Below are 57671 nucleotides of genomic sequence, written 5' to 3'. Positions count from 1 at the left end.
CATTCCCACCGTCGACCTGACGCTCTCGGTCGGCTCCGAGCAGACCATCGTCGAGGTCAGCACTGAGACTCCGGTGATCGACGTCACCTCGTCCCGTACGCAGACGACCGTCAGCAAGGACGAGATCGACTACGCTCCGCGCGGCCGCTCCTACCAGTCCGCCATCGCCTTCGCTCCCGGCGCACGCAACGAGCCCCTGCAGGGCGGCTTCCAGATCGACGGCGGCGCGACTGCGGAGAACTCCTACCTCGTCAACGGCATGGAGACCGGAAGCATGGTCACCGGCAAGTCTGGTGCCAACGCTCCCTTCGAGTTCATCCAGGAAGTCCAGGTCAAGACCGGCGGTATCGAGGCTGAGAACGGCGGCGCGCTCGGCGGCGTGGTCAATGTCATCGGCAAGCGCGGAGGCAACACCTGGCACGGCAGCGTCTGGACCTACTATGAGGGCGACCCGTTGGACTCCAGTTATGCCCTCACCCCCCTATCGCAGTACGACTCGGGAGCTAACCACCAGGGTAATTTCTTACGCTCTGATCCGCTCGGCACCTACTGTCCCTCCGGGACCACCAGCGCAAGTTGCGCCGGTGTCGCTCCTCGTTCCGACTACGCGGCGCAGTTCTATACTCCCATCAAGGATCACTTCCGCTACGTACAGCCTGGCTTTGAGGCTGGCGGCTACCTGAAGAAGGACCGCCTCTGGGTGTGGCTCTCATCAGCACCGCTCTTTCAAACGGCTCGGCGTACAGTCAACTTCACCAATCCGAACTGCGCCGCGACGGGTTGTCCTGGTGTTCGTCAGTTCAACTACTCCGAACAGACTTACTTCAGCGCTGCTCGCGTCGACTACAAGGTTTCGGAGAAGATCCGTGTCTACGGTGGATGGCAGTATGCCCTGGACCGTTCAACGGGCAGTAACAACGTGGCCGGCAGTAACTTCCCCACTCCGGACTCGATCTACGGCCAGTACAATCCATCAACGGCAAACCCGGTTGATTCTTATCAGGGAGCAATCGGCTCCATCGCGCCGAACAACATCTGGACCGCCGGTGCCGACATCACGTTAACCTCCAACATCGTTTCCACGACCAGATTTGGCAACTTCTACCAGAACTACGGCGATCGCGGACTACCTATCGGCGACCGTTATCTCTGGGCGAATAACGCAGCCGGGACCCTTTCTAACCTCAAGGCAGATGCGACGCTGCAAACCGCGAACCCGAACGCAATTCGGTCGAGCGGCAACTACAACATCAGCCCCAACCTCGGCTATCAATACAACGTCAACTCTCGCACTTCCTTCAACCAGGACGTTGCCTTCTTCAAGAAGGGCTGGATGGGAACGCACAACTTCAAGGTTGGTTATCAACTGACCCACCTCTACGAGAACGTCAACCAGAGCTTCACGAACGACCTGGTCCGTCTGAGTTATGGAACGACCTATGGGCCGCAGACAACCGCGGGCGCGGCGAACTGCGCGGCCATCTCGGCGCAGAACGTCACGCTCTACGGGAAGAGTGGTACGACGAACTCCTCCTGCCAGGGCAACTGGGGATATGTCAACATCCGCGACGGCAACGAGATCACGGGTAAGGCCAGCAGCAACAACCATGCCTTCTACATTCAGGACTCGTGGCAGCTCTTCGCCGGCCTGACGGCCAACGTCGGCGTCCGCTTCGAGCACGAGTACCTTCCCTCTTACAACCAGTATCCCTCCGGCATCGACTTCGGCTGGGGCAGCAAGGTAGCGCCTCGTATCGGCGGTGCCTGGGATGTCTTCCGAAACGGCAAGCTCAAGGTTCAGGCGAGCTACGCAGCCCTCTACGACGTGATGAAGCTCAACCTTGCCATCGGTTCCTTCGGCGGCAACTACTGGCACGATTGCGTGTACGCCCTCGATACGCCGGACTTCTCGGTCGTCAAGCCGGTCAAGGACGCCACAGGGCACTACTGCCCGGTGGGCGGTGCGACGGTCGGCGCGAACTTCGCCGGCGGCTCGGTTCCGGCTGGCCTGCGCTTCATCGAAAACCAGGACTTCCGAATTCCCTCGAACGATCCCTCAGAGGGAGCGGCGGTCGATCCGGACATCAAGCCGTATCGTGAACACGAGGACGTGATCGGTACTGCCTACCAGGTTTCGCGCGACTGGGCCCTCGAGTCCCGCTACACCCGTCGTCGTCTGGACAAGGCGATCGAGGATATCGGTTACATCGCGGCCAACGGCGAGGCCTTCATCATCGCCAACCCCGGCTTCGGCTTCGGCGCCGGCGGTGCGACGGCAACCTGCTCCACCTGCAAGACGCAGCCCAAGGCCGAGCGTAACTACGACGCTGTCGAGTTCCGCCTGACCAAGGCCGCAACCCACAACTGGTATGGCATGTTTGCCTATACCTACAGCCGTCTCCGTGGTAACTACAGCGGCCTTACCAGCACCGATATTGCCGATGCCGGCGGTGCCCGTGCCAATCCCAACAACAACCGCGCGTTCGACGAGCCGTACCTGCAGTTCGACGCCAACGGCAACGTGGCCAACGGGCTTCTGCCAACGGACCGTCCCAACTCGTTCAAGGGTGCTGCGTACTATCGCTTCAAGACGTGGAAGCGGAACGAACCCAGCGTCGGTCTCTTTCAGCAGGCGTCTTCGGGCTCTCCTCTGAGCACCTTCGGCGACGTCAACGGAAGCGCCGGCAGCTACCCGGTCTACCTCGTAGGCCGCGGCAAGTGGATCGACATCACCCGCGACAACGCGACCGGGAACTGGGTCTACGGCAAGACCTATACCCGCCGTACGCCCTGGTACACGCAGTCCGATTTCTCCTTCATCGATGACTATCGCGTTAGCGATAGCCACGAGGCATGGCGCATCGGCTTCGAGGCCAACATCACCAACCTCTTCAACCAGAAGGCAGCCACGGTATTCCAATCGCGTGTCAACTCTTCCGCCGGTTCGACAGCCAACTACATTCTCCCGAATGGCAGCACGGCGAACGCTCCGAACTACGGAATCCTGGAGAACGGGTACGATTGGAAGACCATCGCCAACGCACCCAAGACTGCAACGAACGCGACGCAGGGACCGCTCGTTCTGTCCAACCTGTACGGTCTGGCCAGCAGCTGGCAGAATGGCCGTTCCATTCGGCTGAAGTTCCGCTTCACCTTCTAGCTGAAAATTCCATTCAAAGAAAAGGGGGACCAAATGGTCCCCCTTTTCTTTTTCCCATCGCAAACCGGAGTTCGAGTCTGCCCTGAAGCGTCTGGTATCTCGAGCCTTACTTCTCGATCTTCAGGTTGATGTAAAACTGGTTTTTGCTGTCGAACGAGCTGATCGTCTTAACCGAGCTCTTCTTGCCGTTGTGCTCGGCCCAGATCTCGTAGTCGGTGTTCTGGGCGAGCTGCCCGAAGCGATACTCGCCCTGGTCGTCGGCGATGAAGCTCTTGACCGAAAGCGTATGGCCGTCCTTCAGGTACACCACAGAGCCCTTCAGCCCGGCGTTGCTCTGATCCGTGACCTTGCCCTGCACCACGCGCTGCACTGGGCCGCGTTGGGCCAAAGCGTAGGAATCTACGACTTCAGGCGCGCCCATGGCGAACACCATCAGCGATGACGAAACCAGGGCAGCCTTACCAACAAGAGAGCGAAGATAGGTTCGGTTCATGGGTATAAGTATACGGATCGAGTCCCACCGCCTCCGCAGTATCGCGCGGCAAGCTTTCAGTCGTCGTTTTCCTCCGTCACGTGCGAGACGTCCTCGTCGTCGTAGCCTGCCTCCTCTACGGGAGCCAGCTCGATCGGGTCCACCGAAACCACCTCGAGCTCCACGCCGCACTCCTCGCACTGCAACGTCTCACCCTCGTCTATTTCTTCGTCGATATCGATCGGGTAATCGCACTCAGGACATACCATAGCCATGACATAGCCTCCGCGCTCCAGTTTTCGCCGGCTGTACCATGCCGGGGCAGGCTCGCGCGACGCCTCCGCTATTATTTAGCTGCTCCCCTCAGCGGTCCGTCAAGCACCACGGGATCGCACGATTTTGGTATTCATTTGGTATTCATAAAGAGAGGTTTCTCGTGAACGCAGTTTCCGGCTCTGCCCTTCGGTCTCTCCGCATCGCTGCCTGTTTGCTCATTTTTGCGCCGCCGCTCGCGAACGCGCAGCAGCCTATCGCCCCGGCCCCGGCCGACCCGGCGATCGCCGGCGCCCTCACGCAGGTCTCTGCCGACCGCATCCGCGCCACGATCGAGAAGCTCGTTACGTTCAACAACCGCAGCACGCTCTCCAGCATGGAGACCGACCTCAAGCCCGGCACCGGGGTCACGGCTGCCGCCGACTGGATCGAGTCCGAGTTCAAGCGCATCTCCGCCGCCTGCGGCAACTGCCTCGTGGTCCGCCGCGACGAGTTTATCGAGCCCCCGCAGACCGGCCCCGCCGCGCGCATCGTCAAGCCGACGAAGCTCATCAATGTCTACGCCATTCTCCGCGGCACTGATCCCGCACAGGCTCCGCGCATGGTCCTCGTGACGGGCCACTACGACTCGCGCAACTCGGACAACTTCAACACGCACGACCCCGCGCCCGGCGCCAACGATGACGCCAGCGGCGTCGCCGTCTCGCTTGAGTGCGCCCGCGTGCTCTCGAAGCTCAAGTTCCCGTCGAGCATCGTCTTCGTCGCGGTCGCCGGAGAGGAGCAGGGTCTCAACGGCAGCCTGCATCTCGCGCGGCTCGCAAAGGCGCAGGGCTGGCAGCTCGAGGCCGTGCTGAACAACGACATCGTCGGCGGCGACACCACTCCGGGCGACACCACGCAGGACAAGACCGCCATCCGCATCTTCTCCGAGGGCGTCCCCGCCGCGGCCACTCCCGAGCAGGCACACGCCCTCATCAATCTCGGCGCTGAGAACGACTCACCCTCGCGCGAACTGGCGCGCACCGTCGCCGATGTCTCCTCCACGTACTTCCCGCCGGTCATCCAGCGCGCCGCGCAGGGAACTCCAGCGAACCGTCCGCACAGCAATCTGGTCCGCACCGCGACCGCCTTCCACCCCGTGCTCATCTTCCGTCGCGACCGCTACCTCCGCGGCGGCGACCATACCAGCTTCAACGCCGAAGGCTTCACAGCCGTGCGCTTCACGGAGTGGCGCGAGAACTTCGATCATCAGCACCAGAACGTTCGCCTGGAAAACGGCACGCAGTACGGCGACCTTATCCAGTACGTCGACTTCAACTACGTCGCCAACGTCGCGCGCCTCAACGCCGCCACGCTGGCCACACTTGCCTTCGCGCCCGGCGTCCCGCAGAACGTTCACATCGAAACTACGGCTCTCGACAACAACACCGTGCTCAGCTGGACGCCTCCCGCGGGGATGCCGGCTGGCGCGACGTATGAAGTGGTCTGGCGGCCGACCGACCAGCCCACATGGACCATGGCCCAGAGCGCAGGCGCGACCACCAGCATCAAACTGCCCATCTCCAAGGACAACGTGATCTTCGGGGTTCGGTCCGTCGACGCCGCCGGACACCGCAGCATCCCTGTCTTTCCAACGCCCACGCGGCCCTCGCGCAGCTTCGTTCCCGCCGCTCCACCGCAAACCCCGCCGCATCCGTAGCGGGACTCGCGCCACTATGGTGAAATAGTTCTTGGTGACTCGATAAGGATGCCTCGCTCCAGCCCCACCACGTTGTCGCTCCCGCCCTTCAGCGGCGCCACGCGCAAGCTCATCCTGCTCAACGTGGCCGCCTTCTTCGGGATGGCGATCCTCGGGTGGATATCGTCTCCTTTAGGCGACCTGCTATACAACACCCTGATGTTGAGGCCCATGGCCGTCTTGCACGGTCAGATCTGGCAGCTCGTCACCTACTCGCTCGTCGATCCCGGAATTCTCTCCATCGCCTTCAGCATGCTCACCCTCTGGTTCACCGGAGCGCTGCTCGAAGGCGCCTACGGCAGCCGCTGGCTCGCCGAGCTCTACTGGACCTCGGTCATCGGCGGCGCCATCCTCGCAACGGCCATCTCCTTCACGCGCATCTTCGGCATGCGTCCCGACTTCATCACGGCCTTCAGCGCCTGGACCGGGGTCTTCGGCCTCCTCGTCGCCATCGGCATGCTCTTCGGCGACCAGGAGTTCTACCTCTGGTTCCTCATCCGCGTCAAAGCCAAGTACCTCGTCGCCATCTACATCCTCATCGCCGTGGCCGTGCTGCTCAAGCAAGCCAACAGCTTCGGTGCTCTGCTCCAGCTCTCCGGAGCGCTCGCCGGCTTCCTCTTCGTCCGCCTCGCTCCGCGCCGAGGCTTCGCCTTCGGTGTCTCCGAGCGCTTCTACGGTGTTCGCAACGCCTACTATCGCTACAAACGTCGCCGCGCCGCGCGCAAGTTCGAGGTCTACATGCGCAAGCAGAATCGCGAGGTCCACTTCGACAAGGACGGCCGCTATATCGATCCCGACGAGCTGCGCCGCGACCCCAAAGATAAACGCTGGATGAATTGATTTTTCTTCATCGAGCGTCTCCGCGCGAACTGTCTCCAGGGTCTATAATTCAAAAAACTACGAAGCAGGGAGGGCCTGCCGAAACTCAGCAGGCCCTTTCCTTTTGCAGAGCAGCTTCCTTCCCGCATCACCTTCTGTCCTTGCATGTCAACCCATCATCACACGTGGCTCCGAAAGAAGAGCCGCGAAGGAGTACACATGCCACGCAAACTCCCCATGCTGGCGCTCGCACTTTTCACCGCTAGCTCGTTCGCGGTCGCACAAACCTCAAACAAAGACTTCTTTACGCGTTACTTCGTAGCGAAGCGGCGCCACAATCCGACTCCGTCCACCAATCCTCCAACCACGACACCACCGACGACGACCGATCCAGCTCCTTCAGGACCGAGCGACACAGATCCGGCGCCCACGACACCCACCACTCCAGCTCCGGCGCCGACCACGCCCACGACGCCTGATCCGGCGCCGACGACCCCCACCACGCCAGCTCCGGCGCCAACAGCGCCGCAGCTTGCCTGCAACGCCATGTCGCTCGGCGTGGGAGCAAACCTCAACGGGTTCCTTCCCTTTGAGGCCAACAACCCGTGGCGCCAGAACATCGCTAACGCTCCGGTCGACGGCAACTCCAACGGCTACATCGGCTTCCTCGGGGGCTCGCACCTCCGTGCGAACTTCGGAGCGGGTCAGTACAACGGAAGCACGATCGGCATCCCGTATACCGTCGTCGGCGGCTCGCCCTTCACCACCATCAACTACAACCTCTATGGTGACGAGAGCGATCCCGGCCCCATGCCGATCTCGACCGACACGCCCGTTGAGGGCTATCCCAACCCGGGCGACGGTGACCGTCACACGCTCGTCCTCGACCGCGACAACTGCTGGCTCTATGAGCTCGGCGTGGCCGTCCCGCAGGGTGACGGAACCTGGCAAGCCAATGTCGGATCCGTCTGGGATCTCCTCAACCAGAACGCCCGTCCCTTCCGCTGGACCTCAACCGATGCGGCCGGTCTGCCTGTCTTCCCAGGCCTCGTCCGGTACGACGAGGTAGCGGCAGGCCACATCGACCACGCCATCCGCGTGACGCTCCAGCGCAGCCGCCAGGCCTTCGTGCCTCCAGCCACGCACTGGGCGCCCAACAACTCCGACCCCAACGCCGCGCCCATGGGAATGCGCATGCGCCTCAAAGCCAACTTCGACATCTCGTCGTACGGTCCACAGGCCAAGGTCATCCTTACGGCTCTCAAAAACTACGGCATGATCATGGCCGACAACGGAAGCAACATGTTCATGATCGGAGCACCCGACGACCGCTGGAACAACGACGACCTCAACTCGCTGAAGCAGGTTCCCGCCTCCGCGTTCGAGGTCATCCAGATGCCCGTCGTCTACACGCAGTCGAACGTGCCCACCGGCCCGGCCCCGACGATCACGAGCCTCACCGCCGACAAGACCACCGTCGGGTCCGGTCAGGCTGTCACGCTTACCTGGGCCGCCAACAACGCCTCCTACTACGTCGTCTCGCCTGAGATCGGCGCAGTACGCGGCACCTCGGCCGTAGTCCACCCAACCAAGACCACAACCTACACCGTCTACGCCACCAACCAGTTCGACCGCAGCACGCAGACCATCACGATCAACGTGCAGTAGTCGCTACGAAAACCAAAGGGCCGCGGCTGTCTCTTCAGCCGCGGCCATATTATTTGCGTCGCTGCATTCTGTAGTGAAGGCGCAGAAAAACTCTTCCCCACAACCATAAGGTGATCAGCTCGACCAACTTCTGTCTCGCCTGCATACACGCGAATCTCTTCCTTCATGGCTTTGACGTATCGAGCCCATATAACTCCATTGCCTTGGTGAACCACGAAATAGAATCCCGGTTCACCAAACCTGTCGCCGATGGATTGGATCGAAAGCGAGCCATCTTCATGAACCTCCACCTTCATCAGAACAATCGCGTTGCCGTTCGGCAGAGGGAACACAACCTTGATGCAGGGATAAGGATGTTCCGGAATCATGCACACGGAATAACTTCCAGCATAGAGCACATTCTTCGTCACTCTGAGCTCCCGGACCCACGCTGTCTGAACCACGGTGCCGAATCCGGGATCTCGGATAGGAAGCACATTGCTGGTCATCCCCTTTGAGCTATCGAGTGAAGACAAAGGAACGTTCAGCTGCTGTAGGCGGCGGCTAAAGAGCAAACCCAACGCCCTTCCGAAGGGGCGGAATAAAGAACTCCACTCAGACCATGCATCGAGATCAAACTCCGACGTCCGCTCATAAAACTCTCGTAGCAATGGCGCAACCTTATGTAGGTCACGATTTCCTTCGAGCAGACTAAACGTGGGAAGCAAACCGCGAACACCTGTGGTGATCAGCTCGAGCTGCTGATCGCGAGCATAGTTCAAGAAAAAGTCCTGACCAATCCCGAGCGTGTTGCCGGTCGGTCCGTCTAGCCAGGGGTACTCCGAAAGAACAAGGCGACGCCCGGTCGCCTGAACCCATCGCTGGGTCGTCCAGTCGCTTAGATTGCCTCGCTTCTTTCCAAGCCAGATCACAGGACGACTCTCCCATCCACTCGATACGCTTAGCTTCGCCCGGCTATCTTCAAATGCAGCTCCTTCAGCTGCTGCTCTGTCGCATGGCTTGGAGCATCGACCATCAGGTCGATCGCCTTCGCCGTCTTCGGGAACGCGATCACCTCGCGCAGGCTCTGTGCTCCGGCGAGAATCATCACGATACGATCGAGCCCCAGCGCAATTCCGCCGTGCGGAGGCGTGCCGTACTCCAGCGCGTCGAGGAAGAATCCAAACCGCTCCTTCGCCTCTTCATCGGACATTCCAAGCGAGCGGAAGATCTCCGCCTGCACGTCCTGCCGGTGAATACGGATCGAGCCCGAGCCCAGCTCCGTGCCGTTCAGCACGATGTCGTACGCCAGCGCACGCACCGCGCCCTTGTCGTTGAACAGCGCGCCCGACTTGATGTCGTCCTCATGCGGCGAGGTGAACGGATGGTGCGCCGCATTCCACACCTTCGTCTCCTCATCCCACTCGTACATCGGAAAGTCGGTGACCCAGAGAAACCTGTAGTCGTCCGCCGTGCCTGTCTGCGTGAAGCGCCCATGCTTGTCGGCGAACTTCTGCGCCAACTGCAGCCGCAGCGCGCCCACGCGCTTGTAGATCCACTGCGGATCGTAGTTCCACTTCTCGGGAGTCCCCAGCTTCGGCGTGATCACGACGACCAGGTCATCAGCCGTCACGCCTTCCTCAAGCGTCGGCTCTGCCGCCAGCTTGGCCTCAATCGCATTCGCGAGCGGAGCGAAGGTCTCGTTCGTCTTCAAGCGCGCCACGTCGAGTGAGTCAAGCCCACACTCGCCAAACGCCTTGCGAATCTCATCCACCAGCGCGCGCCGCTGCGTTCCGCTCAGCCCGCCTGCATTCGGAATCACAAAGCCCAGCACCGGAAGCTTCTGCTCGATCTTCAGCTGCTCGCGTAGCGCAGGCGTCAGCTCCTCGGTCAGGTCGGTCAGCGCGGGCAGGCGCATGTCCGGCTTGTCGATGCCGTACCGCCGGATCGCCTCGTCGTACGACATCTGGATGAACGGCGCCGTCAGCTCGATACCTGCTGTCGCAAAGGCTGCCGTCAGGAAGCCTTCGACCACGCGAAACACCGTCGCCTGCTGAGGAAACGTCATCTCGAGATCGATCTGCGTAAACTCCGGCTGCCGGTCCGCCCTCAGGTCTTCGTCGCGAAAGCACCGCGCCACCTGGAAGTAGCGATCGAACCCCGAGATCATCAGAATCTGTTTGAAGATCTGCGGTGACTGCGGCAGCGCATAGAAGTTCCCCGGATGCACGCGGCTCGGCACCAGATAGTCGCGCGCGCCCTCAGGCGTCGAGCGCGTCATAAACGGCGTCTCGATCTCGAGGAACCCATTCTCCGACAGATACTCGCGAATCGCCCGCGTGACCTTGTGGCGCGTCAAAAAGTTCTTCTGCATCTGCTCGCGGCGCAGGTCCAGATAGCGATACTTCAGCCGCACCTCTTCGTTCGCAATCGCGTCTTCCGCAGGCGAGAAGGGAGGCGTCTTCGCCTCGTTCAGCAGCAGCAGCTCCTTGGCGACGACCTCGATCGCGCCCGTGGGCATATTCGGATTCTCGAGGCCCTCGCCGCGCTTGCGCACACGGCCCTTCACGGCAACGACGTACTCCGACCGCGCCGCCTCAGCCTTCTCATGGGCGTCGTTCGAGACTTCGATATCCAGCACCACCTGCGTGATGCCCGTGCGATCACGCAGATCGAGAAAGATAAGATTGCCGTGGTCGCGACGCCGGTTCACCCAGCCCATCAGAACCACATCCTGTCCATCCTGCCCCACACGGAGCTCGCCGCACCGGTGCGTCCGCTGCAAGTTTCCTAAAAAGTCGAGTGTCACAATCTCTCTATTGTACGAAGTTACAGGGGCTTCCAACAAAACCACCTAAGCGATCTTCAACTTCGCCTCGGCAATCGCGGCCGAAATCACCTTATCCGCTACGCCCTGCTTGCGCAGGCTCTCCGTCAGGGTCAACAGCTGCGAGTGCTCCATCGCAGCCTGATCCTTCCGCAATCCCTGCCCGATGTAGGCACGGATCAGCGGCTGATAGCCCGAGAATCCGAGAGCTGGTGCGATCTCCTTCAGGTCCTCGATCACGTCCTCAGGCACGCGCATGCTGATCGTCGTCATCTTGCGATCTTTCCGCAGCCTCTGCCGCAACCGTTCACTCGCCGTCCTCATAGAGTCTCCTCTCCGGCGCTGTTGCCGGCCGCGCCGAGATGATGCGAATCCTGTCGTCTTCCACCAGCGCGTGCACGACAAAGAGAAGAGTCCAGTCCTCCGCGAATCCAATGACGACATCGCGCAGCTCCCCGTTGGCACTTGCATCTTCCAGCCGAAGAAAGGATCGAAGAAGACCTCGCATGCCTTCTCAAACGAGACGCCATGCTTGGTAAGATTCCTCGCTGCCTTATCGACATCCCAGACAAAGCGCTGCCCTTGATAGAGAAACGCAAGGTCCATGATTTATATGTATATACGTCGTATATACGATGTCAAGTGCTTTCGCCCAGCCGGTCCTAACCCTTCAGCGCCCCCACCAACTCGGCCCTCGCCACCTTCACCTGCTCGCCCACAGAAAAGTCCTTCACGGTCAGCACACCGGACTTCACCTCATCCTCACCGACGATCACCATCTTCCGCGCCAGCTTGTCCGCCGCCTCAAACGACTTCTTCAGCCGCCAGCTTCCATCGCCGATCTCGACACCCAGGCCGGCCCGCCGCAGCTCCTGCGCAAGTTTCAGCGCCGGCGCATTCTGCGCCACGCCCATCGGAGCCACAAACGCATCCAGCTTCTTCGCCTCGGTCTGCTTCGCCTGCGCCTGCAGCGTCAGAATCAGCCTGTCCTCGCCGATCGCAAACCCGATCCCCGGAGCCTTCGGCCCGCCCAGCATCTCGCTCAGCCCGTCGTAGCGGCCGCCGCCCAGCAGAGCGTTCTGCGTGCCCAGCCCACTGCCGTCCGGCACCGTGAACTCGAACGTCGTCCGCGTGTAGTAGTCGAGCCCTCTCACCAGTCGCGGCTCTTCGACATACGGAACCCCGCAGGCATCGAGCGCCGCCTTCACCTGCTCGAAGTGCGCGCGCGAATCCTCGCCCCAGAACTCCGAGATCTTCGGCAGTGCATTGATGATCTCCTGGTCCGCCTCGTCCTTCGAGTCCAGCACGCGCAGCGGATTCGTCTCCGCGCGCCTCTGATTGTCCTCGCACATCCTGTGCTTCACCGGCTCCAGAGCCGCCCGCAGAGCCGCGCTGTACCGCGCGCGATCCTCCGCCGACCCCACCGAGTTCAGCGCCAGCCGCCAGCCCTTGATGCCCAGCTCATTCAGCAGCGTGGCGAGCATCTCCAGCACCTCGGCGTCGCGCAGCGGCGAATCCGACCCCGACCACGGCGGCCCCAGCACCTCCGCCCCAATCTGCCAAAACTGCCTGTACCGCCCCCTCTGCGGCCGCTCGCGGCGAAACTGCGGCCCGATGTAAAACAGCTTCTCGAGCATGCCCGTCTCGGACATCTTGTGCTCGATATAGGCGCGCACCACGCCGGCCGTGTTCTCCGGCCGCAGCGTCAGTGACTGGCCGCCCGCCTTTTCACTCCCGCCGGACTCCGCGCGCCCGCGGTCCTCCCACGTGTACATCTCCTTCGAGACGATGTCGGTATCCTCGCCCACTCCGCGAGCGAACAGCTCCGTCACCTCGAATACAGGCGTGCGAATCTCACCAAACCCATACCGCGCGAAGACCGACCGTGCCGTGGCCTCCACATGATTCCAAAGTGCGGTCTCCGGAGGCACAAGGTCCCGGGTCCCGCGTACTGCCTTGATCGTTGCCATTACCTTCCAGTGTAGCGAACTCGGCCCCGTGAGTCTGTCTCCGCTACATAGGATGGACAACCAGCTCGCACACGCTGGCGTGGCAGTTCAACGTGCTCTTGCGCAGAAGGCGCGCCTCTGAGCCCGTCGGAGTCCAATGGTCAAAGCGTGCCTTGCGAATCATCGAGGTCGCATTCGTGATCCCGGAGGCTCCCTGGCTGGTCTCCTGAAGATCGCCCGGCTTGTCCTGCTCAAGCACAAACGTGTACTCGACCGAGGAGCTCTTCCCCCTCCACGGACCCAGCGGAATCATCCGCAGGCGCTGCACTGCCGCCGCCGGATCTTTCATCGCGGAGACGACGCCCTCCTTCTTCAGCGCATCTGTGCGCTCCCGCAGCTCCCGCCGCGTCCGCTCCTCCTCCGGCGTAGACGTTGTCTTTTGGATAATCGGAGTCAGGGACATCTCATAGAGCTCCAGCGCTGCCTTCTTGTTTCCCCGCTTATCCTCGAGTTCTCCTAAATGAAGCCCCACCTCTGGTGTCTGCTCGTTGTTCCACGTTGCGCGAATATAACTCTCCGCCTCATCGATCCTGCCCTCGCGAAAGAGAATCCAGCCGAGCGTATCCCAGGCCGAGACCAGAAGCTCCTGCTTGCTCCGCTGCTCCTTGGTCGTAGCGCTCACAACCCAGGAAGCAGACTCTGCCGTAAGATCCTGGATCGCCTGGCGCGATGCCTTCTCGGCCTGTTCCAACCCAATCCCGGCCTCTCCCAACTCATAGGCCGCATCGTTCAACATAAACGGCTCTGTAGCCTTCGACAGCGCGGCCGTCAGCGTCTTTCCACCCGCCTCTTTCCTGCCCGTCTCCACTTGGGCCGTTCCCAACTGAATCTGTAACTGCAGGTTGTCAGTGTCGTCTTTGGCTTGTTCCTGAAGCAGAGGAAGCGCCTCGTCATAACGATGCAGTTGGTACAGCAGCGCCCCCGTGACCTTTCTATCGCCATCGGTGACGCCATCCATCTTCAGCACCCGCCGCATCGCATCCGCAGCCTCCTCCGGCTTGCCGCGCATCTCATGGACCGTTACCATGCCGCGGAAGTACCAGATCGCACCCCCGTCCTGCTGCCGCACCTGGTTCAGCGTCTCCTCGGCCGCGTTCGGCTCTCCGCGTTGTACCTGGTTGTAGAACTCCCGCAGAAGCGCAGCGACACTGACACTCGGCGGTGCAGGGGTCGAGGGAAGCTTCTCCCCGCCCGTCTTCGCCTTCGTCTCAATCAGCGTGACGAACGGCTCTCCGTCTCCCACCGTCGCATCCAGCCACTTCTTATAAGCCTTCCAATCCGCTGCCGGAACCTCGCGTTGGAAGACCTCGATGCGCCTCTCAGTCGTCAGCGTGTCGCCATTCACCGTGTAGGTCCGGTCGAAGCTCGCAAACGCCGTCTTCTCGTGAACAGCCGCTGGAAGATCAGCTCCCCAGCCCGCCGGAAGCTTGATCGTCGACACCGAGGTCTCCACCCTCGGCTCCCCCAGCTGAATCGCCACCTTCTTCGGAGGATTCTTCTCATCGATCGTCGGAAGAAACACGACAGGCAGCAGTGCCACGATCCGCCGATTGTCCCAATCTCCCGTCTTCTCCCGCTCGTAGTCGTAGGCCAGCCTCTCCGGCCCGTCGGTCGCATCCGGCTTGCTCGCCTCCGTATGGCTCGTCGTCCCACCGAATCCCAGCCCCTGAGAGAGTCTCTGCGTCAGCTCGTCCCACTGCCCCGGAGGGACCTGCTTCAGCAGCGTGCGCAGCACCAGCTCATCGTCGCCCCGAACCATGTACTCCATCTGCGCCTTCATCGTGCCCTCTTTGCTCAGAGTTCCCTTGGCCACGAAGCGGCTGAACGGCGCAAACGGCGGCGTCGCAGGAGTTCTCTCCAGCTTCGCCGCTCCCGTCTCCGGAACCACCAGCGCCTGCTTGTCCCGGATCGGCGACACCAGCACCTGGTACGGAGCCACCTCCGCCGTCGCATCCAGCCACACCTGCTGGCCCGTCACCGGCACGGTCGTAATCATGTGGTTGAACGCGCCCGGCGAAGGCACCTCTTCGTTCATCCGTATCCCCGCCCCGATCATCGCCGCCTCCGGATGCATCCCCGCCGCCGTCAGCATCGCCGCCAGCAGCGTGTGCTTGTCCTTGCAGTCGCCGTATTGGTTGCGCAGAACCTCGCCCGCCGGATGCGGCTGATAGCGCCCAATTCCGAACGCCACGCCGATGTACCGCACCTGCGTCGCCACGTAGCCGTACAGTGCGCGAACCTTCTCTTCCTCCGTCGACTTGCCCGCCGTCAGCTCAGCCGCCTTCGCCTTCACCTCGGCATCGGGAACCACGCGGTCGGCCTCGAGCCCCCGGTACCACGCGCCAACCTCGTCCCAGCTCTTGAACGTCGTCCACGCCATCGCCGGCAGCTCGCCCTTCGGATCGACCTCCCTCTGCTTCGTCTTGCCATCCTTTCCGATCAGCGGGTCCAGATTCGCGCCCGTCCAGCGGTAGACCGTCTCGTCTCCCGTCTCCGCCTTCGCCGGCGCGTGCTCCGGGCTCCACACCTTCACATACTTCCCCTTCGGAACATGCAGCTCGATGTTCTCGTTCAGGATTACGGCCCACTTCCCGAAGCTCTCCTGCCCCCAGAACTGCCCCGGAACCTCCGCCTTCGCCACCACGATGCGCGCCTTGTACTCCAGCCGGTCGCCCGCGCGCAGGTTCCGCACCGGAAGATGCTTCTCCTTCAGGTCGCTGTAGAACGGAGCCTGCCGCGTCACCTCCTGCGGCATCTCCTGCGCATCGCCCGCCGGAGTCTCCACCACGCTGCCGTCCGGCTTCCTCACCCGCACGTACTCGAACTCCACACGTTCGTTGTTCCCGGCAAACGGGAACGTCAGCACGCCATACTGCCGCGCCGCCGCGTCGGACTGGATCAGCGTAACCGCCGAGATCTCGCGCACGCCCGTGCCATCGGCGGCGAACCGGTACACCGTACTCAGCTGCTCCACCACGATCGACTCGGCGGAGTAATCGCGCTTCACCTCGCCGGGAGGAAGCTCCACCTTCAGGGTCCTGGTTACCACACCATCACCGGAGCCCTGACCCAGAACCGAGACCGGCAGCATCACGAGGGCAAAGAAAGACAAAACAGCAGTTGAACGCATGTTGTACAGATACCGCACAAATCCGCGCAAAGCCATCGAAATCGCCCATCGGCAAACAACCCTCTCTCACCCTAAAGTGTCATTCCATTGAGCCGCATCGGAAATCCGTCCCTGAGCAACGCCACGCCGTCCCTCCGCCCTCATGCCATACTCGAAAAAGGAGAGTGAAGAGCATGACCTATGTCCCGGCCCCCGAGCGTTACAACCAGCACACCTTCCGCCGCTGCGGACGCTCCGGAATCGTCCTCCCCCCCATCTCTCTCGGCCTCTGGCAGAACTTCGGCGGCGCCGACGTCTTCGAGACCGCCCGCGCCATGGTCCTCCGCGCCTTCGACCGCGGCGTCACCCACTTCGACCTCGCCAACAACTACGGCCCGCCCTACGGCTCCGCCGAAGAAAACTTCGGCGCCATCCTCCGCAAGGACCTCCGCCCCCACCGCAACGAGCTCATCATCTCCACCAAGGCCGGCTGGGACATGTGGCCCGGCCCCTACGGCATCGGCGGCTCGCGCAAGTACCTCATCGCCTCGCTCGACGAGAGCCTCCAGCGCATGGGCCTCGACTACGTCGACATCTTCTACTCCCACCGCCCCGATATGAACACCCCGCTCGAGGAGACCATGCGTGCGCTTGCGCACATCGTCCGCCAGGGCAAGGCCCTCTACGTCGGCATCTCCTCCTACAGCCCCGATCGAACCCGCGAGGCCGCCGAGATCCTCCGAAGCGAAGGCGTCCACCTCACAATCCACCAGCCGTCCTACTCCATGCTCAACCGCTGGATCGAACACGAGCTTCTCGGCACGCTCGACACCCTCGGCACCGGCTGCATCGCCTTCTCCCCGCTCGCCCAGGGCCTGCTGACGAACAAGTACCTCAACGGCGTCCCCGCCGACTCCCGCGCGAAATCCGAAGGCTCCTTCAGGCCCGAGTTCCTCACCGAAGAGAACCTCGCCCACGTCCGCGCCCTCAACGCGATCGCCCAGCGCCGCGGCCAGACCCTGGCCCAGATGGCCATCGCCTGGACCCTGCGCGACTCCCGCGTCACCTCCGCCCTCATCGGAGCCCGCAACGTAGCCCAGCTCGACGACTCGCTCGACGCCGTCAAAAACCTCCACTTCACCAAAGAAGAGCTGGCCGAGATCGACCAGCACGCCAAAGAAGGCTCCCTAGACCTCTGGAAGGGCGCCCGCGAAGGCACCGCCTGAACCACCCTCCGTTGCCGTTGCCTTGCCTTTGCCCGTCATTCTGAGCGAAGCGAAGAACCCCCGCATTTGCATTTGTTGTTGTTGTTGCCGTCGCCGTTGCTGTCGCCGTTGCCGTTGCTTCTGAGGTAGGCCGGGGCTTCAGCCCCGGCATCTCGCCCAGCCTCAGAACCGGGGCTTCAGCCCCTGGGGTATGCCTTTGGGCGGTGCCAATTTGCACCACGAACCCAAATAATCCCAATCATTTACAAAAAAAAATCCCCCAAAAACCCAGCAAAAACCCATGTCAAGCCCCACTACCCTACAACCCATTCCCCATCGACAACACCCATCTGCCGATTAATTCCGCTCCCCCCTGATACACTTAAAACAGCTAAGAAAAAGGCTAAAACAGCTAAGAAAAGGCCCCGCGAACCCGCTGGGCCTAACTCATTTGCAATCAAGATTTTGACCAATAAACCCTTTATTTCCAATATTTTACCTGCCAAAAATGGCTATCTAAAACAAAATAAACTAGTTATCCAAAAGATAGGGGGAGGGGGTGCTAAGGCCCCACGGCCTCCTTCCGCTCCAGAATCATCGCCACGTTGCTCTTGTCCACCAGCGAGACGCCAGTATCCACAAACGCCGGGAACGGGGAGAACGGATCCAGTCCGTGCTCTGCGGTCAGCGGATTCACCGGATAGTGGTGAATATTGTCCAGCGCCTTCAGCCCCACCATCGCCATCGTGTAGGGCTTCTGTGAGATCGTCGAGTCGATGATTCCGTCCTTGATCAGCTGCAGCGTCGCGACGTCCGTGTCCATCGCCACCAGCAGCCGCCCCGGATCGCCCAACCCCTTCGCGCGGCGGATTATCTCGCCCACGTCCTTGCCCGCCGAAGACTGCAGGCAGATCATCGCATCGATGCGGTCCTTGCCCGCGCGAGCAAGATACTCGCGCGCCTTGTCCATCGCGACGCCCGAGTCGCCCTTCATGTCGAAGACCTCGACGACATTGATTCCGGGATAAGCCGACAAGACGTCCCTGTATCCCTTCAGCCGCTCCTCCAGGTTCGGCTGTTCCGGCATCGTGAAGAAGACGACGTTGCCCTTGCCGTTCAGCACCGCCGCCACGCGCAGTCCGCCCAGCCGTCCGGCCTGCAGGTTGTTTGTTCCGATAAAGTACAGCCGCTTGCTCTCCGGCGCGTCCGAGTCCATCGTGATCACCGGAATTCCCGCCGCGATCGCCGCGTCGATCTCCGGAGCCAGCAGCTTCGAGTTCGTCACCGAGACCAGGATTCCCGCCGGCTTCCGCGCCACCACCGTGCGAAACTCCTCGACCTCGGCCTGCGGATCGAACGACGTCGGCCCGCGCATCTCCGCGCTGACGCCATACTCGGCCGCTGCTTTCTGGAAGCCTTCGCCTGCCGTCTTCCAGTACGGCAGATCCACGTTCACCGTAACCAGGTAGTAGTGCTCGCTCTTCCGATGCCGCGTGCATCCCTCCAGCAGCGGAAGGACGCCCATCAACCCAACGAGGATGACCTTAGTCCACACGCTCATCTCGAACCCTCCGAAAGAGGCATGCTGTCCGAAGCATCGCACGTCCCGATATCTTCGGGCAGCGCCGCGAGACGTTAAGATGCGGCGGCGTTGATGATACGCCTGTTCCGGAAATTCTGACAGCGCGGACGCTTCGATAGAATCGAAAGAGCATGGTTTTACCCTTCGTCCGCGAGCTCCTCGCGGACCTGGAACACTCCGAAGCCTTCGAGCGCGTGCGCCGCCACCTGAGCGGCGGATCGGGACGTCGTCGTGTCTCCGGACTCACGGCCACCGCCCGAGCGCTCTTTCTGCCGTACTTCGTCCGCGCCGCGCAAGCTCCCGCGCTCGTCATCGTCTCGGACAACAAATCCGCCGAGGCCCTGCACGACGCCGTGCTCGCCGCCTGCGAGCTCACCGGAGCGCTCGATCCCGCACAGGTCCTGCGCCTGCCCGCGCACGACGTACTGCCGTTTGAAAATCTCTCGCCGCACTCGGAGATCCAGGAGACGCGCGCCGCCGCCCTCTGGAAGATCTGCGCGGGCCACACGCCGCGCCTCGTCATCGCGCCCGTCGAGTCGGCCTGCATGCGTCTCTTCGGCCGCGACTACTACGCCGCGCTCGCGCTGCATCTGCGCGTCGGCGAAGAGCACATCCCCGACCTGCTCGTCGAGCATCTCCTCTCCGTCGGCTACACCCGTGTCGACGTCGTCGAGATGCCCGGACAAGTGACGATCCGCGGCGGCATCATCGACGTCTACGGCCCCGAGCAGGAGCGTCCCGTCCGCATCGACTTCTTCGGCGACGAGATCGAATCCATCCGCCGCTTCGACCCCGAGACGCAGCGCTCCAGCTCCGCTCTCGACGACATCCTGCTGCTCCCGCTCACCGAGACGCCCGTCACGGAAAGGCTGCTCTCCGCCATCAACGCCCGCCTGACGCGCGCAGGCACTGCAGGCGCTGCAATGGAAGGCGGCGAAGAGCCGGTCGAGCTGCAAACCCACGTCGCCACGCGCACCGGCGAAGCGACGGTCTTTCCCGGCTGGGAGTTCTTCGCTCCCGTCGCAGGCGCAAACAAGACGCTTCTCGATCTTCTCGGCTCGTCAACGCGCGTCTTCGTCGAAGAGCCCGCGATGGTCAAGAACCAGGGCGAGCGCTGGTGGAACAAGGTCGAGCAGCGCCACGACCGCTCGGGCATCGGCTCACTCGTCCGCCCGGAAGACATCTACATCTCGCCGTGGGACCTCGAGGACCGCCTGCGCCGAACTACTGGCTGCGACCTCGACCAGCTCGGCGCCGTCGATGTGCTCGACGCCGAACGCAACGAGCTTTCGGAGATTGAGTTCGCCACGCGGCCGACGCAGCGCTTCCACGGTTCAATACCAGCGTTGATCGAAGCGCTGCAGTCGCTGATGCGGCAGGAGGCGCGCATCCTGCTCGCCGCAGCAAATCAGGGCGAGGTCGAACGTCTCGCCGGTCTGCTCCAGGAGTATCAGGTGCCGTATCGACTCGGCTCGCGCTCCGATCAGCACGGCTCCTCGACCGTCTACTCCGAGTCCAGCTACCTCGCCGGCGATCTGCGCACGCCGGTCATCGTCAAGACGCCCATCGCTGCAGGCGTGCAGATCCTCGACCTGGACAAGACGACGGCCAGCCAGATCGTCCTCTTCGGCGCGCAGGATCTCTCAGACGAGGCCGACGTCTCGGCGCGTCCGGTGCGCCGCGCGAAGTCGAAGGCTGCGGCCTTCATCTCGGACTTCCGCGACCTCACGGTCGGCGACTACGTCGTCCACGTCGAGCATGGAATCTCGCGCTACATGGGCCTTCGCGTCATCGAGGAGAACGATCAGCCGCCGCTGGAGCTGATGATCCTCGAGTTCGCCGATGAGGCGAAGCTCTACGTCCCGCTGACGCGGCTGGACCTGATTCAGAAGTACCGCTCGACAGACACAGGCCCCGCGCCGCAGCTCAACAAGCTGGGCTCGCAGACCTGGCAGAAGACCAAGGCGCGCGTCAAGAAGGCGATGGCCGACATGACGGCCGAGCTGCTGAAGCTCTACGCACAGCGCGAGGCCGCGCAGGGAACGCCGTTCTCGCCCGACACGAACATGCAGCGCGAGTTCGAAGACGCCTTCGACTTCAACGAGACCGACGATCAGCTGAACGCCATCGTCGACATCAAGCAGGACATGGAGTCGCCGCAGCCAATGGACCGCTTGCTCTGCGGCGACGTCGGCTACGGCAAGACAGAGGTCGCGATGCGCGCGGCGTTCAAGGCCGTGCAGGACTCAAAGCAAGTCGCGGTGCTGACGCCGACTACGGTGCTCAGCTTCCAGCACTACGAGTCGTTCAAGCGCCGCTTCGCGAACTTCCCGGTCAACATCGAGATGATCTCGCGCTTCCGCACGCCAAAGGAACAGAAGGAGATTTTGGAGAAGGTCGCCGACGGCAAGGTCGATATCCTCATCGGCACGCATCGGCTGCTCTCAAAGGACCTGAAGTTCCAGGACCTCGGTCTGCTTGTCGTCGACGAAGAGCAGCGCTTCGGTGTGCGCCACAAGGAGCGTCTGAAGCAGATGCGCGCCCATATCGACGTGCTGTCGATGTCGGCGACGCCGATTCCGCGCACGCTGCACATGTCGCTCATCGGTCTGCGCGATATGAGTGTAATCGAGACGCCGCCGAAGGACCGCATGGCGATCCAGACCATTGTCGCGAAGTTCGACGAGAAGCTCGTTCGCACGGCCATCGAGATGGAGTTGGAGCGCGGTGGCCAGGCGTTCTTTGTGCACAATCGCGTCGAGACGATCTACGATCTCGCCACCAAGATTCGCGAGCTTGTCCCGCATGCGCGCATCGTCGTTGGCCACGGCCAGCTGCCGGAGGCGGAGCTCGAGCGTGTGATGCTTGCCTTCATGAACCACGAGTACGATGTGCTGGTCGCGACGTCGATCATCGAGAACGGCCTCGACATCCCGCTGGCGAACACCATCGTCATCAACCGCGCCGACCGACACGGACTGAGCGAGCTTTACCAACTGCGCGGGCGCGTGGGCCGCTCGAATCGCCGCGCGTATGCGTACCTGCTGATTCCGCCCGAGACAGAGCTGACGGAGATTGCGCGACGAAGGCTGGCGGCGCTCAAGGAGTTCTCCGATCTCGGCGCCGGCTTCAAGATCGCCGCGCTCGATCTCGAGCTGCGCGGCGCGGGAAACATGCTCGGCGGCGAGCAGTCCGGACACATCGAGGCCATCGGCTTCGAGATGTACACGTCGATGCTCGAAGAGGCCGTGCGCAAGATCAAAGGCGAGGAAGAGCGTCCGGCGCACCCCAACACGGTCGTCAATCTCGGGATTTCGGTCCGTATCGACGCCGACTACATCCCCGAAGAGAACCAGCGCCTGCGCATGTACAAGAAGATCGCGGGAGCCGAAGACGTTGCGACCCTCAACGATGTTCGCGCCGAGCTGCGCGACCGCTACGGCGAGCCGCCTGAGTCTGTCGAAAACCTCCTCGCAGCCGGAGAGATTCGTCTGCACGCGCAGCAACTGGGCATCGCGCAGATCGACCGCAAACGCACACAGATCGAACTCAACAAGACCAAGACCTTCGTCGAGATGCTGCACCTCAAGTTCGCCGAGCGCGACGGTGAAGCCTCGAGCGCAACCGCCATTGATCCAGGCGTGCTGATGAAGCTGGTCAGCCGCAACACGAAGCGCGGAGCCCAGTTCACTCCACAAGGCATCCTGCGGTGGCCGCTCTCGAGCGCGAAGGCCGAAGATGTGCTCGCCGAGACACGGTCTCTTCTTGAATCACTGGATACAACGCGTGTTGAGATGGCGTGATGCATTGATGCACGTGAGATGTTTTCGATGCGGGAAATTACGTGAAAAAGAATCATGCCTGCGGCATTTTTTTGTTGCAAAACTGTGCATAGGGAGGTTTCATCTCGTCCAACAAAGGAGGTAACACGCATGCAGGAAACCATTCGCGTCGGCCAGATGAGCGTCACTTTCCTGAAGACCCGTCACGAGACCGACGACACGCTCGACATGTTCGAACTGACGATCCCTCCGCTCATCAGCGTCATCGTGCCGCACATCCATCGCGACTACGACGAGATGGTGCTGGGGATGAACGGTATCACCACTTGGACGCTGAACGGAGAGATCCTCGTCGTGGGTCCGGGCGAGATTCTGACCATTCCCCGCGGGTCCCCTCACTTCTTCGCGAACCTGCATGACACGCCTGCGCGTGTGATGTGCCTTCAGACGCCTGGTGTCGTCGGCCCGGAGTACTACAGCGAGATCGCAAAGTATTACGACACCGAAGATCCTGACGTCACCGCCATCGGCGACGTGATGAGTCGTTACGGCGTGATCCCCGTCCTGCGCTAGCGACGGATTGACGGCGGCCTGCAGTGAAGTCGTCTGGCCGGTGCTCTAAAATCTCAGCAGAAGATCATCATGCCCAAACGCTTCCTTCTCACCGCAGTCCTCGGAACCGCCATGCTTACCTCCACCGCTCCCGCACAGCGCATCTCCGCCGACGGAGCAGCGCAGACCTTCGGTTTCGTCTCCGACCAGTACTTCTCCGACATCCTCTTCCACTATGCGCCCACCTACGGCACCCAGATGGGCTTTCACCAGTACGACACGCAGCTCGAGGACTACTCGGCGGCCACAATCCAGAAGCAGATCGCCGCGCTGCACGCCTACGAGAAGAAGCTCGAGGCCATCGATCCGGCCGGACTCGACGCCTCGGTCGCGGCCGACCACAACATCCTGCTCAACAGCATTCGCTCGCAACTGCTCTCGCTTGAGGTCATCCGCAACTGGGAGAAGAACCCAGACAACTACTCGAGCGGCGTCACCAACTCCATCTTCGTTCTGATGGAGAGGCCGTTCGCTCCCGTGAACACGCGCCTGCGCGCCGCCGTGGAGCGCGAGAAGCAGATTCCGCAGGTCTTCGTCGAGGCGCGCAAGAACCTCAAGAATCCTCCGCGCATCTTCACGGAGGTCGCGCTCGAGCAGATCGACGGCCTCATCAGCTTCTTTGAGAAGGACGTCCCCACCGCCTTCGCCGCGGCCGACGACGCGAAGGCCAAGGCCGACTTTGCGCACACCAACGCGGTCGTCATCCAGTCGCTCAAAGACTACGGCGCGTGGATGAAGTCCGATCTGCTGCCGCGCTCCAACGGCGACTATCGCCTCGGCGCCGACGTCTTTGCAAAGAAGCTTGCTTATGACGAGATGGTGGACATCCCGCTCGACCGACTTCTCGAAATCGCGCTCGACGACCTGCATCGCAATCAGCAGGAGTTCGCCCACATCGCCAGGGAGGTCGCGCCCTCGAAGTCGCCGCAGGACGTGCTCGCCGAGCTTGCGATGATTCACCCTGCGCCCGACAAGCTGCTGGACTCCTTCCACAACACCTTCGATTCGCTGATCGCCTTCATCCGCGCGCACAACATCATCACCATCCCGAGCGAGGTCCAGCCCACGCTCGAAGAGACGCCGCCCTTCATGCGCGCCACTACCTTCGCATCGATGGACCCCCCGGGACCGTTTGAGACGCACTCCACCAAGGCGTACTTCAACGTTACGTTGCCGGAGAAGACGTGGACGCAGCCGCACGTCGCCGAGCACATGGCCAGCTTCAACGTCGGAACCATCATCTCGACCAGCGTTCATGAGGCTTACCCCGGCCACTACGTGCAGTTCCTGTGGCAGAACCAGTTCCCGTCGAAGGTCCGCAAGATCGTCTGGTCCAACTCCAATGTCGAAGGCTGGGCCCACTACACCGAGCAGATGATGCTCGACGAAGGCTATGCCGCGCCGCCTGCAAACGCGACGCCTGAGCAGGTGCGCCAGTCCAGGCTGATCCGCCTTGGCCAGCTGCAGGATGCGCTGCTGCGCGATGCGCGCTTCGTCAACGCCATCAAGCTTCACACCGGTCTCGGGGAACCGAACCAACAGTGGACCATCGAGCAGTCGGTCGACTTCTTCGTCAAGGAAGGCTATCAGTCGCGCTCCGTCGGGCTGGTGGAGACCAAGCGCGGCACCTCGGACGCAACGTATCTCTACTACACGCTCGGCAAGCTCGAGATCATGAAGCTCCGCGAAGACCTCAGGAAGAAACAGGGAAGCGACTTCAACCTCCAGGCCTTCCACGATGCCTTCATGCGCCAGGGACCCGCGCCGATCAAGGTGATCCGCAAGGCCATGCTGCACGACGACTCACCCGTGCTCTAGGGTCATTTTTCTTCCCCCAACTGTACTATCCCGCTGGTGGTTTTGGACTGCTAGCATTTCCACAACCAAACTGCATACAAGGAACTCATGGCTCAGAAAATCCGCAAAGCAGTCTTCCCCGCCGCCGGACTCGGCACACGCTTCCTCCCCGCAACCAAAGCCACGCCCAAGGAGATGCTCTGCCTCGTCGACAAGCCGCTCATCCAGTACGGCGTCGAAGAGGCAGTAGCCGCCGGCTGCACCGAGATCATCATCGTCACCGGCCGCGGCAAGTCCACCATGGAGGACCACTTCGACAAGTCCTTCGAGCTCGAAGCGACGCTCGCCGCGAAGAGCAAGACCGCGCTGCTTGAGATCGCGCGCTCCGTCTCGAAGCTCGCGAAGATCACCTACACGCGCCAGGCTGAGCCGCTGGGCCTCGGCCACGCTGTCCTCCAGGCCAAGGAGATCGTCGGCAATGAGCCCTTCGCCGTCATCCTGCCTGACGATATCGTCGACGCAAAGGTTCCCTGCATGAAGCAGATGGTCGAGGCGTTCGAGGAGACCGGCTCGAGCATCCTCGGCTCCGAGGTCGTCGAAGGCGCGGCCATCTCCGCGTACGGCTGCCTCGCGGTCACGCGCGACGCAAAGAACCCGCGCCTGCTCGCCGTCAACGACATGGTTGAGAAGCCCAAACCCGAAGAGGCCCCGTCGCAGAACGCCATCATCGGCCGCTACATCCTCACGCCGCGCATCTTCGATATGCTCGAGAACATCACGCCCGGCGCAGGCGGCGAGCTGCAGCTCACCGACGGCATCAAGGCACTGCTCCAGCACGAGAAGGTCTACGGCTTCACCTACGAGGGCAAGCGCCACGACGCTGGTGACAAGCTGGGCTTCCTCAAAGCCACCGTAGAGTTCGGCCTCAAGAACAACCAACTAGGCGCAGACTTCCGCGCTTGGCTCAAGCAGTTCCCGCTGTAAAGTGAAGACTGAATGTCCTTCGTCTGTGCCAATTGCGGGCTAACGCATGACGGCCCACCTCTAGTCTGGGGTGTGCCGTCACCCGACGCATGGGCCGAACGATCACCTGAAGAGCAGAGTCTTCGAGGACAGTGTAGTTCTGACCAGTGTTTCCTCGACGAAGAACGATTCTTTATCATCGGACGCATAGAAATACCGGTCGACAATAGCGACGAACCCTTCGCATGGCTCGCGTGGGTTGAAGTCAGTTCTTATGACTTCGTTGATATCTATCAAAAATGGTTTGTCGAAGGTCGTGAAACGACGCCACCGTATACCGGACATCTTGCGAACAAACTTCCAGCCTGTTCTCAATCTTCTTTGGGACTTCGAGTCGCTCTAACGACAAACCCGCTTCCAACTCGCCCTAGTATTCAAATAGTCGAAGGCCACGCGCTTTTGGATGAGCAAACGAACGGCATCTCAGGAACGAGTTGCAGAGATTGCAAGCACGTTCATGCACTAACCACTTCCGGTTCGCATCGTTCACCTTTCGCCGCTCATCTAACTATCCGTAATCAAATCTCAACGGAGAACAGATGCCCTCCCTCTTCGATTCCATCCAGCTCGGCGACCTTCACCTTCCCAACCGAATCTTCATGGCTCCGCTCACGCGACTGCGTGGCACGGCCGACCACATTCCCACGCCCATCATGGTCGAGTACTATGCGCAGCGCGCCTCTGCCGGGCTCATCATCTCCGAGGGCATCCCCGTCGACCCCATGGGCGTCGGCTACGCCAGTGTTCCCGGCATCTGGTCGAAGGAGCAGGTGGAGGCTTGGAAGCCCATCGTGAAGGCCGTGCACGCGCAGGGCGGGCACATCTTCGCGCAGATCTGGCACGTCGGCCGCATCTCCGACCCCGAGCTTCTCAACGGCAAACAGCCCGTCGCTCCCAGCGCCATCGCCGCCAAGGGCCTCGTCAGCCTCCTCCGCCCCCAGCGCGACTACCCCACCCCTCGCGCCCTCACCCTCGACGAGATCAAGCAGACCATCGAGGCCTACCGTCGCGGAGCGCAGAATGCGCAGGCTGCCGGCTTCGACGGCGTTGAGCTCCACGGAGCCAACGGCTATCTGATCGACCAGTTCCTCCAGGACGGCTCCAACCAGCGCACCGACGAGTACGGTGGCCCCATCGAGAACCGCGCGCGCTTCCTGCTCGAAGCCGCGGACGCCGCTATCTCTGTCTGGGGACCGGGGCGTGTTGGCATGCACCTGGCTCCGCGCGGCGACTCGCACGGCATCTCCGACTCCGACCCAACCGCGACCTTCACCTACGTCGCGCAGGAACTCGCCAAGCGCAACCTCGCCTTCATCGCTGCGCGCGAGCACGTCGGCCCCGACTCCATCGGCCCGCACCTCAAGGAGGCCTTCGGCGGCGTCTTGGTGGCCAACGAGGCGCTGGACCAGCAGACCGGCCAGCAGCTGCTCGACGAGGGCAAGGCCGACGCCGTCGCCTACGGCAAGCTTTTCATCGCCAACCCCGACCTTGTCGGCCGCTTCCGCCGCCGCGCCGAGCTCAACCGTCCCGAGCCCAACACCTTCTACGCTCCCGGCCCGCACGGCTACACCGACTACCCCACGCTCGCCGGTTGACCTTAACACTCAGCCGGAGAACGCCTCGCATTCTTTCTGCATCTCACTGAGGGTCTTAAAGTCTTCCTTGGAGAAAGAAGAAATGGCTACGACAGCAGCAGCACCCAGCACTGCCATAACCCGTGAAAGGATCGTCGAGCTTCTTAACCAGGACCTCGAGCGCGAGTACCAGGCCATCATCGCCTACGTGAACTACTCGCAGGTTCTCAAAGGCGCGGCCTACATGAACATCGCCGGTGAGCTCGAGGTCCACGCCAAGGAAGAGCTCGCCCACGCGCTCAAGGTCAGCTACTGGATCGACCTCATGGGGGCATGCCCGCCGTCACGCCCAAGCCTGTGAAGACCTCCGACGAGGCCGAGGATATGCTGCGCTTCGATCTCGAGAACGAGAAGGAGACAATTCGCAACTATCGCCGCCGGATCAAGCAGGCGGATGAGCTTAATGAGTTCGCGCTCGGCGAAGACCTCCGCGAGATCCTGCGCGACGAGCAGGACCACCTGAATGCGCTGGCCACCGCTCTCGGCATCGACACTCCTGATCCCGGTATCGCCGATTGAGGAAGTGATTAGTGGTTAGTGATTAGCCTTTCTTCTTCAATGAACCACTACTCACTAACCACTAGAAGGTGAACGCCACGCCCACCGTGTACCGGTCCTGCAGAAACTTCTTCTCCGGGCCTACCCGGAGGACGTCTGTGGTGTACGTCTCATCGAGTTCGTTCGAGTCGTAGTCTTGGTACGAGTCCGCGATGATGTCCGGATTCCTGCTCCATGTCTCGCGGAAGTCCGCGCGAATCGTCAGACGCGGCGTCACCCTGAACTTCACGCCCGCGCCATACTGCAGGCCGAACTGGAAGATTCCCCCTCCATCCAGCGGAGCTGTCCTGCCGAAGTCGAACGCAGCCTTGATAAGCCCGATGTTCTTCAAACCTAGATTGAACGGTCCCGCAGGCTTCTTCAGTGGTGATCCGTTCAGCGCAATCAGCTGCAGCACCGGTCCCACCGCGGCATACGGCCGCCACCGCGAGGTCGGCTTCGTCGCATGGATCAGCAGGTTGTACTCGAACTGCCGCGTCACCAGCCCAATGCGATCCGTCACCAGGTCTTCGTCGGTAAAGATAACGTCTGTCCCCGGCGGAATCGTCGCGTTAATCGAATTCAGTTCATACTTCACCTGCTGGCGGAAGTAGGAAAACTCATTCGAGAAGTGTTTCCAGCTGTTCAACGTCACCGAGCCGCCCGCGGCCCATCCATCGCCGACGTTGTCCGCGAGGAAGATGAAATACGTGGGATTCGTGGGAACGGACGAGTACTCAATCACGCCCACCGCTGAAAGATAGTCCTCGCGCATGTGCATGTAGCCGCCGTGCACCGCGAACTCGTACCGCGGAGGGTCCCACTTGTGGTCCGCTTTGGCCTTCTCGATCGCCGCCAGGTCCTCAGCGGTCGGTGTCGGGTTGAACTCGCCCGTCTGCCTCTCATGCAGTTCGGCAGTCGTCGTGTTCGATCGATCCGCCCCCGACAGGCTGCCGCTTGAGTCAAGTGCCGTATAGTCCGCCCCCGATGCGTCGGTCTTGCGCCACGCTCCAGTCTCCGCAGGCAGCTCGCTTGCGCTGCGGAGATAGTTGCGGGCCTGCAATATGCCCGCAATCCCCATGTAGATGAAGTTACCGCGATAGAGATCGCTTCGTATCGTCAGCGACGTATCGCGCGTCGCGCGCTGTGTGCGGTTCGGTGCCGGAGCAGGCGTCGTCGGCGTCGTATGCGGATGGTCACAGTTGTTCAAACGAATCACCGCCGCCTCGCCATCCGTCAGCAGCCGGTCGCCGGTTGAGTTGTACGCGTCGCGCGGGACCCACGGCCGCTCCACCATGTCCAGGCTCTCGACGCAGCCGGTGAACATCAGGTCGTTCACAACCTTCGAGCGCTCGTTATCGATCTGCTGGTCGATCACGTGAATGAATGTCTTCTGCTTCTTCGAGAATGCAATCCCGATGTCCTGCGTCGACGACGAGGTAAGCACCGTCTCTCCGTCATAGCGCTCCGTTGTTGGAAAGATGCGCAGATGGTGGCGCGACGCAAAGCTGTTCGTCGTCTTGCTCAACGTCAGGATCGGCGCACGCTCCTCGAGCAGCAGCACCGACATCGGAGCTTGCATGTAGGCCTGGTTGCCGGTCAGCGTCTTCACCGTCTTGAACGTCGACGCTGCATACAGCTCGTCGGTCTCCAGCCACCCCGCCGCCGTGAACGCACGCTCCAGAGCCGCGGGATCGCCGATAAATACCAGGTTCGTAATGTCGGAGGGCTTGTTCGATCCCTTGGTGCGCGTGCGGAACGGCAGCTTCTTCACGAAGGCCTGCAGCTGCTCGCGTCCGGCGGCGTCCTTCTCCATCGGCGTCATCGAGGACGGATACGATGTCGATGTAATCAACGGCCTCACGTTCACCAGGAGCAACTCCGTGCCGCCGGGATACAGGATCTCCGGCTCGGCGAATCCCAGCACTGCCGAGCCCGACGCCGCAGCGAAGATGTAGGCGATCGGATCGATGCCCGCAAACGCCAGAACGCCATTCTGCACCGTGTACCCGATCGTCCCCGTCGACCGAATCCCCTGGATCTTGCCTGTCTCGGTCACCTTCTCCTGCGCGTTCTCCACTTCGTACACGCGCATGTCCACGTCCAGCACCCGGCCATCCGGCAGCGTCGCCTTCGTCCAGTCAATCGTCAGCGAAGCCCTCTCGTGCTTGAACCCCCACCCCACCCCGTCCGCCTGCACGACCTTGCCTTCAAGCGTCGTGCCCGCCGGAATCAAAATCTCCCCATTCACTACCACAGGGGTAATCGAAACCGACTTGACCACATCGCCTTCATGCGTTGTGCGCGACGAGAGATCCTGTAACAGGCGCACTCCCAATCGCTGACCCGCCGGGACACCCTTCACCGCCATCAGGCCGCTCACCGGCACGGCATACGTGGCCTTATCTCCGATCAGGTCCACGATCTCGCCGTTGGTGCGCCACCGCGCCTTCTGGATCGATCCGTCCTTCAGCTCCACCATCGCATCGCCGTTCGGAAAGACCTGCAGGAACTTCGGAGCCGTCTGCGCTGTCTGCGGAGGAGCGTAGATGTCGCGTAGCTCCCTGCCCAGCAGAACGCCGAGCCTCGCGGTCTTCGTCGCGCCCGCCTCGGTGTAGCTCACGGTCGTGTCGTCGTGAAACGCCGGTGAAGCGCCGCCGGGCAGCAGCCCCGGAATCGCCTGGTCGTCTCCAACCACGATGAAGGGCTTACCGGTCGTCACGTCGGTTCCGCTCAGCGCGAACGCCCAGCGCTCATCCGTTGCCTTTGTCTCCACCAAGGAGGCCGTACTCATGGGGATCCTGCCCAGCACTCGTCGGCGTCCGGTGTCCAGGTCGTAGTAGCGCAGGATGTACTGCTTCGGCAGTCTGCCCTTTGCCGGCTGCAGCACCACCACCAGCGCGCCGTCGCCGCCTCTCACCCTCCACGCCGACACGGCATGTGGAGCGATCTTGCGCGGCTTCTTCTTCCCCTTCTCGACGATCTGGGCCACACCATCCTCGTGGCCCGCCTGGCGCACGATTGTGATGGGCGTAACGGCCTCAGGCGCGGCGGAAAGCGGCTGGGTCGCGGAAGGCGACTGGGCGCGTGCGCAAAGACTCGCCGCTCCGGCAGCCAGCAGCAGCCAGCCGAGAAAGATCGTTCTCCCGAGAGAAGAGAAACCGTGCGACCGCGCGTTCATCAGGCCTCGCGTGAGTGCGATGTCTTAAATGGAAAAGGAGCCGGGCCCGGATGCTTCCGTCAGCATCCCAGTCCAGCCCCTCCTCCGTCAACACGTCACACTGCAGGTCTCCGAACGTTCTGCGCTGATGCGCATGTTCGTACGAGTTCCGAGCCTTACGCCGCCAGGGCTCGCACCTGCTCGAGCGTCGGCTTCAGGAAGGCCTCGCGGTCGATTGCGCCCATCATGATCTGTGCGGCGCCGCTCGCGTTCACGAAATTCACGTCCGTGATTCCGAGGAATCCGAGCACTGCGCGGAGGTACGGCTCGACGAAGTTCATCGTGGCCGCCGGGGTTCCGGCCTCGTAGACGCCTCCGCTCGCGACCAGCACGGTCGCCTTCTTGCCCTTGAGCAGACCCTCCGGGCCGTTCGCGCCGTACTGGAAGGTCTTGCCGCTGCGGGCGACCTGGTCGATCCAGAGCTTGAGCACTGAGGGAATGCTGAAGTTGTGCATCGCCACACCGATCACGATCTCGTCGGCCTGCTGGAGCTCGGCGATCAAGGCGTCGGAGACGGCGAGGACGGCCTTCTGCTCGTCGGTGCGCCCGCCCTCAGGGGTGTACGCTGCGCCGATCCAGGTCTGGTCGACCGGCTTCGGGGGCGCGTCCGAGAGATTGCGGCGGATCACGGTTCCCGCGGGATTCTTCGCTTTCCATGCTTTGGCAAACTCGGCTGTCAGCTCGCTGCTGATGGAGGTCGGTAGAGGACTGGAGTTGATCTGTAGAAGTGTCGGCATAACCTTTGCTCTCCTTGGCCGACATTCAACGTCTAAACAACGTATGTCGGACACCTTATATGACGACATATGTTGTCGCGGCGATTCTTTTTCTCTCTGGTAGCCTCTAATACACAGAAGTAGCGAGCTGCTGGAAACGATAGCTTATGCCAATCTCTGACTGCGAAGTTCGCGATCCACGAATCCGAAGGACCCGTCAGGCCCTCCAGGGAGCTCTGCGCAATCTAATGTCGCAAAAGGGCTTCGAGGAGATCTCGGTCCACGACATTACGGCATTGGCCGACGTCAACCGCGCGACTTTCTACGACCACTACACGGACAAGTTTGCCCTGCTGGATGCGATGGTGGCGGGGGGCTTTCATAAGCTGCTTGCCGAGCGCAACGTGATGTTCGATGGGACATGTCCCTCGGCGGCGAGCGCGATTATTCTCGCGACCTGCGATTACTTGACGGCTACACACGCCGATCCGCAGGATTGCAACCGGAACAGCGCCTTTGAGCCGCTGATGGAGGCGGGGATTGTTGCGGCGATCCGGCGCACGCTTCTCGCGGGCATTGAGAACAAGGCTGTGCCTGAGGGCCTTACTCCGGAGATCGTCGCGACGACGGCTGCGTGGGCGATCTACGGCGCCGTGAAGCAGTGGTTCTATACACCGAATCACCAGCCTGCTGCCGAGGCAGTGCAGCCGATCATGAATTTAGTCTTCCCGATCCTAGCGACGGTCTCTTCGGGCGCGCCGCACTCATCGGGAGCGCTGCACGAGCCGGTTGAGGCAGAGTTAACGGCGCACTAGAGGTCGCTCCTCCTCCATTTGCGCAAAGTATTCTTTAGCCGAAAAAAGAAAAAGTCTGGGAAGGTATCCCGGGAATAACCACTTATCTTGATCCTGCCCCCTCTGGAATCCTTATTTTGCCTCATAAGCGGCCAATCTAACTCAATAAAAATCAATAATTTGCCTATTTTGAGGGAGCAGGGTATCCATGCAGCAGCGGCCCCACTGAGTTCGAGAAGTTGTAGTTCCCCCTCCGGTCTGCGTCGATCGTCCAGAACATCGCTCCGATCATCTCCGGATAGCCCGAGGGCTTCCGCAGCTTGTACGTCGCCCCCACCGGGGCTTTGCCGGTGACGATGTAGTCCATCGCGCCGTTCACGATCTCGGCGTTCGTGTCGCCCGTCAGGAAGCCAACCGCGATCTGCTTCGCCGGAAGCGGCGGGAAAAAGTACTTCGGGTCGCCGCCCACGTTGAAGCCGTGCAGCAGCAGCTCCGTCATCGCCGCGTGGTAGTCGACCGTTCCCGGCTGATAGATCTCGCCGTCCAGCCCCTGCAACGGCGGCGTGTTGTAGTCCTGCACGTCGATGAAGGTGAGGATGTCCTTGATCGCGTACGTGATCGCCAGGTACGAGCCGAACTGCCCGCCGTAGCTTGGATAACCCGCCGGAATCTGCGTTCCCTCCGGCACCAGCGAGATCATGAAGTTTGGCCCGAAGTGGTTGTGCAGCTGCCGCAGCGCGTCGATCAGGTTAACGATCGAAGGCGTCGTCGGGTGTTTGAAGTCCGTGTCGCCAGGATCGATCGAGAGCGACGGGCTCTCGAAGTCGATGTCGATCCCGTCGAAGCCGTACTCCTCGACGATCTTCGTCACCGACTCGACGTAGTTGGGCACGCTCTTCGGATCGGCCAGCGTAAAGTGTTGTCCGCCACCGCCAAGCGAGATCATCACCTTCTTGCCCGTGCTTTTGAGATACGCAACGTCAGCCTTGAAGACCGCGGGATCCATTCCCGTCGGCGGAGCGAATTGCATCGTTCCCTCCGGCGCGCTCTTGTCCGGCGTCGCGAATGCGACCAGAATGTAATCCCACTGCGGCGACACGTCGCGCAACGAGAAAGTCGAAGACGCCGAGCCATAACCCGCCCAGTACCCGATCAGCCGATGGCCGTTGTCGCCGCCGGTCCGCGCAACCGGCTCAACCGTCGGTCTTGCAGGAGCAGCAGATCCCGCCGCACCGTGCGCGGGGCAGGGCTTCGCTGGCTCGGTCAGCACCTTCGCATCCGGAAAGCTGTAGGTTGCGCCCATCGCGTCTGATCCGGCGACGTACCACGGCAGCAGAGCGACGTTCTGGACGTGATACGTCGCGGCGACGAACGGCTTTGACGCCGGAAAGTTGTTCTTCGGGTTCGTGTCCGTCGGCTCCAGCAGGAAGTAGCGCGTCGCCACCTGATCGCCGCCGCAGCGCCCCTGATCGCCGCCCTGCGCCGACGCCGTACGCATCCAGCTCACAGCGTTGCCGGGAGCCGTCACGCCGCGTGCGCCGTGGAAGAGCGGATCGTGCAGCGGGTCCTTCAGGAACTCCGCAAGCTGCTGCGTCAGCGGCTGAACGTCCTTGTCCTCGACCACTTCGGGCGCAGCGTGCAGATACGTCGCCAACACAAACGAGTTGCCCGTCGCGGTATCGACGCCATGCGTTCCCCACGAACAGCAGACCGTCGCGTCGCCTTCCGCATAGAACGTCGTGTTGTGGACCACGAGCATCACCAGCTTGCCGTCCTGCTTGGGAAGCTGCTTGAAGATCTCCTTCTGGAGAAACTGGATATCGGCCACCGCGACGTGTTCGCCGGTCTTCTTCGAGGTCAGGACGTAGCCGTAGCCCACGGGAATCGTCACCGTCAGCGGCTTCACCTCAGGCTTGCCCAGCAGCGTGTGCCAGCCGGTTGCCTTGGGAAACGTCGCCCGCAACAGAGCGTCGCCGTACTGCGTCTTTCCTCCGTTCGCAAATGCGAATTTCGAGAACACAGGCGAGCTCAGCAGGCGCGGAACGTCGGCCTTCGCATCCATCGCGAACGGCTTGCCAGCAACCTTCCTCGCCTCAAACGAGAGAGTTACCGGAACCAGCACGGTCGGAATCGTCGTGGTCTCCCCTTTCGCGGGATCGTTCCCGACAAGCGTGTAAGTCTTGCCCGCAACGGTATGGGTAAAGGTGGGAACCGTTCCCTGCGCCATCGCAGCGCTGGTTGAGACAACAGCCAGCAGCAGGCCGGCAAGCTTCATCCGCATTGGAAGTCCTCGTTCTTTCGTTTTGTTAAGAGTGCAGCAAGAATCTGTCATCGTGGGTGAGAGCGATCATACGGGGGCGTGGCCCAGCCTGCGCGCGAACTCTAGGAAGACGAGCGCTGCGGGCGAGTAGCCGCTCGGATCGGCCTGGTTGAAGTCGCCCGTCAGCGGCTCCATCTGCTGGCGGAACTCGATGTGGCGCATGATGGCCTCGCACCATGCCGACATCAGCTGCTTCAGCTCGGCGGACTTCCCGTAGTGGTCCATCCAGCGCGGCGCGCGCAAAGCAGTGAGTGCCTGCGTGGCTCCGCCCCAGGAGTTGCGCGGGATCGGGCGTACGAAGCTGGGATCGTCCATCGCCACCGAGGTGAGCGGATACGGCGCCCAGAAGGCCCTTGGGTTGTGGATCTGGCGCGTCCACACCGCCCCGAAGATTGTGCGATCGCGTGCGTCGTTCAGCTTCAGCACGTGCTCGCCAAGCACGCGGCTGATGACGTCCGAGCGCACGCGCACGAACCTGTTGTCGGTGTCGAGATCGTAGAAGGCTGCGTCCTGCGGGTCGTAGAGCCTGGTGATGATCAGGCGGCGAAGCGTATCGGCGTCTTGCTGCCAGCGCGCGGCCTCGTCATGTTTGCCGAGCATCTTTGCCATCGCCGCAAGTGCAACGCGTCCGCCGTAGACCGTCGCCGAGAGATCCGGGCAGAGGCGCGGAACTCCGACGCCGGGAGGAAACTTCTTCGCGTCCGCGTCGGGGCAGCGATTGGGCACGCCCTTCCAGCGCGGGCTGTTGTCGTGGCCGGTGTCATAGGTGCAGAAGCCCTCGACCAGGCCCGTGCCGCGCGTGTCACGATACTTGCGCAGCCAGGCGTCCCAACGGCCACAGGCCTTGTAGGCGGTGACCAGCAGCTCGTCGTCATCGGTGAGCCGCACAAGCTCCCACGCAGTGGCCGCAATGGGGACGACCATCTGGATCTGCCCGTAGCCGGCCTCGGTGAGCTTGATGGAGGCAGGCAGTTGGCCGTCCTCGCGCTGCAGCGCGAAGAATGCCATGTGGTTGTTGCGCGCCACGGCTGGAGCGGACTTCGCGGGGCTCGTCTCCTTCACGTACTTTGCTAGCGTGTCGTAGACCAGGCCCTCATGCGGCCCGCACTCCAGCCAGATGCCCGGATACACCGCGCCCTCAAAGAGTACGGGCCGGTCGTAGCGGGGGACGTCGCGGACGTTGCCAGCGAGAACGGCGAGTGCGGCGTCCCAGCTCTGCCTCCAGCGCACGTCATCCTTCGCGGGCGCCGATGGCGGGAAAGCTAATGGCGCGGCTGCCTTCGTCTGCGCGCACAGCACCGCGTCGGGCCGCAGCAGTCCGGTCTCAAGCAGCCCGGCTCCGGCCGCCATCACTGCCAGCTTCGCCATGCCGCGCCGCGTAAGCGCCGGCGCTCTCATGGAGGTATCGCGCGTCGCCGTCATTTCCTCATAGTACGACTACGCGGGAGGCGGTAGACTGTCATCCGCATGCAAGCTACTTCACGGCTCCAGCTTCTCGACGCGCACGACGCGCACTCCGCCTCGGCGCGCACCGAGCTGGACCCACACGCCTTCCGCCGCCGCCTGATGAGCTGGTACCGCGCCCACGCGCGCGAGCTTCCCTGGCGCGGAGTGACCGACCCCTATCGCACGTGGGTGTCCGAGGTGATGCTGCAGCAGACGCGCGTCGCCGCCGTGATCGAGCACTATAACAACTTCCTGCGCCGCTTCCCCACCATCGTCGCGCTGGCGCTGGCCGCGGAGGAGGAGGTGCTCGCCGCGTGGTCGGGCCTCGGCTACTACCGCCGCGCGCGCATGCTGCACAAGGCGGCGCAGTTTATTGTGCAGGAGCGCGGAGGCTCGCTGCCCCACACCGCAGCCGAACTGCGCACACTGCCCGGCATCGGCGAGTACACCTGCGCCGCCATCGCCTCTATCGCCTTCGGAGAGAGCGTTCCGGTAATCGACGGCAATGTGGAGCGCGTGCTGCTCCGACTGACCGGCCGCGCCGAAGACGCAACCGCAGCGGGCCGTGGGTTCGTGCAACAGCAGGCCGCCGCGCTGGTTCCGCGCCGGCGCGTCGAGCACAACGTCAACGCCGCCGGCGACCACAACCAGGCCATGATGGAGCTTGGAGCCACGATCTGCCTGCCTCGCGCGCCGCTGTGCCTGCACTGCCCGGTCTTCAGCATGTGCCAGACGCGCGGCGAGCACATCACGCCTTCGCGCGCCGTACAGCGCAGCCGGCCGGCCGCTTATCTGCTGAACCTGCGCAAGCGCGGCACCATCACCGAGGTTCTGCTGGAACGGCGCGCCCAGGACACCAGCCTGATGGCCGGCATGTACGAGCTTCCTCCGCTGCCGCTCGATGCCGTCCAGGGCCGCGAGCCCATGCTTCGGCTGCGCCACGCCATCACGAACACCAACTACTACGTGCAGGTCTTTTCGCCGCGCGGACGCTACGATCGCGGTCTGCGCCGCGCCGTTCCTGCTGCGCGCGCGGACCTGCAGTGGGTTCGCACCAGCCGGCTGCTCTCGCTTCCGCTCACAGGCCTGGCGCGCAAGGTGCTGCAGCGACTCGATGTGATGGCCGTTCAGCCGGTGCGGCTGCCCGAGCCAGAACCCGAAGCTCCGGTGCGCAGAGGCCGCCGGAGCTCGTCCCGCCCTGCCGCTAAACTGAAGCCAACGTACTGAAGTCACCGCCCTACCCACAGGAGTTCGAACGTGAACCACCTCCGCCTTGCTGCCCTCTCGCTTTTCTGCCTCTCAACGGCCTTGCTCGCGCAGTCCATACCCCCCGCGGTGAAGGCCGCCGAGGCCTCGATCGACCCCGAGAAGATTCGCGCTCACGTGAAGTTTCTCTCCGACGATCTGCTCGAAGGCCGCGGCCCTGGCATGCGCGGAGGCGAGATCGCCGCGCAGTACATCGCGACGCAGTTCGCGCTCTACGGCCTGAAGCCGGGCGGCGACAACGGGACGTTTCTGCAGCAGGTGAACTTCGTCGGCACCAAGACCGTTGGCGACAAGACGCACTTCTCGTTCGTTCCGGACAAGCCGAAGGGTGGCGGTATGTCCATCGCGCTCTACTCCTACGATCTGAAGTACGGTGACGATTACACCGTGAACAACCGCAAGCTGACGGAGACCGCAGATATCAAAGCCCCGATCGTCTTCGTCGGCTACGGAGTGAACGCGCCGGAGTTCGGCTGGAACGACTACGCCGGCGTCGATGTGAAGGGCAAGGTAGTGCTGTGCATCGTCGGCGATCCTCCATCGGACGACCCGAAGTTCTTCGGCGGCAAGGCGTTGACATACTACGGCCGTTGGACCTACAAGTTCGAAGAGGCTGCGCGCCAAGGCGCTGTGGGCGCGCTGATCATTCACCGTACCGATCTTGCGAGCTACGGCTGGGACGTGGTGAAGAACTCGAACACCAGCGAGAAGACCTACCTGCGCGACGACAAGGACCCGCAACTCGAAGCCGCAAGCTGGATCACGCTTGAGAGCGCGCGGCAGCTCTTTAAGGCAGCGAATCTCGATCTCGAACAGGAGATGACGGCCGCGGGCAAAAAGGGCTTCAAGGCGGTGGAGCTTCCCGTCAGCCTCGAGGCGCACATCGAGAGCAAGGTGCGCAGCTTCCAGTCGCCGAACGTCGTCGGAATCCTTCCCGGCGCGAACGTCGCGGAACATAAGCCGGACCAGGCGGTGATTTACACGGCGCACTACGATCACCTGGGCTCCGTGCCCGGCATGGCCGGCGACAACATCTACAATGGCGCCGCCGACAACGGCACAGGCTGCGGCATGGTTCTGGAACTCGCGCGCGCGTGGGCCGCGTCGGGCATCAAGCCGCCGCACTCGGTCGTCTTCGCGTCAGTGGCGGCAGAGGAGCAGGGTCTGCTTGGCTCCGAATACCTCGGCCAGCATCCTCCGATCCCTGCGTCGCAGATCGCGCTCGACATCAACTACGACATGATCCTTCCCATCGGAATCCCGCGGGAGGTGAACCTCAACGGAGCGCAGCGCACCACCTTCTACCCGACGGTTGAGGCCACGGCGAAGCGTTTCGACTTCACCATCGTTCCGGACGCGCATCCCGAGGCCGGAAGCTACTACCGCTCCGACCACTTCTCGCTGTCGCGCGTCGGCATCCCTGCCTTCTCGGTCGAGCAGGGCGAACTCTTCGAGGGCCACGACGAGGCGTGGGGACAGGCGAAGGCAAAGGACTTCGTCGACCACGACTACCACAACTTCACGGATAACTACCACGCCGACTGGGACTTCGCGGGCAACGCGAAGCTGATCCGCTTCGGCATGGAACTGGGCTGGGAGGCGATCTCCGCGCCAAAGATGATCGAGTGGCTGCCGGGCGAAGAGTTCGAAGTGGCGCGGAAAAAGTCGGAGAAGTAGTTGTCAGTTGTCAGTTGTCAGTTGCAGGTTGCAGGTTGTCAGTGGTTGTCTTTCAACCGACAAACTGCAACTGGCATCAAGCCGTCTTCTGCCTCCAGCCGCCCAGCACTGCGCCCATCAGGACCATTCCCACCAGGCAATAGCCGCTGGTGATGGCGAGGATCTTCACGCCACGTCCCTCGAAGGCGTACTCGGTGGCGAACGTTGCGAAGACCGTGCAGAACCACAGGATCACGGCGAGCTGCATTCCGCGCGCAGCTGTCGCCGGTCCAGTGATCTGGATCAACCAGGACAGGAACAGCGCGAGCGCGAGCGTAAGCATGAGTGCGACGAGGTAGGCGAGCATCGGGCTTACCCCACTGGCCTGCAGCTGCTCCAAGGTCTTGCCGATGCCTTCCAGCCACGCGCTGCGGAAGGCCGTGAACCAGATCGCGCCCAGCCCGAAGTAGCAGAGCGTCGCAACAAGAATCGCCAGCGGAAAGTGACGCACATCGTTCATAGAGAAGCCTCGCCTCGTGAGAGTTCAACGCACGTGAAGATGGCGGCAATTGTAGCGCGAAAGGTGCTAGTTGCAAGTTGTCAGTTGCAGGTTGCCCGCGAAATACAAAAAACGGATAACCTGCAACCTGCAACTAACAACTACTTCCCGACCGGTCTGCCTCGCCACGCACTGCCCCACTTCGAAGGCTCTGGCCCCATGACGAACTCGAGCGTGCCGCCCTGCATGATCTGGTTGTAGGTAATGACGGGATTGTCGAGGGACTTGCCGTTGAGGGTTGCGGACTGGATGTAGACGTTCGTTGCGCTATTGTTCTTTGCGGCGACCGTGAAGGTCTTGTCGTTGGCGAGCTTCAGCGACATGCCCGCAAACATGGGGCTGCCGATCATGTACTCCGCGCTTGCCGGGTTCACCGGGTAGAAGCCCATCGCCGTAAACAGCAGCCACGAGGACATCTGCCCGCAGTCATCGTCGCCGTCGATGCCTGACGGCGCGTTGGCGTACTCCGCCCTGATGATCTCGCGCACCTTCGCCTGCGTCTTCCACGGCTTGCCCGAGTAGTCGTATAGATAGCCATAGTGATGGCTGGGCTCGTTGGAGTGCTTGTTGTGGCCTCCGGCAAAATGCTGGTCGAGCTTCGCGTTGTACTTGTCGGCGCCGCCCATCAAGTCCATCAGGCCGGGGAGATCGTGCAATCCGCCCCACGTGTACACCCACGCATCCCCTTCGGTCCATCCGGAGACAGAGCGGTTATGCGGGTCGTCGCGGCCACCCCCGATAGGAGCCCATGCGCCGTTCGATATCTTGCCGTTCAACAGGCCGAGCGCGGGATTGTAGAGGTGCTGGTAGTTGAGCGAGCGATGGAGAAAGAACTCGTAATCTTTCTGCCTGCCAAGAATCTTAGCGACCTGCGCGACGCACCAGTCGTCGTAGCTGTCCTCGATGGTACGCGAGGCAGCCTCGTCGGTTTTGTCCGTTGGGATGTAGCCGAGCTGCTTGTAGTACGTCAGCCCGCCGCGCGCCTCATAGGGTGTGTGCGGCTCGCGATCCAGCCACCGCCGCATTGTGTCGCCGTCGGGAGGCGTCATCGCGTCCTTGTAGACGGCGTCCCACGCGGTCTGCGCGTCGAAGCCGGTGAAGCCCTTCACCAGCGCCTCGGCGACGAGCGAGTCGGCGTGCGTGCCGATCATGATGTTCGTGTACGAAGGGTTCGGCCACTTCGGCATCCAACCGCCTTCTTTGTAGTTCTGGAGCAGAGCGGTGATCATGCCGGGAATGCGCTCGGGCGCGAGCAGCGTGATCATGCTGTTCTCGGCGCGGAAGGTGTCCCAGATGGAGTACGCCGTGTAGGACTCGCCGTTATGGATCGTGTCATCGAAGGCCGAGTAGTAGCGTCCGTACTCGGAGAAGACGCGAGGGTAGAGCAGCGCGTGATACAGCGCCGTGTAGATCATCCTGCGCTCGTCGTCCGTCGCGCCGTCGACGCTCACGCGCGAGAGCTTGTCGTTCCACGTGGAACGCAGCTTCTTCTGCACGGCGTCGAAGTCCCACGCCGGAATCTCCTTGCGCAGATTCTCGCGCGCCTGCTCGATGCTCAGGAACGACGTGCCTACGCGCAGCTCGATCGTCGCGCCATACTCGCTGGGCGCCTGCGCGAAGTCGGCATAGACGCCACGCGCGCCCGCGCCGTCCATCCCGTAGGTGGCCGCGCGTTCCCAGCGCTGGCGAAACTGGACGACGAAATACCCTTTGAAGTTCGGCAGCGCGAACGGACCGAGGTTGCGGTCGGTGCGATCCGGATTGTAGCCGGTGATCTCGAAGTGCTCTGCGTCCACCTTCGCGTCGCCTGCGACGCCCGGCCGCGAGGCCTCGACGAGCACACGTCCCGCCGTGCCCTGCGCGAAGTGAAACCGCATGTAGGCGCAGCGCTCGGTTGCGGTCATCTCGGCGCGGATGCGGCTCGAATCCTTCGCGGTCATCCACACGGAGTAGTAGTCCGGCCGCGCGACCTCGTCTTCATGGCGAAAGCTCATCTGCCTTGCTTCGGGCGTCGTCTCAAGCGCGTGCCCGCTCTGCGAGATGACCTGCGGGATGATGGTGACGTAGCCATAGTCGCCCATCCAGATCGCCGGCTGGTGTGTTCCCATGAAGCCCTGAACGTTTGTGTCCTCGTACTTGTAGCTGACGACGCTGAGCCGGTTCTGCCGGGTCTGAGCGGTCCAGTTCGTCATCCCGAAGGGCGGCGTCACAAACGGCATCGTTCCGCCGTAGCCGATCTTTCCTTCGCCCGTGCCGATGTAGGGATTCACCCACGACACGCCGTCGTGCTCCTGGCCGAAGACGTTGATTGCTGACGAAGCGACAAGCGCGGCAACGCCGCAGAGAAGGGCACAAGCGATGGAGTTCTTCATCGCTAAAAACGATAGCAGGCTGCGGGGAGCGCGTCAGTATTGGCTAGTAGAAGTCGGCGCAGCTGAGGAAGTAGCCGCAGGTGCGGCATACCAGCTTGCAGCGGCTGTCCTCTAGGCGCGACGAGCAGGTTGGGCAGTAGACCTGATGATGTTCCGTTTTGATGGGGCACTCGGTCTCCGAGTCTAGCCGCTCGGCTGTCTCGTCTGCGTGCGTGGTCTGGAGGGACATTCCGTAAGCGTAGCGCACCTTGCGGAATTTTCAACCAGCCGAGGGCGACCGGGAAGCATCGAATCGTGTACCGTCGAAACTGCGGTTGAAAACAAAAAGGAGAACACCTATGGATCGCTACGCAAGCGCAGTATGGCACGGCACGCTCAAAGAGGGCAAGGGCACCATCAGCACGCAGAGCGGCACGCTCAAGGACACGCAGTACAGCTTCGCGGCCCGCTTCGCCGAGGGCGTCGGCACGAACCCCGAGGAGCTGATCGCCGCCGCGCACTCCGGCTGCTACACCATGGCTTTGAGCGCGCAGCTCACCGAGGCCGGGTTCAAGCCCGAGATGATCGAGACCAAGGCCGTCGTCACGCTCGACCTGCACGGCGAAGGCCCGACGATCACCAAGATTCACCTGACGAACACGTCCAAGGTACCCGGCCTCGACAAGGCGAAGTTCGACGAGCTGGCAGGCAAGGCCAAGGTTGGCTGCCCGGTCTCGAAGGTGTTGAAGGCCGCTGAGATCACGCTCGACGCAACGCTGGTTTAACTCATCTCAAAAAAATGGGCCGCGCGTCCTCTCGCGCGGCCCCATTATCTAGAGCGCGAATTAGCCACGCGCTCCAGCGCCACCGAACGGAGTTCCTGTCATTCCGCCGTCGACGAAGAGTTCCGCCCCCTGCACATACGACGAGTCGTCGGAGGCGAGGAAGAGCACGGCCTTCGCGATCTCATCGGCCTCACCCATGCGTCCCAGCGGGATGACCTTCGAGAGCTGCTGCTCAAGGCCCGACACCTGCTCTTCGGTGCGCGAGGCGTTGCGAGACCAGATGGGAGTCTTGGTGGCTCCCGGCGCGACGACGTTGACGCGAATGCCGCGCGGCGAGAGGTCGGCAGCCAATGACCGCGCCAGCGCGCGAACGCCTGCCTTCGTGGCCGCATAGGCCGCATAGCCCGGCTGTCCCAGCGTGCCGATGACGGAGCCGTTCAGGATGATCGAGGCAGCGTCGTTGAGGTAGGGCAGTGAGTCCTCCACGGTGAAGAAGACCGAGGTGAGATTCGTGTCGATGATCTGGCGGAAGAGTTCTTCGGAGGTCTTTCCAGCGGGAGTGTTGCCGGGAATGCCTGCGTTCGCAAAGACGATATCCAGTTTGCCGAACTTGTCGGCAGCCTCTTTGAAGGCGGCCTTGCGCGCGGCTGAATCGGTGATCTCCACCTTGAGCGCGTGTGCCTTGGGGCCGAGCAGCTTCAGCGCCTCGTCGAGTGTCTGCTGGTTGCGGCCGGTGATAATGACCTCCGCGCCCTCGTCGACGAAGAGCTTAGCCGTCGCCAGTCCTATACCGCTGTTTCCGCCTGTGATGAGTGCCTTCTTTCCCTTCAATCGCATCGTGGTCTTCCTCTTTCCGGCGTTCGCCGTGAATGTTTGCAGCCGTTTCTTTGGATGAGCGAAATGGTTTCAAGATGCAACTAGTTCTGGTAGAATATTCCCAGGAGGGCGAGATGAAGCATAAGTCCAATCAGGACAGCGTCTGCCCTATCGCTCGCTCACTCGATGTCGTTGGCGAGTGGTGGTCGCTGTTGATCGTCCGCGACGCCATGCTGGGGGTCAAGCGGTTCTCGGAGTTCGAGCGTGGACTGGGCATGGCAAAGAACATTCTTGCTGTACGGCTGAGGGCGTTGGTGGAGGCCGGTGTTCTGCGTGTGGTTCCCGCATCGGACGGCAGCGCCTACAGCGAGTACGAGCTGACTGAGAAGGGCAAAGACCTGCTGCCGACGATGGTCGCGCTGCGGCAGTGGGGAGAGAAGCACATGTTCGGCAAGGGCGATGAACACTCCAGCCTTCTCGACAGACCGCATCGCAAGCCTCTGGCGAAGATCACCGTGCGGAGCGCGGACGGTCGTGAGCTTGGAGTGGACGATGTAGAGTTGCTGATGCCTGAAGTCGAAGGCAAATCAAAACGCCGCCGCCATGCGTGATCGCAGCGGCGCTCGAAGGGTGAACCTATGCTACAGGATGTAGCGGCTGAGGTCCTGATCCTTGACGATCGAGGCCACCTGCTGGCGCACGTACTCGGGATCGACGACGATCACCTTCTCGGCTCCGGCGCTGGTTGCCCGCTCGATCACGGGAAGCGGCGAGGCCGCACCGGAGGCCGCGATCTGCGCGACCACGCCCTCTTCGGTGGCCTCGCTGCGCGAGGCCTTCATCAGGTCGGGAGCCTGGAAGCTGATCTCATCGAGCACGCGCTCGAGGATGGTGTGCAGGCGGCGCGCGCCGATGTTCTCGGTCGTCTCGTTCACACGGAAGGCAAACTGCGCCATCTCGCCAATCGCTTCCTTGGTGAACTCCAGCTTCAGGCCTTCGGTCTCGAGCAGCGCAACCGCCTGCTTGACGAGCGAGCTCTTGGGCTCGGTGAGGATGCGAACGAAGTCTTCGACGGTGAGCGACTGCAGCTCGACGCGAATGGGGAAGCGGCCCTGCAGCTCGGGGATGAGGTCGCTCGGCTTCGAGACGTGGAAGGCACCTGCTGCGATGAAGAGTATGTGGTCGGTCGAGACCATGCCGTACTTCGTGTTGACGGTGGTGCCTTCGACGATGGGCAGGATGTCACGCTGCACGCCCTCGCGCGAGACGTCGGGGCCGTGGCCTCCTTCGCGGCCGGCGATCTTGTCGATCTCATCGAGGAAGACCATGCCGGAGTCCTCGACGCGCTCCACGGCGAGGCGTGTGACCTGATCCATGTCGATGAGGCGGTTCTCCTCCTCCTGCACGAGGTAGTCGAAGGCCTCGGCGACCTTCATCTTGCGCTTCTTGGTGCGCTGGCCGAAGAGCCCGGGGATCATGTCCTTGAGGTTGATGTCCATCTCCTCGGTGCCCTGGTTGGTGATGATCTCGAAGCTCGGTGTGTTGCGATCACGCACGTCGAGCTCGACGATGCGCTCATCGAGCTTGCCCTCGCGGAACTGCTGGCGCAGCTTCTCGCGGGTGCGCTGCTCGCGCTCGCCGGGCTGGTCTTCATGGGCGGCCGCGGCGCCGTGCTCGGGTGTCGCGGCGGACAGATGGATGACGTTCGAGCCGGGCTCATGCGTCGCCTGCGATGCGGGCGATGGAGGAAGCAGAAGGTCGAGCAGGCGGTCTTCGGCGGCGAGTTCGGCCTTGTCCTCGACCTCTTCCATCTTCTCCTCGCGCACCATGTCGATGGCGATCTCGACGAGGTCGCGGACGATGGACTCGACGTCGCGGCCGACGTAGCCGACCTCGGTGAACTTGCTCGCTTCGACCTTGAGGAAGGGCGAGTTGGTGAGCTTGGCGAGGCGGCGCGCGATCTCGGTCTTGCCGACGCCGGTGGGCCCGATCATGATGATGTTCTTGGGCATGATCTCGTCGGCGAGTTCAGGCGCGAGCTTCTGGCGGCGCATGCGGTTGCGCAGCGCGATGGCGACGGCGCGCTTGGCGGCCTGCTGGCCGACGACGTACTTGTCCAGCTCGGCGACGATCTCGCGCGGCGTCATCTCGTCGAGTGCGAGGGATTGATCGTCAGCGGTTCCGGGTAGATAGATTGCCATGGGTGTTGCTCCTGGAAGATAAAGCGATGACGCTTACGCGGTCGCCTTCAACTCCTCAATTGTGAAGGTCTGGTTGGTGTAGATGCAGATGTCGCCGGCGATCTTCATCGATTTTTCTGCGATCTCGCGGGCGGAGAGGTTGGTGTTGTCGAGCAGGGCGCGGCCCGCGGCCAATGCGAAGCTTCCGCCGGAGCCGATGGCGCAGATGCCCTCGTCGGGGTCGATGACATCTCCGGTGCCGGAGAGCATGAGGGTCTGGCGCGTGTCGGCGACGATGAGCAGGGCCTCGAGCTGACGGAGCATCTTGTCGGTGCGCCAGTCCTTGGCGAGCTCGACGGCGGCTCGGCTCAGGTTTCCGGCGTATTGCTCGAGCTTGGTCTCGAAGCGGGCGAAGAGGGAGAAGGCGTCGGCGGTGGAGCCGGCGAATCCGGCGAGCACCTTGTCCTGGTAGAGGCGGCGGATCTTTTTTGCCGAGTGCTTCATGACGGTGTTGCCGAGGGAGACCTGCCCGTCGGCGGCCATGACGACCGAGCCGTCGCGGCGGACGCAGACGACGGTGGTGGAGCGGATGCGGCGGCCGTCTCCCAGATCAAGCGGGTGAGCGAGGTTGGATGCCGAGCCTCGAAGATCTGTGGTTCGGATGGTCCGGTCAGGCAGGCTGGCGGAGGCGGCTTTCAGGGGAGGGGTTGAAGGTCGGGATGACGAAAACTTGCGGTTTTTGAGCACATGCCAGTATATCGCCACCCAGTTTGGGAGATCGGGCGGCCCCGGCGAACCTCGGGTAGCACTGTTTTGGCAGAAAGCGGCGAACACGAGACGGGTGAGGTGGGCTATGCTCTTGGCAGACTGCCGTGCTCGAGTTCATTCCAGAGGATCTTTCGTTACCGCTGCGGTCGCCGCGCAATGTTGCGGCAGCGGTCGCGGCGGCGGCTGCGATCGGGGGCGTGGCCTGGTACCTTCTGCGCCGGCCGCGGCCTACGGCGGAGGAGATCGAGCATGCTCGGCGCGTACACCTGGCCTCGATCGGGCGGATCACGGACGGCAGCATCACGGAGGCTCCGTATCTCCAGGAGGACATGCCCACGCCGCGGCTGATCGTCTACAACTACCGGATCGGCGGGGTGAGCTACGAGGCGGCGCAGGATGTGACTGCGCTGGCGGAGCTGGTGCGCGACGTCCGCACCGACCTTCCGGTGCAGGTGCGGTACGAGCCTCACAATCCGGCCAACAGCATCGTGGTGGCGGAGAGCTGGAGCGGCCTGCGCCTGTCAGCAGATGTTCCGCGGCCGATTCTCGGGATCGACCGGCACATGGAAGACAGACACCGCCCCGTGGAAGACAGACACAAGCCTGCAACGCACGGCGATTGAAGCGGTTGTCCGGCGGGGACTACACTTAAGTCATGCATATGGTCGCCAGCCCGAACCGCCGCATGCAGATGGTGCTGAAGGTGTCGATGGGGCTGACGTTCGCCTATGTGGTGGCGACGTTTCTCTTCGGCCTGAAGGCGCACTCGCTGGCCCTGATCTCGGAGGCCGGCCACAACCTGAGCGACCTGCTGGCGATCGTGCTCTCCTACGTTGCGGTTTATTTTCAGACCCGTCCGGCGACGGATGAGAAGACGTTTGGCTATCAGCGGGCCGGGGTTCTGGCGGCGTTTGTGAACGCGGCGACGCTGGTGGTGCTCTCGGTGTGGATCGCGGTTGAGGCGATCGAGCGGCTGAGCACGCCGGTGGAGGTTCACCCGCAGCTGATGATGGAGGTTGCAGCGGCCGGCGTGGTGATGAACGGAACTGTCGCGGCGCTGCTGTGGCGCTTCTCGGGCGACGTGAACATACGGAGCGTCTTTCTGCATATGCTGGGCGATACACTCTCGACCGCGGCGGTGATCGCGGGCGGCGCGGCGATTCTGTTTACCGGGATGACGTGGGTGGACCCGGTGCTTTCGTTGCTGATTGCGACGATGATCGTGTGGAGCTCGGTGGGGATCATCCGCGAGACGCTGAACATCCTGCTCGAAGGCACGCCGCGCAGCGTGAGCCTGGGCGCGGTTCGCGAGGCGATGGCGACCGTGGACGGCGTGCTGGACGTGCACGACCTGCACGTCTGGAGTCTGGGGTCGCAGACGCACGCTCTGGCCAGTCATGTGACGGTGAACGAGATGCCTGCGTCGGAGTGCTCGTCGATCCTCGAGGCCATCAATGACAGGCTGCGGGAGCGGTTCAAGATTACGCATACGACGATCCAGTTTGAGACGACGGGGTGCGAGACGACGCATGGATGCAGCTCGCCTCCGGAGCCGGAGGAGGTGGGGGCGCACGGGCATCACCACCATCACGATCACTCGCACTGACCCTCCCCTCCCCTTGGATTTGTGCAAAGTATTCAAAGTAGATACTTTAGCCTGGTACCTTGGGTGTAAGGTGTTGATTTTGCAGGGTTTTGTCTTGCAGATTGTTGATTTAAAGGGAAAAGCCCCGAGAATTCGGGGCTTTTCTGTTTCTTTGTATGTATTTAGTTTAGCAGATTGGGTGGGGTGAATCGGCGCTTTTCGGGATTTTGTTTTTTGAGGTTAAGCTGCTTTGTTTCTGTCATTTGATGGATTTTTGCCTGAACAGGGGGGCTTGACAGGTCCGACCGCAGTGAAGGCATACTCCAGGGGCTGAAGCCCCTTCTTTTTGAACGGTGGAGAGGGCCAAGCCTGAAGGCTTGTCGCACCTAGAAGCGGTTCGAGCTTCGCCCGAATGACCCACTCATGCGATGAAGCCGCATGAATGGGGCACCCGGCTCCGGCCTTCGGCAGAGCGGTTGCGCCCTTTCGGTGAGGGCGAGGTAGCGATGAGAGAAAGACGAACCTTCTTTACTCGAACACCCTCCTATTTCACTTTGGTCACGACGGGTGGGGTCCAGGTACCGTTGAGCGCTGCTTCCTCGGGCCAGTATGCTCGGGTATAGAGAGCGATGTTTTCCTTCGGCGCCGGGAGCCAGTTAGCTTTTTTGTCTCCTTCGGGTGGGGTGGATTGCACGTAGATGGTGAGGGAGCCGTCTGGTGACTTCACGAGCGTCTTGTTCTTGGTTCCGACGGAGTAGCGTTTGATCTCGTTCGGTGAGAAGAAGTGGTTCTGGTTGTAAAGCGTTAGCGACCAGAAGCCTTTCACCGGAGGAAGCTGACCGGCAGCGAAGGTGACAGTGTATGCATGGTTGCCGTTCAACTGTTGACCATCGCCGTCGAGATCCTGGTAGAAGTATTTCGTTTCACGAGGGGCGTTGACGAAGATGTTGGATTTCGCGACGGCGGCGCGAGTGAAGTAATCGGTTCCGAATTCAGCACCATTGTTCTGTGTGGTCCAGTTGTGCGGAAGGGGAATGCCCCAGTTGTGGAATTGGAAGAGAGGGGTGATGAGGTTCTTGTCGGCTTCTACTGCTGAGGAGACGAGCGCAGCGTGCAGTTTGGGGTCCTTCGAAGCAGCGTCGAGGACGCTCTGAATGTTGGCGTAGAGAGCTTCTTCTCCGGGAAGGGGAGGGACCTCTTTCATCACCGCAGGGAGCAGATCGAAGAAGGTCTCAGGCACGACCCACTTGGTCTCTTCTTGTCCTTGTGACGGGGCCGGATAGTTCGGCATAGCCGCCCAATCTTTGGTCTGGGTCTGACCGGTGAACTTGCTGAGAGGGTAGAGCAGAATTCCCTGTAAGACGGGCTGGATGGCTTTTCGATCCTCGTCGGTATCGTCCATAAATGCGCGAGGGATTACGATCCCGAGGCTGGTCTTTGAGCGGAAGACGCCAGCAATTCCGTTCGGCGTTGTCCCTTTCCAGTCGGGGCCTGCGAGGAGATAGAAGCCGGGTTTGGTGCCGTACATCTTGCCCAACTGCGCGAATGAATCGGTGCGCTGATCGACGACCTGGTAGACCCAGAATCTGTCTCCGAAGTCGGGCACCTGAATGACGACCGGCTCCTGTGCGAGATCGAGGATGCTGAAGCCGTAGACGACATCCTGATTGGGGCACGCGACGACACGTTCTTGAGGAACGATGTAGTCGCGCAGCATTCCAATCTGGTTGGAAGGAGCGACGGGTACGATCCCTCCCATCATTCCCGGCCCGGGAATCTTTTCGAAGGTAGTCTTGCGATTGTGGATGTTGACCATGGGCCAGCCCCAGAGATAGGCCATGGCTCCGACGTGGCGGACGTAGTCTTCTGTCATTCGGGTTCCGGAAACGGGCCCGGGGATGGAGGCGGCAGAGGCGGCAGCGGAGGAAGCGGCAGATTCTGGAGCTGCTGTTTGGGGGGCGGGCTGGGTGTTGCACCCGATTGCGGAAGTGAGCAGCGCAATAAGAACGATGGAAGTGGACGGCGTCTTTTGCATGGGTCCTCCGATGTTTTGTTCGCCAGTTCAACGTGGTGTTTGCGATTGCTTCTCGTCATTTGGCTCAGTCTTTAGACCTTTGCCATCTCGTGTCACTTGCGCTCCTTTGGGAACAGCAGTGCGAAGGTTCCTCGAACTCCCCAGGGTGATGTTTGAGGAACATGGACGGCGTTGCCGTACACCTGAACGTTGATGTTCACGGGCTGCATTCCCAGTTTCATGATTCTTCCCACGCCACCGCCGAAGGGAGCGTCCACACACTTCCGCTGGCCGCAGTGGAGTTCCAGTGGGCGGTGATGATGGGTTGCGTGGTGAGGTACCAACCCTTTTTCATGTTGTAGTTGACGAAGTACTGCAGGAGCATCTGATTGACGTCGGTACGGCTGCCGCTGCCGGCGACCGACCAGATGTTGTTGATGAGGACGCCCATCACGAACTTGCGGGGCATCGCCAGAATGACGAGGTTGGGCCCGATGCCAAGTTTTCCTTGTCCCAGGTAGTCGCTGGTTGCCGTCGGCAGTTGAAAGATGGGACCAGCGCCCCAGTTTATCTTGTGCGGTTTTCTCGGGGAGAACAAAAAGGTGGGCTGCATGTCGCCGAGGCCAGAGGCGCCAAGTTCGGGAGCGCCTAGGGACGGTGGAGTGATCGGCTGGTAGATGATGGGAGTGATCCAGCGAATGATCACGTTCCAGTCTTCGTTGAGCTTCACGGGAATCACCGGCTGGATGTTCAGCACATTTTGCGTGCGGTACCCCGGTACAAAGCCTGGGTTTATGCTGTCCTGCAGCGGAACGCTGATGAGGCTGGCGACAGGATTCTGCGCGGCATTTCGCAGCTCTTCGGCCCTTGCTGCGTCCTCTGCCGGCGGTTGGTTTGCGACAGGAGCACTCTGGTGGGCCGAGGCAATGGCAGCGGGGACGATCAGAGATGCAAGGAGTGTGAGAGCAAGGAGGGCGGCCTTCCCTTGTGGCATGAATGATTCTCCGATCGTGGTCTGGGGTAGACGAGACGGAACAAAATGCATTCAGAAACAACTTGAGAGACGAGTGCCCGCGGAGCCTGAGGTTCTCATCCGCACTTATCGAATGAAAACGCTGGCGAAAGTTTCTCAAGAGTAGGGAGGACTTGTGGAAGAGTCAAATCTGGATGATGGTGCAGTGGTGAGGGTTAGTCTTTGCCGAGGATCTCTTTGCCGAAGTAGAGGAAGGTGAGGACGGCGAGGGTGGCGAGCCAGCCGGTGATGACGATGTGCTGGGCGTGGGTGAAGAAGTCGAAGCAGGCGGGTTTGCCGAAGGCGCGGTAGAGGAAGATGTGCTCGCAGAGGAGCCAGGTGGGTGGGAGGAGGACCCAGAGTCCGAGGAGCCAGGCCTTGGCGGTGTGGCGGTCGGGTGGGGTGGTTTGGGTGCGGCGGGCGTGGGACTCTTCGCGGAGGAACTGGAAGGCTCGGGTGAGGGCGTAGATGGCGAAGAGGAGGCCCGCGACGGTGATGGTGAGGGCGACGGAGCCGTGGGAGTGGAAGGTGCCGGTCATGCAATCGGGCGGGAGGGGCATGAGGGGATTTTAGTGGTTCGCGCTTCGCGCGAATGTTCCCACACGTGCCGCAATGAGGCCGCGTCATGCATGGGGCACCCGGCAGCTCCTCATTGTCAGTTTTACGAGATTTCCAGCACGAAATAAAGAACCAGCGAGGGAGTGCAGTTAGTGCTTGGCGAGTGGAAACTCTGGCATCGGTTCTGCTACCTCTTCTGGAGAGAGGATGCGAACACCATACTTCTCAAAGATCTCCATGGTTTTTGTGAGGTCCATGCTCGCGTAGGTAAGAACATCGTCGGAAGGGATCTCCATCTTTTGAGCGGGTTCGTTCATTTTATTCACAGCGTTAAAAAAGCCACCCGGAGTGATGACGGTTATGATGTGGACCTCGTCAGATTGAATCAGGAACGGTCAGGTGTTCGAAGTTGCAGCCGGTGAATCCGTGTTTCTCCCTAAAGGCAAGCCGCATACGGAAGAACTCATCGTCCCGTGCGTGGACGTGCAGAGGGGGTTCGGTACCCTTTCTCATCTTCGAAACGAAGAAATCAAAGGCCCCTCCGGTATCGGCCTCTCCGGCTAGCTGGGTGACCAGTATTCCCTTGTACCAGGTCGAGTTTTCGAGCGAGGTTGAACGCTTGTATGCCTTCGGTGCTGTCTTTAGAACCATATGGTTATGGTTGATGTGGCCCAGTTTGTCGCGAATCGTTGCCACACCCCGCATTCGCCTACGTGATGCTCCCTTCGCTCTTCAGCATGTCTCTTGAAGGGCCGGAGTTTCGCGCGAGGCGTAGCAGTCAGCGCACAGCAGTTCGAGGCTCGAAGCACTACGCATACACGCCTCCTCGAGGTATTGCGAACCGCCCTGAAAATGACAGAAAAAACTGTAAATGAATTCGCCTACTCTATTCAGAGAGGCGCGATCCTGATCGTTTGTCAGTCCGCAGAGGCGAAATACCCGCAGGACTGCTTCTTGTCCGCCTCCCGATTCAGCGCTTTCCTCTTCGACCTCAATAGCGTCACAGGCAAGAGCGGCTCCACAGGAGCTACATGACACAAAGTCCAGCTTATTGTCGTGATGGTTGAGCGTGTCCACATCCTGCCGAGCCTGAGATTGAGCGCCGTTGAACAGCGTGAGGTCTTCCTCCTGCAGCACTCCCTGCCTGTACGTATCTCGAGGGCTGCCGATGCTCAGCAGATGGCTTAGATGGAGCAGCTTCTCATTCACATTTTTGTACGGCACCTGATATGCAACTCCGAAACTTCCATCCGGAGTCCGGCTGCCCTCAGACTTTCTTATGGTGTACCCGCTGAGGTCGCGCCTTATCTGAAAGTGAGAATGAAGTTGCCGACGCCCGACTCCATCTACTGTGCAGGCCGGAAATATGATCGACAGGTTGATAGGAAGGCTGCCGCACTTTGCATGAAATTCACTGTGTAAGCTCAACGTAGTTGCTCCAGATCTCCAGGCTTTGCGTGGACCGTATCAACGTACTGACCAGATTCCGGTGGAGTACCGACGTCCTCATATCAATGCCTGCGAGATAAACACCTGGAGCGGAGAAATATTTCCGGCCGGGCAGGCGAATTCCATCTAGCGAGCTCGGTGATTTTTTGGGGAGGGCAAGGTGTGGGTAGAGAAGGCTAAGGGGCGGTGGCGAGCATGGCAGCGAGGAGGGCGGTTCGGGGGGCGATGTGTTCGGTGACGATGTGCTCGTGGGCGGCGTGGGCTCCGGCGCCGATGGCTCCCATTCCGTCGAGGGTGGGGATGCCGAGGGCGGCGGTGAAGTTGCCGTCGGAGCCTCCTCCGGTGGCGGCTTCGTCGAGATCGAAGCCGAGTTGAGCGGCTAGTTTGCGGGCCTGCTTGAAGAGGGCGATGGTGCCGGCTTTGCGCTCCATAGGAGGGCGGTTGAGGCCTCCGGTGATGGTGAGGGCGCAGGCTTTGTTGATGGGTTTGAGGCTGGCGAAGAGGCGATCGATGCGTTTTTCGTCGGAGGCTCGGGCGATGCGGACGTCGATCTCGGCGTGGGCTTCGGCGGCGATGACGTTGGAGCGGGTTCCGCCGGAGATGACGCCAGGGTTGACCGTCAGGCCGCGGCGCAAATCGGTGAAGGCGGCGATGCGCTCGATCTGGCGGGCTAGCTCGAGGACGGCGGAGTGGCCGCGCTCGAAGTCGACGCCGGAGTGGGAGGCGATGCCGGTGACGTGGACGTTGAAGTTGCCGACGCCCTTGCGGGCGGTCTTGAGGGCGAGGCCCTGGGCGGGTTCGAGGACGAGGACGACTTGCGAATCGAGGGCGAGGCGCTCGGTGATGGGGCGCGAGATGGGCGAGCCGATCTCTTCTTCGGAGTTGATGAGGAGGGTGACGGGGCGGAGGAGGTTGAGGTCGCGCAGGACGGAGATGGCGGTGAGAGCCATGACGACGCCGGCCTTCATGTCGAGGGTTCCGGGGCCGTGGATCTTGCCATCCTGCTCGCGCCAGGGCATGGATTTGAGGGTGCCGAGGGGCCAGACGGTGTCGAGGTGGGAGAGGAGGAGGAGGGGTTTTTGCTTTGAGCGTTGCGGGCCGAAGCGGAGTTCGTAGACGTCGCCGAAGTTTTTTTGTTTGTGGCGTTTGATGCGGGCGCCTAACTCGGCTGCCCACTTCGCGGCGAGCCCCTGAGCGCGGTTAACAGCGGCGGGGTCTTCACTTGGGCTTTCGATCTCGACGAGCTGGCGGAGATGTTGGAGGAACCAAGGTAGTCTCTGCTGGGTACGGGCGAGGAGGTCGGCTGGGATCATGGTTATGTTGTTGATGGTGCCTGATTTGATTGATGTTATGGGCGGAAGAGGTGACGAAAGTGTGGTTTTTTTACCACATAGTTTTGGCTTGACCTGCCTGTAATCTTAGTGTCGATTAGTTGGCATTTGCCAGTTAATGGGCACCTTTGACAGCGATGCGATAGCTGGATTTTAGTGGAGAACGGGGTTCGTGGCAGCAGAAGCTCACTTTGAACGGACAATTCGGTCGGCGATCGAGTTCAGCGGGGTGGGGTTGCACAGTGGGGCTCCGGTGGCGATGCGGCTGGTTCCTGCGCCTGCGGGGTCGGGGATCGTGTTTCGCCGGACGGACCTGGATGACTTCGAGATACCAGCTACGGGGCGGAACGTCGCGAAGGTGAGCTATGCGACGAGCCTGATGCGGGGGTCGGTGCTGATCTCGACGACGGAGCATCTGCTGAGCGCGATGATCGGGTACGGGGTGGACAACGTCATCGTGGAGATCAACAATCTTGAGGTTCCGATTCTGGATGGAAGCTCGTTGCCGTATGTGCGGGCGTTTGAGGAGACGGGGCTGAAGCGGCAGCGGCGGCGACGCGAGTATATGCGCATTCTGAAGCCGGTGGAGGTTCGCGAGGGCGACAAGTTTATCGGGGTGTATCCGGGGAGAGGATATGCGATCGATTACACGATCGACTTTCCGCGCCCGATTGGGTACGAGACGCTGCGGGTGGACCTGGCGGTGGGGGACTATGCGAGGCTGATTGCGCCGGCGCGGACGTTCGGGTTCAAGGAAGACGAGGCGATGCTCAGGAATATGGGGCTGATCCGCGGGGTGTCGGACGAGAGCGCGATCATTCTCTCGCGCAAGGGCGTGGAGAACGGGCCGCTGCGCTTCGGCGATGAGTTTGTACGGCACAAGATTCTGGATCTGATTGGGGACCTGGCGCTGGCGGGGCGGCGTATTGAGGGGCGTGTTGTTGCTGAGAGAGCTGGACATGCAATGCATACGGCTCTGGTGCAGCGGCTGCTGCGGGATCGGAGTGCGTGGGTGCTGGCGCATGGGTTCGATGAGGCGAAGGAACGGGAGCCGGAGATGGTGGGGGCTCGGCTGCGGGCGGTGGCGGTTTAGGCTCGTCGGGGGCTGTGGGTACGATAGACAATCGAGGTGGCGATTGAAGGGTGAAACCGCAGAGCCTTCGACTGCGTTTAGCGCGCAAGGCGCGCCAAACTCCGCTCAGGATGACACATTCCCGATGGACATGCAGCGATGAAGGGACGTGCGGCGATTGCGCTGGGGTCGAACCTTGTCTCGGAGTTTGGGGACCGGGAGGCGAACCTGCGCGAAGCGTTGCGGCGGCTGGGGGAGCTGGGCGAGGTGAAAGCGGTGTCGCGGTTTTACGACACGGAGCCGGTGGGGTATGTGGATCAGCCGAGGTTTCTGAATGCGGCGGCGGTGCTGGAGACCGGGCTCGAGCCGGTGGAGCTGATGCGGGCGCTGCTCGGGATCGAGCGGGGGATGGGGCGTGAGAGAGTTGTGGCGAAGGGGCCGCGCGTGATCGACCTGGACCTGCTGCTGTATGGGGATCGCGTGATGAGTACGGCGGAGCTGACACTGCCGCATCCGGAGATGCAGGAGCGGAGGTTTGTGCTGGAGCCGCTGAGCGAGGTGGCGGGGGAGTGGGTGCATCCGGTGATGGGTGTGACGGTGGCGGAGATGCTCGCGGCGTTGGGGTGAGCGTCAGCGCGGCGATGGTTCGAGCTTCATGCCGTGGCGCTCGAAGATGGCCGTGGTCTCCTGCTCGAACGCCTTTTGATCGCTGGTCTTACTGAATTCGGGGCCGTCGGACATAAGCAGGAAGGTGGTCCCGCGGGGGAATTGCTGGATCTTTGCTTCGAGAAGGTCGGCAGTGTGGACATGGTATTGCGCGATGGCAAAGTCATCGTGACCGTGCATGCGCATGAGTGTGACGCGGTAGGGTGGCTCGGAGTTGCCGGTCGCGATCGCGTTGCAGACCTGCTTGACAAGGCAGAGCTGGCGGATGCGCTGCATGGTGGAGGAGTCGGAGAGGAATCCCTGGCTGGAGGAGAGTGCCTGGGCGAGGCTTTGGCCGAAGCTGATCTCCGACCAGTGAGTGGGGGGGGCGGCCTGCATCTGCTCGAGTTCGGTCACGCGTCCGGACCATTTCCGGTTCCATCTTCGATAGCGATCCCAGAGGGGCTCTTCTGCGGAGCGGTCGCCGTAGGCGGAGAGATAGTTGACGGCGTCGCGGGCGACGTCCAGTTTTTGACCGTTGAGGGCAGCGATGGCCGCCGCGGTGAGGACGGGACCGTGGGCGTAACTCGCAATGTCTCTAAAGAGGCCGAGATTGCATGGCGTATAGTTGGCAGCGCGTGCCGCGTTGGCCTGTTCCAGGAGAGGCCTTGCCATGTCGGGCGCAAACTTGACCAGGTAGGCGAGCGCGAAAGGCGGTGGTACGCAGGCCCACTGCGGCCACTGGTTTATCTGTTTAGCGGCAAAGGAAGCGATGGTTGAAGCGGTGGCCCCTGTTCCGAAGCGGACGAGCAGAGAGCCGGCTGATTGCGACATGTTGTTGACCACCCCCTGTGTCCAGAGGCCTTCAAACTGGGGCAGGTTTTTGTCGGAAAGGAACCAGA

The 57671-nt window shown here is 61.9% G+C and carries 46 protein-coding genes and 2 pseudogenes (2 of these 48 cut by a window edge); 21 read left to right on the top strand and 27 right to left on the bottom strand.

Translation table 11 applies throughout. The features are described from left to right. Positions 1-3160, top strand: the 3' portion of a protein-coding gene (locus Q363_RS00500) for a TonB-dependent receptor (RefSeq protein WP_084079796.1). The gene continues 329 nt to the left of window position 1, outside the view; the window shows 3160 of its 3489 coding nt (coding positions 330-3489); the start codon falls outside the window, past its left edge; the stop codon is at positions 3158-3160. A 106-nt stretch (positions 3161-3266) separates the two neighbouring features. On the opposite strand, the gene Q363_RS00495 is transcribed toward Q363_RS00500, so the two are convergent. Together Q363_RS00495 and Q363_RS00490 are read right to left on the bottom strand one after the other, a co-directional pair. After that, on the bottom strand, positions 3267-3653 hold the full coding sequence (locus Q363_RS00495) for a carboxypeptidase-like regulatory domain-containing protein (RefSeq protein ID WP_035346987.1): 387 nt from the start codon (positions 3651-3653) through the stop codon (positions 3267-3269). A gap of 56 nt (positions 3654-3709) precedes the next feature. Beyond that, positions 3710-3907, bottom strand: coding sequence for a hypothetical protein (locus tag Q363_RS00490; RefSeq protein ID WP_035346986.1), 198 nt, complete (start codon positions 3905-3907; stop codon positions 3710-3712). A gap of 161 nt (positions 3908-4068) precedes the next feature. Between Q363_RS00490 and Q363_RS00485 the strand changes: the two genes are divergently transcribed. From Q363_RS00485 to Q363_RS42590, 3 genes are all read left to right on the top strand, one after another. Further along, a complete protein-coding gene (locus Q363_RS00485; RefSeq protein ID WP_035346984.1) occupies positions 4069-5604 on the top strand; it encodes a M28 family metallopeptidase in 1536 nt (511 codons plus the stop codon). A gap of 48 nt (positions 5605-5652) precedes the next feature. Further along, entirely contained in the window at positions 5653-6483 is an 831-nt protein-coding gene (locus tag Q363_RS00480) for a rhomboid family intramembrane serine protease (protein WP_035346977.1), read from the top strand. A 198-nt stretch (positions 6484-6681) separates the two neighbouring features. Further along, positions 6682-8130, top strand: coding sequence for a hypothetical protein (locus tag Q363_RS42590; RefSeq protein WP_051978122.1), 1449 nt, complete (start codon positions 6682-6684; stop codon positions 8128-8130). Here Q363_RS42590 and Q363_RS00470 read toward each other — a convergent pair. From Q363_RS00470 to Q363_RS00445, 6 genes are all read right to left on the bottom strand, one after another. Further along, on the bottom strand, positions 8073-9041 hold the full coding sequence (locus Q363_RS00470; RefSeq protein WP_035346976.1) for a hypothetical protein: 969 nt from the start codon (positions 9039-9041) through the stop codon (positions 8073-8075). The genes Q363_RS42590 and Q363_RS00470 overlap by 58 nt on opposite strands. A 29-nt stretch (positions 9042-9070) precedes the next feature. Further along, positions 9071-10918, bottom strand: a complete 1848-nt coding sequence (gene aspS, locus Q363_RS00465) for an aspartate--tRNA ligase (protein ID WP_035346975.1) — start codon at positions 10916-10918, stop codon at positions 9071-9073. A 45-nt stretch (positions 10919-10963) separates the two neighbouring features. After that, the gene (locus Q363_RS00460; protein ID WP_035346974.1) at positions 10964-11260 is read right to left on the bottom strand and encodes a hypothetical protein; all 297 of its coding nucleotides are present in this window, start codon (positions 11258-11260) and stop codon (positions 10964-10966) included. Beyond that, positions 11244-11444: a BrnT family toxin gene (locus Q363_RS00455; protein WP_245631956.1), complete on the bottom strand. Its 201-nt coding sequence runs from the start codon at positions 11442-11444 to the stop codon at positions 11244-11246. The genes Q363_RS00460 and Q363_RS00455 overlap by 17 nt, the downstream gene beginning before the upstream one ends. 154 nt (positions 11445-11598) lie before the next feature. Beyond that, entirely contained in the window at positions 11599-12906 is a 1308-nt protein-coding gene (gene hisS, locus Q363_RS00450) for a histidine--tRNA ligase (RefSeq protein WP_035346973.1), read from the bottom strand. Between the two features lie 43 nt (positions 12907-12949). Beyond that, a complete protein-coding gene (locus Q363_RS00445) occupies positions 12950-16111 on the bottom strand; it encodes a DUF3857 domain-containing protein (protein WP_035346972.1) in 3162 nt (1053 codons plus the stop codon). 137 nt (positions 16112-16248) lie between these two features. On the opposite strand from Q363_RS00445, the gene mgrA reads away from it, so the two are divergent. Further along, entirely contained in the window at positions 16249-17280 is a 1032-nt protein-coding gene (mgrA, locus tag Q363_RS00440; protein ID WP_035346971.1) for an L-glyceraldehyde 3-phosphate reductase, read from the top strand. 541 nt (positions 17281-17821) lie between these two features. Here mgrA and Q363_RS00430 read toward each other — a convergent pair. After that, on the bottom strand, positions 17822-18820 hold the full coding sequence (locus tag Q363_RS00430) for a substrate-binding domain-containing protein (RefSeq protein ID WP_035346966.1): 999 nt from the start codon (positions 18818-18820) through the stop codon (positions 17822-17824). Between the two features lie 152 nt (positions 18821-18972). On the opposite strand from Q363_RS00430, the gene mfd reads away from it, so the two are divergent. The 7 genes and pseudogenes from mfd to Q363_RS46020 all read left to right on the top strand — a co-directional run bounded on the left by mfd (position 18973) and on the right by Q363_RS46020 (position 28208). Then, a complete protein-coding gene (gene mfd, locus Q363_RS00425) occupies positions 18973-22644 on the top strand; it encodes a transcription-repair coupling factor (RefSeq protein WP_035346965.1) in 3672 nt (1223 codons plus the stop codon). Positions 22645-22773: 129 nt separating this feature from the next. Continuing rightward, positions 22774-23196, top strand: a complete 423-nt coding sequence (locus Q363_RS00420) for a cupin domain-containing protein (protein ID WP_035346963.1) — start codon at positions 22774-22776, stop codon at positions 23194-23196. Between the two features lie 69 nt (positions 23197-23265). Next, positions 23266-25053, top strand: a complete 1788-nt coding sequence (locus tag Q363_RS00415; protein WP_035346956.1) for a DUF885 domain-containing protein — start codon at positions 23266-23268, stop codon at positions 25051-25053. 87 nt (positions 25054-25140) lie between these two features. Beyond that, positions 25141-26016, top strand: coding sequence for a UTP--glucose-1-phosphate uridylyltransferase GalU (gene galU / locus Q363_RS00410; protein ID WP_035346954.1), 876 nt, complete (start codon positions 25141-25143; stop codon positions 26014-26016). A gap of 12 nt (positions 26017-26028) precedes the next feature. Next, a pseudogene (locus tag Q363_RS46025) lies at positions 26029-26466 on the top strand (DUF2199 domain-containing protein); the annotation flags it as partial. Positions 26467-26594: 128 nt separating this feature from the next. Then, positions 26595-27650, top strand: coding sequence for an alkene reductase (locus Q363_RS00400; RefSeq protein WP_035346950.1), 1056 nt, complete (start codon positions 26595-26597; stop codon positions 27648-27650). Positions 27651-27732: 82 nt separating this feature from the next. Continuing rightward, a pseudogene (locus Q363_RS46020) lies at positions 27733-28208 on the top strand (ferritin-like domain-containing protein). Between the two features lie 61 nt (positions 28209-28269). Here Q363_RS46020 and Q363_RS00390 read toward each other — a convergent pair. Together Q363_RS00390 and Q363_RS00385 are read right to left on the bottom strand one after the other, a co-directional pair. After that, complete coding sequence (locus tag Q363_RS00390; RefSeq protein WP_035346949.1) at positions 28270-31407, bottom strand: LssY C-terminal domain-containing protein; 3138 nt, start codon at positions 31405-31407, stop codon at positions 28270-28272. 155 nt (positions 31408-31562) lie between these two features. Beyond that, positions 31563-32183, bottom strand: coding sequence for an FMN-dependent NADH-azoreductase (locus tag Q363_RS00385; RefSeq protein ID WP_035346948.1), 621 nt, complete (start codon positions 32181-32183; stop codon positions 31563-31565). A gap of 227 nt (positions 32184-32410) precedes the next feature. Between Q363_RS00385 and Q363_RS00380 the strand changes: the two genes are divergently transcribed. Beyond that, positions 32411-32977, top strand: coding sequence for a TetR/AcrR family transcriptional regulator (locus Q363_RS00380; RefSeq protein WP_064742575.1), 567 nt, complete (start codon positions 32411-32413; stop codon positions 32975-32977). 163 nt (positions 32978-33140) lie between these two features. Here Q363_RS00380 and Q363_RS00375 read toward each other — a convergent pair whose 3' ends face one another. Both Q363_RS00375 and Q363_RS00370 read right to left on the bottom strand, forming a co-directional pair. Continuing rightward, the gene (locus Q363_RS00375) at positions 33141-35237 is read right to left on the bottom strand and encodes a glycosyl hydrolase family 18 protein (RefSeq protein WP_035346947.1); all 2097 of its coding nucleotides are present in this window, start codon (positions 35235-35237) and stop codon (positions 33141-33143) included. Between the two features lie 66 nt (positions 35238-35303). Next, entirely contained in the window at positions 35304-36698 is a 1395-nt protein-coding gene (locus Q363_RS00370; RefSeq protein WP_245631953.1) for an MGH1-like glycoside hydrolase domain-containing protein, read from the bottom strand. Between the two features lie 45 nt (positions 36699-36743). Between Q363_RS00370 and Q363_RS00365 the strand changes: the two genes are divergently transcribed. Together Q363_RS00365 and Q363_RS00360 are read left to right on the top strand one after the other, a co-directional pair. Continuing rightward, positions 36744-37949 (top strand): HhH-GPD family protein, encoded by a 1206-nt coding sequence (locus Q363_RS00365; protein WP_084079788.1) that lies wholly within the window; start codon positions 36744-36746, stop codon positions 37947-37949. A gap of 30 nt (positions 37950-37979) precedes the next feature. Next, on the top strand, positions 37980-39665 hold the full coding sequence (locus Q363_RS00360) for a M28 family peptidase (RefSeq protein ID WP_035346945.1): 1686 nt from the start codon (positions 37980-37982) through the stop codon (positions 39663-39665). 76 nt (positions 39666-39741) lie between these two features. On the opposite strand, the gene Q363_RS00355 is transcribed toward Q363_RS00360, so the two are convergent. After that, on the bottom strand, positions 39742-40164 hold the full coding sequence (locus Q363_RS00355) for a DUF1761 domain-containing protein (RefSeq protein WP_035346943.1): 423 nt from the start codon (positions 40162-40164) through the stop codon (positions 39742-39744). A gap of 140 nt (positions 40165-40304) precedes the next feature. Then, positions 40305-42575 carry a GH92 family glycosyl hydrolase gene (locus tag Q363_RS00350; protein ID WP_035346942.1) on the bottom strand — a complete coding sequence of 757 codons (2271 nt, stop codon included), beginning with the start codon at positions 42573-42575 and terminating at the stop codon, positions 40305-40307. Between the two features lie 338 nt (positions 42576-42913). Between Q363_RS00350 and Q363_RS00340 the strand changes: the two genes are divergently transcribed. Further along, positions 42914-43339 carry an OsmC family protein gene (locus Q363_RS00340; protein ID WP_035346939.1) on the top strand — a complete coding sequence of 142 codons (426 nt, stop codon included), beginning with the start codon at positions 42914-42916 and terminating at the stop codon, positions 43337-43339. A gap of 60 nt (positions 43340-43399) precedes the next feature. Here Q363_RS00340 and Q363_RS00335 read toward each other — a convergent pair whose 3' ends face one another. Continuing rightward, positions 43400-44176, bottom strand: a complete 777-nt coding sequence (locus Q363_RS00335; RefSeq protein ID WP_035346938.1) for an SDR family NAD(P)-dependent oxidoreductase — start codon at positions 44174-44176, stop codon at positions 43400-43402. 113 nt (positions 44177-44289) lie between these two features. Between Q363_RS00335 and Q363_RS00330 the strand changes: the two genes are divergently transcribed. Continuing rightward, positions 44290-44766, top strand: a complete 477-nt coding sequence (locus Q363_RS00330; protein ID WP_035346937.1) for a winged helix-turn-helix transcriptional regulator — start codon at positions 44290-44292, stop codon at positions 44764-44766. Between the two features lie 30 nt (positions 44767-44796). Here Q363_RS00330 and hslU read toward each other — a convergent pair whose 3' ends face one another. Beyond that, complete coding sequence (hslU, locus tag Q363_RS00325) at positions 44797-46356, bottom strand: ATP-dependent protease ATPase subunit HslU (protein WP_035346934.1); 1560 nt, start codon at positions 46354-46356, stop codon at positions 44797-44799. A gap of 33 nt (positions 46357-46389) precedes the next feature. Next, the gene (gene hslV / locus Q363_RS00320) at positions 46390-47100 is read right to left on the bottom strand and encodes an ATP-dependent protease subunit HslV (protein WP_425387618.1); all 711 of its coding nucleotides are present in this window, start codon (positions 47098-47100) and stop codon (positions 46390-46392) included. 107 nt (positions 47101-47207) lie between these two features. Between hslV and Q363_RS00315 the strand changes: the two genes are divergently transcribed. Both Q363_RS00315 and Q363_RS00310 read left to right on the top strand, forming a co-directional pair. Continuing rightward, a complete protein-coding gene (locus Q363_RS00315; RefSeq protein ID WP_051978120.1) occupies positions 47208-47726 on the top strand; it encodes a hypothetical protein in 519 nt (172 codons plus the stop codon). A 32-nt stretch (positions 47727-47758) separates the two neighbouring features. After that, positions 47759-48709, top strand: coding sequence for a cation diffusion facilitator family transporter (locus Q363_RS00310; RefSeq protein WP_035346932.1), 951 nt, complete (start codon positions 47759-47761; stop codon positions 48707-48709). Positions 48710-49232: 523 nt separating this feature from the next. Here Q363_RS00310 and Q363_RS00305 read toward each other — a convergent pair. The 8 genes from Q363_RS00305 to Q363_RS00280 form a co-directional block, all read right to left on the bottom strand. Next, complete coding sequence (locus Q363_RS00305) at positions 49233-50723, bottom strand: DUF1254 domain-containing protein (RefSeq protein ID WP_035346931.1); 1491 nt, start codon at positions 50721-50723, stop codon at positions 49233-49235. A 92-nt stretch (positions 50724-50815) separates the two neighbouring features. After that, on the bottom strand, positions 50816-50944 hold the full coding sequence (locus Q363_RS45275; protein ID WP_281175956.1) for a hypothetical protein: 129 nt from the start codon (positions 50942-50944) through the stop codon (positions 50816-50818). After that, positions 50941-51696 carry a hypothetical protein gene (locus Q363_RS00300; protein ID WP_051978119.1) on the bottom strand — a complete coding sequence of 252 codons (756 nt, stop codon included), beginning with the start codon at positions 51694-51696 and terminating at the stop codon, positions 50941-50943. The genes Q363_RS45275 and Q363_RS00300 overlap by 4 nt, the downstream gene beginning before the upstream one ends. Before the next feature lie 194 nt (positions 51697-51890). Next, positions 51891-52274, bottom strand: coding sequence for a hypothetical protein (locus tag Q363_RS00295; protein WP_157466441.1), 384 nt, complete (start codon positions 52272-52274; stop codon positions 51891-51893). Between the two features lie 147 nt (positions 52275-52421). After that, positions 52422-52589 carry a hypothetical protein gene (locus Q363_RS39925; protein ID WP_157466440.1) on the bottom strand — a complete coding sequence of 56 codons (168 nt, stop codon included), beginning with the start codon at positions 52587-52589 and terminating at the stop codon, positions 52422-52424. A 58-nt stretch (positions 52590-52647) separates the two neighbouring features. Further along, a complete protein-coding gene (locus tag Q363_RS35520) occupies positions 52648-52968 on the bottom strand; it encodes a cupin domain-containing protein (protein ID WP_157466439.1) in 321 nt (106 codons plus the stop codon). Between the two features lie 36 nt (positions 52969-53004). After that, positions 53005-53496 carry a hypothetical protein gene (locus tag Q363_RS00285; protein WP_035346927.1) on the bottom strand — a complete coding sequence of 164 codons (492 nt, stop codon included), beginning with the start codon at positions 53494-53496 and terminating at the stop codon, positions 53005-53007. Between the two features lie 401 nt (positions 53497-53897). Beyond that, on the bottom strand, positions 53898-55034 hold the full coding sequence (locus Q363_RS00280) for a M20 family metallopeptidase (RefSeq protein ID WP_035346920.1): 1137 nt from the start codon (positions 55032-55034) through the stop codon (positions 53898-53900). Positions 55035-55224: 190 nt separating this feature from the next. Between Q363_RS00280 and lpxC the strand changes: the two genes are divergently transcribed. Beyond that, positions 55225-56145 (top strand): UDP-3-O-acyl-N-acetylglucosamine deacetylase, encoded by a 921-nt coding sequence (lpxC, locus tag Q363_RS00275; protein WP_035346919.1) that lies wholly within the window; start codon positions 55225-55227, stop codon positions 56143-56145. A 138-nt stretch (positions 56146-56283) separates the two neighbouring features. Then, complete coding sequence (folK, locus tag Q363_RS00270) at positions 56284-56751, top strand: 2-amino-4-hydroxy-6-hydroxymethyldihydropteridine diphosphokinase (protein WP_035346917.1); 468 nt, start codon at positions 56284-56286, stop codon at positions 56749-56751. 3 nt (positions 56752-56754) lie between these two features. On the opposite strand, the gene Q363_RS00265 is transcribed toward folK, so the two are convergent. Next, positions 56755-57671, bottom strand: the final stretch of a protein-coding gene (locus Q363_RS00265) for a hypothetical protein (RefSeq protein ID WP_035346911.1). Its footprint extends 1264 nt past the window's final position; 917 of the gene's 2181 nt are visible here — the last part of the coding sequence; its start codon lies beyond the right edge, outside the window — the gene reads right to left on this strand; its stop codon occupies positions 56755-56757.

Source organism: Edaphobacter aggregans DSM 19364, assembly GCF_000745965.1.
Classification (GTDB): domain Bacteria; phylum Acidobacteriota; class Terriglobia; order Terriglobales; family Acidobacteriaceae; genus Edaphobacter; species Edaphobacter aggregans.
Note: the sequence above shows the minus strand (reverse complement) of the source record. Positions and strands in the feature narration are given on the sequence as shown.

Excerpts from the sequence above, each read along its gene's own strand:
- Q363_RS00375 (WP_035346947.1), bottom strand. The coding sequence starts at position 35,237 with ATGCGGATGAAGCTTGCCGGCCTGCTGCTGGCTGTTGTCTCAACCAGC.
- Q363_RS00415 (WP_035346956.1), top strand. The coding sequence starts at position 23,266 with ATGCCCAAACGCTTCCTTCTCACCGCAGTCCTCGGAACCGCCATGCTT.
- Q363_RS00460 (WP_035346974.1), bottom strand. The coding sequence starts at position 11,260 with ATGAGGACGGCGAGTGAACGGTTGCGGCAGAGGCTGCGGAAAGATCGC.
- Q363_RS00295 (WP_157466441.1), bottom strand. The coding sequence starts at position 52,274 with ATGCCCCTCCCGCCCGATTGCATGACCGGCACCTTCCACTCCCACGGC.
- Q363_RS00495 (WP_035346987.1), bottom strand. The coding sequence starts at position 3,653 with ATGAACCGAACCTATCTTCGCTCTCTTGTTGGTAAGGCTGCCCTGGTT.
- Q363_RS00310 (WP_035346932.1), top strand. The coding sequence starts at position 47,759 with ATGCATATGGTCGCCAGCCCGAACCGCCGCATGCAGATGGTGCTGAAG.
- Q363_RS00385 (WP_035346948.1), bottom strand. The coding sequence starts at position 32,183 with ATGCCGACACTTCTACAGATCAACTCCAGTCCTCTACCGACCTCCATC.
- Q363_RS39925 (WP_157466440.1), bottom strand. The coding sequence starts at position 52,589 with ATGAACGAACCCGCTCAAAAGATGGAGATCCCTTCCGACGATGTTCTT.
- Q363_RS00335 (WP_035346938.1), bottom strand. The coding sequence starts at position 44,176 with ATGCGATTGAAGGGAAAGAAGGCACTCATCACAGGCGGAAACAGCGGT.
- Q363_RS45275 (WP_281175956.1), bottom strand. The coding sequence starts at position 50,944 with ATGAAACTGGGAATGCAGCCCGTGAACATCAACGTTCAGGTGTACGGC.
- Q363_RS00330 (WP_035346937.1), top strand. The coding sequence starts at position 44,290 with ATGAAGCATAAGTCCAATCAGGACAGCGTCTGCCCTATCGCTCGCTCA.
- Q363_RS00305 (WP_035346931.1), bottom strand. The coding sequence starts at position 50,723 with ATGCAAAAGACGCCGTCCACTTCCATCGTTCTTATTGCGCTGCTCACT.
- Q363_RS00280 (WP_035346920.1), bottom strand. The coding sequence starts at position 55,034 with ATGATCCCAGCCGACCTCCTCGCCCGTACCCAGCAGAGACTACCTTGG.
- Q363_RS00490 (WP_035346986.1), bottom strand. The coding sequence starts at position 3,907 with ATGGCTATGGTATGTCCTGAGTGCGATTACCCGATCGATATCGACGAA.
- Q363_RS00300 (WP_051978119.1), bottom strand. The coding sequence starts at position 51,696 with ATGCCACAAGGGAAGGCCGCCCTCCTTGCTCTCACACTCCTTGCATCT.
- Q363_RS00455 (WP_245631956.1), bottom strand. The coding sequence starts at position 11,444 with ATGCGAGGTCTTCTTCGATCCTTTCTTCGGCTGGAAGATGCAAGTGCC.
- Q363_RS00355 (WP_035346943.1), bottom strand. The coding sequence starts at position 40,164 with ATGAACGATGTGCGTCACTTTCCGCTGGCGATTCTTGTTGCGACGCTC.
- hslU (WP_035346934.1), bottom strand. The coding sequence starts at position 46,356 with ATGGCAATCTATCTACCCGGAACCGCTGACGATCAATCCCTCGCACTC.
- Q363_RS00380 (WP_064742575.1), top strand. The coding sequence starts at position 32,411 with ATGTCGCAAAAGGGCTTCGAGGAGATCTCGGTCCACGACATTACGGCA.
- Q363_RS00420 (WP_035346963.1), top strand. The coding sequence starts at position 22,774 with ATGCAGGAAACCATTCGCGTCGGCCAGATGAGCGTCACTTTCCTGAAG.
- Q363_RS42590 (WP_051978122.1), top strand. The coding sequence starts at position 6,682 with ATGCCACGCAAACTCCCCATGCTGGCGCTCGCACTTTTCACCGCTAGC.
- folK (WP_035346917.1), top strand. The coding sequence starts at position 56,284 with ATGAAGGGACGTGCGGCGATTGCGCTGGGGTCGAACCTTGTCTCGGAG.
- Q363_RS00340 (WP_035346939.1), top strand. The coding sequence starts at position 42,914 with ATGGATCGCTACGCAAGCGCAGTATGGCACGGCACGCTCAAAGAGGGC.
- hisS (WP_035346973.1), bottom strand. The coding sequence starts at position 12,906 with ATGGCAACGATCAAGGCAGTACGCGGGACCCGGGACCTTGTGCCTCCG.
- mgrA (WP_035346971.1), top strand. The coding sequence starts at position 16,249 with ATGACCTATGTCCCGGCCCCCGAGCGTTACAACCAGCACACCTTCCGC.
- mfd (WP_035346965.1), top strand. The coding sequence starts at position 18,973 with ATGGTTTTACCCTTCGTCCGCGAGCTCCTCGCGGACCTGGAACACTCC.
- Q363_RS00400 (WP_035346950.1), top strand. The coding sequence starts at position 26,595 with ATGCCCTCCCTCTTCGATTCCATCCAGCTCGGCGACCTTCACCTTCCC.
- Q363_RS00430 (WP_035346966.1), bottom strand. The coding sequence starts at position 18,820 with ATGAGCGTGTGGACTAAGGTCATCCTCGTTGGGTTGATGGGCGTCCTT.
- Q363_RS00445 (WP_035346972.1), bottom strand. The coding sequence starts at position 16,111 with ATGGCTTTGCGCGGATTTGTGCGGTATCTGTACAACATGCGTTCAACT.
- Q363_RS00370 (WP_245631953.1), bottom strand. The coding sequence starts at position 36,698 with ATGACGGCGACGCGCGATACCTCCATGAGAGCGCCGGCGCTTACGCGG.
- galU (WP_035346954.1), top strand. The coding sequence starts at position 25,141 with ATGGCTCAGAAAATCCGCAAAGCAGTCTTCCCCGCCGCCGGACTCGGC.
- Q363_RS00365 (WP_084079788.1), top strand. The coding sequence starts at position 36,744 with ATGCAAGCTACTTCACGGCTCCAGCTTCTCGACGCGCACGACGCGCAC.
- Q363_RS00480 (WP_035346977.1), top strand. The coding sequence starts at position 5,653 with ATGCCTCGCTCCAGCCCCACCACGTTGTCGCTCCCGCCCTTCAGCGGC.
- Q363_RS00350 (WP_035346942.1), bottom strand. The coding sequence starts at position 42,575 with ATGAAGAACTCCATCGCTTGTGCCCTTCTCTGCGGCGTTGCCGCGCTT.
- Q363_RS00390 (WP_035346949.1), bottom strand. The coding sequence starts at position 31,407 with ATGAACGCGCGGTCGCACGGTTTCTCTTCTCTCGGGAGAACGATCTTT.